At 68.0% G+C, this 40,475-nt stretch carries 42 protein-coding genes; 17 read left to right on the top strand and 25 right to left on the bottom strand.

Annotated features, from left to right (window positions below):
• Positions 1 to 39 precede the first annotated feature (39 nt).
• The 11 genes from ACWDMM_RS25415 to ACWDMM_RS25365 all read right to left on the bottom strand — a co-directional run bounded on the left by ACWDMM_RS25415 (position 40) and on the right by ACWDMM_RS25365 (position 11,173).
• Positions 40 to 816 carry a hypothetical protein gene (locus ACWDMM_RS25415; protein ID WP_449939880.1) on the bottom strand — a complete coding sequence of 259 codons (777 nt, stop codon included), beginning with the start codon at positions 814 to 816 and terminating at the stop codon, positions 40 to 42.
• Entirely contained in the window at positions 813 to 2,237 is a 1,425-nt protein-coding gene (locus ACWDMM_RS25410) for an MCE family protein (RefSeq protein WP_195078134.1), read from the bottom strand. The genes ACWDMM_RS25415 and ACWDMM_RS25410 overlap by 4 nt, the downstream gene beginning before the upstream one ends.
• Positions 2,234 to 3,487, bottom strand: coding sequence for an MCE family protein (locus ACWDMM_RS25405; protein ID WP_397071175.1), 1,254 nt, complete (start codon positions 3,485 to 3,487; stop codon positions 2,234 to 2,236). Before ACWDMM_RS25405 ends, ACWDMM_RS25410 begins: the two co-directional genes overlap by 4 nt.
• The gene (locus ACWDMM_RS25400; protein WP_449939877.1) at positions 3,484 to 4,764 is read right to left on the bottom strand and encodes an MCE family protein; all 1,281 of its coding nucleotides are present in this window, start codon (positions 4,762 to 4,764) and stop codon (positions 3,484 to 3,486) included. The genes ACWDMM_RS25405 and ACWDMM_RS25400 overlap by 4 nt, the downstream gene beginning before the upstream one ends.
• A gap of 61 nt (positions 4,765 to 4,825) precedes the next feature.
• Entirely contained in the window at positions 4,826 to 5,887 is a 1,062-nt protein-coding gene (locus ACWDMM_RS25395; RefSeq protein WP_195078132.1) for an MCE family protein, read from the bottom strand.
• Positions 5,884 to 6,912: an MCE family protein gene (locus ACWDMM_RS25390; RefSeq protein ID WP_195078131.1), complete on the bottom strand. Its 1,029-nt coding sequence runs from the start codon at positions 6,910 to 6,912 to the stop codon at positions 5,884 to 5,886. Before ACWDMM_RS25390 ends, ACWDMM_RS25395 begins: the two co-directional genes overlap by 4 nt.
• Positions 6,909 to 8,123 carry an MCE family protein gene (locus ACWDMM_RS25385; RefSeq protein WP_195078130.1) on the bottom strand — a complete coding sequence of 405 codons (1,215 nt, stop codon included), beginning with the start codon at positions 8,121 to 8,123 and terminating at the stop codon, positions 6,909 to 6,911. The genes ACWDMM_RS25390 and ACWDMM_RS25385 overlap by 4 nt, the downstream gene beginning before the upstream one ends.
• Before the next feature lie 5 nt (positions 8,124 to 8,128).
• A complete protein-coding gene (locus ACWDMM_RS25380) occupies positions 8,129 to 8,980 on the bottom strand; it encodes an MlaE family ABC transporter permease (RefSeq protein ID WP_039794910.1) in 852 nt (283 codons plus the stop codon).
• Positions 8,981 to 8,984: 4 nt separating this feature from the next.
• The gene (locus tag ACWDMM_RS25375) at positions 8,985 to 9,749 is read right to left on the bottom strand and encodes an MlaE family ABC transporter permease (RefSeq protein ID WP_067795040.1); all 765 of its coding nucleotides are present in this window, start codon (positions 9,747 to 9,749) and stop codon (positions 8,985 to 8,987) included.
• 288 nt (positions 9,750 to 10,037) lie between these two features.
• Positions 10,038 to 10,940, bottom strand: coding sequence for a 3-oxoacyl-ACP reductase (locus ACWDMM_RS25370; protein ID WP_357110209.1), 903 nt, complete (start codon positions 10,938 to 10,940; stop codon positions 10,038 to 10,040).
• Positions 10,941 to 10,984: 44 nt separating this feature from the next.
• Positions 10,985 to 11,173 (bottom strand): ferredoxin, encoded by a 189-nt coding sequence (locus tag ACWDMM_RS25365; protein WP_195078128.1) that lies wholly within the window; start codon positions 11,171 to 11,173, stop codon positions 10,985 to 10,987.
• Between the two features lie 153 nt (positions 11,174 to 11,326).
• Here ACWDMM_RS25365 and ACWDMM_RS25360 point away from each other — a divergent pair, with 153 nt between their 5' ends.
• Together ACWDMM_RS25360 and ACWDMM_RS25355 are read left to right on the top strand one after the other, a co-directional pair.
• The gene (locus ACWDMM_RS25360; protein WP_195078127.1) at positions 11,327 to 12,520 is read left to right on the top strand and encodes an acyl-CoA dehydrogenase family protein; all 1,194 of its coding nucleotides are present in this window, start codon (positions 11,327 to 11,329) and stop codon (positions 12,518 to 12,520) included.
• 20 nt (positions 12,521 to 12,540) lie between these two features.
• Positions 12,541 to 13,635, top strand: coding sequence for an acyl-CoA dehydrogenase family protein (locus tag ACWDMM_RS25355; protein ID WP_195078126.1), 1,095 nt, complete (start codon positions 12,541 to 12,543; stop codon positions 13,633 to 13,635).
• A gap of 64 nt (positions 13,636 to 13,699) precedes the next feature.
• Here the strand turns inward: ACWDMM_RS25355 and ACWDMM_RS25350 are convergent, their stop codons facing one another.
• Both ACWDMM_RS25350 and ACWDMM_RS25345 read right to left on the bottom strand, forming a co-directional pair.
• On the bottom strand, positions 13,700 to 13,831 hold the full coding sequence (locus ACWDMM_RS25350) for a hypothetical protein (RefSeq protein ID WP_449939869.1): 132 nt from the start codon (positions 13,829 to 13,831) through the stop codon (positions 13,700 to 13,702).
• 32 nt (positions 13,832 to 13,863) lie between these two features.
• The gene (locus tag ACWDMM_RS25345) at positions 13,864 to 14,451 is read right to left on the bottom strand and encodes a TetR/AcrR family transcriptional regulator (RefSeq protein WP_357206611.1); all 588 of its coding nucleotides are present in this window, start codon (positions 14,449 to 14,451) and stop codon (positions 13,864 to 13,866) included.
• Positions 14,452 to 14,551: 100 nt separating this feature from the next.
• Between ACWDMM_RS25345 and ACWDMM_RS25340 the strand changes: the two genes are divergently transcribed.
• The 3 genes from ACWDMM_RS25340 to ACWDMM_RS25330 all read left to right on the top strand — a co-directional run bounded on the left by ACWDMM_RS25340 (position 14,552) and on the right by ACWDMM_RS25330 (position 16,584).
• Positions 14,552 to 15,739: an FAD-dependent monooxygenase gene (locus ACWDMM_RS25340; RefSeq protein WP_357110219.1), complete on the top strand. Its 1,188-nt coding sequence runs from the start codon at positions 14,552 to 14,554 to the stop codon at positions 15,737 to 15,739.
• Positions 15,740 to 15,769: 30 nt separating this feature from the next.
• Positions 15,770 to 16,234: a hypothetical protein gene (locus tag ACWDMM_RS25335; RefSeq protein ID WP_195078123.1), complete on the top strand. Its 465-nt coding sequence runs from the start codon at positions 15,770 to 15,772 to the stop codon at positions 16,232 to 16,234.
• A gap of 152 nt (positions 16,235 to 16,386) precedes the next feature.
• On the top strand, positions 16,387 to 16,584 hold the full coding sequence (locus ACWDMM_RS25330; RefSeq protein WP_323124116.1) for a hypothetical protein: 198 nt from the start codon (positions 16,387 to 16,389) through the stop codon (positions 16,582 to 16,584).
• A 56-nt stretch (positions 16,585 to 16,640) separates the two neighbouring features.
• Here ACWDMM_RS25330 and ACWDMM_RS25325 read toward each other — a convergent pair whose 3' ends face one another.
• Positions 16,641 to 18,290, bottom strand: a complete 1,650-nt coding sequence (locus ACWDMM_RS25325; protein WP_449939864.1) for an acyl-CoA synthetase — start codon at positions 18,288 to 18,290, stop codon at positions 16,641 to 16,643.
• Positions 18,291 to 18,351: 61 nt separating this feature from the next.
• On the opposite strand from ACWDMM_RS25325, the gene ACWDMM_RS25320 reads away from it, so the two are divergent.
• Positions 18,352 to 19,134 carry a crotonase/enoyl-CoA hydratase family protein gene (locus ACWDMM_RS25320; RefSeq protein WP_195078121.1) on the top strand — a complete coding sequence of 261 codons (783 nt, stop codon included), beginning with the start codon at positions 18,352 to 18,354 and terminating at the stop codon, positions 19,132 to 19,134.
• Positions 19,135 to 19,194: 60 nt separating this feature from the next.
• Here ACWDMM_RS25320 and ACWDMM_RS25315 read toward each other — a convergent pair whose 3' ends face one another.
• On the bottom strand, positions 19,195 to 19,614 hold the full coding sequence (locus tag ACWDMM_RS25315) for a VOC family protein (RefSeq protein WP_195078120.1): 420 nt from the start codon (positions 19,612 to 19,614) through the stop codon (positions 19,195 to 19,197).
• Between the two features lie 183 nt (positions 19,615 to 19,797).
• Between ACWDMM_RS25315 and ACWDMM_RS25310 the strand changes: the two genes are divergently transcribed.
• On the top strand, positions 19,798 to 20,796 hold the full coding sequence (locus ACWDMM_RS25310) for a sigma-70 family RNA polymerase sigma factor (RefSeq protein ID WP_357206617.1): 999 nt from the start codon (positions 19,798 to 19,800) through the stop codon (positions 20,794 to 20,796).
• A 174-nt stretch (positions 20,797 to 20,970) separates the two neighbouring features.
• Here ACWDMM_RS25310 and ACWDMM_RS25305 read toward each other — a convergent pair whose 3' ends face one another.
• Together ACWDMM_RS25305 and ACWDMM_RS25300 are read right to left on the bottom strand one after the other, a co-directional pair.
• A complete protein-coding gene (locus tag ACWDMM_RS25305) occupies positions 20,971 to 21,813 on the bottom strand; it encodes a helix-turn-helix domain-containing protein (protein ID WP_356963628.1) in 843 nt (280 codons plus the stop codon).
• Positions 21,810 to 22,310 carry a DUF6879 family protein gene (locus ACWDMM_RS25300; RefSeq protein ID WP_357110235.1) on the bottom strand — a complete coding sequence of 167 codons (501 nt, stop codon included), beginning with the start codon at positions 22,308 to 22,310 and terminating at the stop codon, positions 21,810 to 21,812. The genes ACWDMM_RS25305 and ACWDMM_RS25300 overlap by 4 nt, the downstream gene beginning before the upstream one ends.
• Before the next feature lie 716 nt (positions 22,311 to 23,026).
• Here ACWDMM_RS25300 and ACWDMM_RS25295 point away from each other — a divergent pair.
• Together ACWDMM_RS25295 and ACWDMM_RS25290 are read left to right on the top strand one after the other, a co-directional pair.
• A complete protein-coding gene (locus tag ACWDMM_RS25295; protein WP_449939858.1) occupies positions 23,027 to 23,458 on the top strand; it encodes a hypothetical protein in 432 nt (143 codons plus the stop codon).
• Between the two features lie 13 nt (positions 23,459 to 23,471).
• Positions 23,472 to 23,678, top strand: a complete 207-nt coding sequence (locus ACWDMM_RS25290) for a hypothetical protein (protein WP_357110241.1) — start codon at positions 23,472 to 23,474, stop codon at positions 23,676 to 23,678.
• Positions 23,679 to 23,877: 199 nt separating this feature from the next.
• Here ACWDMM_RS25290 and ACWDMM_RS25285 read toward each other — a convergent pair whose 3' ends face one another.
• Both ACWDMM_RS25285 and ACWDMM_RS25280 read right to left on the bottom strand, forming a co-directional pair.
• Positions 23,878 to 25,416 (bottom strand): acyl-CoA synthetase, encoded by a 1,539-nt coding sequence (locus ACWDMM_RS25285; protein WP_449939855.1) that lies wholly within the window; start codon positions 25,414 to 25,416, stop codon positions 23,878 to 23,880.
• Positions 25,417 to 25,501: 85 nt separating this feature from the next.
• Complete coding sequence (locus ACWDMM_RS25280) at positions 25,502 to 26,536, bottom strand: LLM class F420-dependent oxidoreductase (RefSeq protein WP_357110247.1); 1,035 nt, start codon at positions 26,534 to 26,536, stop codon at positions 25,502 to 25,504.
• Positions 26,537 to 26,651: 115 nt separating this feature from the next.
• Here ACWDMM_RS25280 and ACWDMM_RS25275 point away from each other — a divergent pair, with 115 nt between their 5' ends.
• Genes ACWDMM_RS25275 through ACWDMM_RS25255 form a run of 5 tightly spaced genes read left to right on the top strand, consistent with a single transcriptional unit; the run spans position 26,652 to position 31,162 of the window.
• Positions 26,652 to 27,617 (top strand): Zn-ribbon domain-containing OB-fold protein, encoded by a 966-nt coding sequence (locus ACWDMM_RS25275; RefSeq protein WP_195078111.1) that lies wholly within the window; start codon positions 26,652 to 26,654, stop codon positions 27,615 to 27,617.
• 12 nt (positions 27,618 to 27,629) lie between these two features.
• Positions 27,630 to 28,664, top strand: coding sequence for a thiolase domain-containing protein (locus ACWDMM_RS25270; protein ID WP_195078110.1), 1,035 nt, complete (start codon positions 27,630 to 27,632; stop codon positions 28,662 to 28,664).
• On the top strand, positions 28,661 to 29,827 hold the full coding sequence (locus ACWDMM_RS25265) for a thiolase domain-containing protein (RefSeq protein ID WP_195078109.1): 1,167 nt from the start codon (positions 28,661 to 28,663) through the stop codon (positions 29,825 to 29,827). Before ACWDMM_RS25270 ends, ACWDMM_RS25265 begins: the two co-directional genes overlap by 4 nt.
• A gap of 5 nt (positions 29,828 to 29,832) precedes the next feature.
• On the top strand, positions 29,833 to 30,717 hold the full coding sequence (locus ACWDMM_RS25260; RefSeq protein WP_195078412.1) for a TIGR03619 family F420-dependent LLM class oxidoreductase: 885 nt from the start codon (positions 29,833 to 29,835) through the stop codon (positions 30,715 to 30,717).
• Positions 30,718 to 30,745: 28 nt separating this feature from the next.
• A complete protein-coding gene (locus tag ACWDMM_RS25255) occupies positions 30,746 to 31,162 on the top strand; it encodes a nuclear transport factor 2 family protein (protein WP_195078108.1) in 417 nt (138 codons plus the stop codon).
• A gap of 54 nt (positions 31,163 to 31,216) precedes the next feature.
• Here the strand turns inward: ACWDMM_RS25255 and ACWDMM_RS25250 are convergent, their stop codons facing one another.
• A complete protein-coding gene (locus ACWDMM_RS25250) occupies positions 31,217 to 32,518 on the bottom strand; it encodes a cytochrome P450 (protein ID WP_323124115.1) in 1,302 nt (433 codons plus the stop codon).
• 101 nt (positions 32,519 to 32,619) lie between these two features.
• Between ACWDMM_RS25250 and ACWDMM_RS25245 the strand changes: the two genes are divergently transcribed.
• Both ACWDMM_RS25245 and ACWDMM_RS25240 read left to right on the top strand, forming a co-directional pair.
• Positions 32,620 to 33,783, top strand: a complete 1,164-nt coding sequence (locus ACWDMM_RS25245; protein ID WP_357110253.1) for a steroid 3-ketoacyl-CoA thiolase — start codon at positions 32,620 to 32,622, stop codon at positions 33,781 to 33,783.
• 359 nt (positions 33,784 to 34,142) lie between these two features.
• Positions 34,143 to 34,559 carry a helix-turn-helix domain-containing protein gene (locus tag ACWDMM_RS25240; RefSeq protein ID WP_011207048.1) on the top strand — a complete coding sequence of 139 codons (417 nt, stop codon included), beginning with the start codon at positions 34,143 to 34,145 and terminating at the stop codon, positions 34,557 to 34,559.
• 288 nt (positions 34,560 to 34,847) lie between these two features.
• Here ACWDMM_RS25240 and ACWDMM_RS25235 read toward each other — a convergent pair whose 3' ends face one another.
• From ACWDMM_RS25235 to ACWDMM_RS25215, 5 genes are all read right to left on the bottom strand, one after another.
• On the bottom strand, positions 34,848 to 35,846 hold the full coding sequence (locus ACWDMM_RS25235; protein WP_195078105.1) for a hypothetical protein: 999 nt from the start codon (positions 35,844 to 35,846) through the stop codon (positions 34,848 to 34,850).
• On the bottom strand, positions 35,843 to 36,358 hold the full coding sequence (locus ACWDMM_RS25230) for an ImmA/IrrE family metallo-endopeptidase (protein WP_195078104.1): 516 nt from the start codon (positions 36,356 to 36,358) through the stop codon (positions 35,843 to 35,845). The genes ACWDMM_RS25235 and ACWDMM_RS25230 overlap by 4 nt, the downstream gene beginning before the upstream one ends.
• Positions 36,355 to 36,729 (bottom strand): hypothetical protein, encoded by a 375-nt coding sequence (locus tag ACWDMM_RS25225; RefSeq protein WP_357206631.1) that lies wholly within the window; start codon positions 36,727 to 36,729, stop codon positions 36,355 to 36,357. The genes ACWDMM_RS25230 and ACWDMM_RS25225 overlap by 4 nt, the downstream gene beginning before the upstream one ends.
• Positions 36,730 to 37,830: 1,101 nt before the next feature.
• Entirely contained in the window at positions 37,831 to 38,742 is a 912-nt protein-coding gene (locus tag ACWDMM_RS25220) for an SDR family oxidoreductase (RefSeq protein WP_195078102.1), read from the bottom strand.
• A gap of 26 nt (positions 38,743 to 38,768) precedes the next feature.
• Positions 38,769 to 39,551, bottom strand: coding sequence for an SDR family oxidoreductase (locus ACWDMM_RS25215; protein WP_195078101.1), 783 nt, complete (start codon positions 39,549 to 39,551; stop codon positions 38,769 to 38,771).
• A gap of 62 nt (positions 39,552 to 39,613) precedes the next feature.
• On the opposite strand from ACWDMM_RS25215, the gene ACWDMM_RS25210 reads away from it, so the two are divergent.
• Positions 39,614 to 40,378 carry an enoyl-CoA hydratase family protein gene (locus tag ACWDMM_RS25210; RefSeq protein WP_195078100.1) on the top strand — a complete coding sequence of 255 codons (765 nt, stop codon included), beginning with the start codon at positions 39,614 to 39,616 and terminating at the stop codon, positions 40,376 to 40,378.
• Positions 40,379 to 40,475: the final 97 nt, after the last annotated feature.

The following is a 40,475-nucleotide window of genomic DNA, read 5'->3' as shown; positions in this document are numbered from 1 at the left end:
GCGTGGTCACGCTGCGCTGCCGCCTCCGGGCCTGACCGTTCATGCCACGAACTCCACGTTGGACACCGTCAGCCCGGAATCGCCGCGCGACACGGTGACGCGGAACCGGTAGTACCTGGTCTGCGGCTCGGCTTGGCCCGCGTTGGTCAGCGTCTGTTTGGCGGCGACCAGCACCCGTCCGGAGGAGTCGTCGTCGCTTTCCAGGGCGGCTTCCACGATCTCGCCGCTGGAGACCACTTTGGCCTGCTGCACGATGCTGGTGAACGGGTCCACCCGGCCGTCGAACTCGGTCTTGAACTCCCCCGAGGCCAGCGAGAGGATCCGGTCGATGTCCTGCTTGGCCGTGTCGGCGCGAATAGTGGTCAGGTTGACGATCGCCTGCCTGGCGGTGTCCACGTATTCCGCGCGGCGCTCGTCGCGTTCGTGCGCCCGGTGCATCACGAGCGCCGAGACGACCGCACCGGTCACGAGCACGACGACCAGCAGCGCCGCCGCGGCCGTGGCGAGGATGCGCGAGAGGCCACGCCGCTCGCTGCGGGCGGGCTCGGCCGGTGTTGTCTCGGAAGCCGGCTCTGGGTCGGCTTTCCGCACAAAGACTTTCGGCGCGTCGGCGGGCAGTGGCTGGTCGGACGAGGTCTTCGGCTCCGCGGCGGCCGAACTCGGCTCGCTGTCCTTGACGTCGATACCGGTCGTGGCGACGGGGGCCCGCACGGTCACCGCCGGCACGCCGCCGGTCGCGTTCTCCTCGACCGGAGGCCCGGCCGAGCGCACCGCACGCCGTCGGGTGCGGTGACCTTCTCCGTTGCTCTCACTCATCGTTGCTGCTCCTCGAGCATCGCCTGCCAGCTCGACGGTACCGTGCCCGAACCGCTCGGTCCGATATCGCCCTGCCGGTATGTCCGACCGTCGGGGCCGATGTAGACGCCGGTGGCCGGGTCGTACGACCGCGCGGCGGCCGGTGTGCCGCCGCCGTAACTCGCCGGTGCGACGACCGGGGGCTCTTGCGCGGGCGCCGCGGCGGGCGCCACCGGGTGCGGCGGCCCGAACGGCGGGTTGTCGCCGATCGGAACGTACCCCGTGCGGCACAGTTCCGGCGTCGGGGCGCGCATGCCAGGCACCTCGGCGCACGGCGTGTTGCGGATGCCGCGCACCGCCTCCGGAGCGTCTTGCGGCACCTTGCAGTACAGGCCGGGCGGCGTGTCGGGGGTGTCGAGTTCGCTCGGCGAGCGCCGCTGGTCCGGCGGGAGGAAACCGGTCGTGCACGCGGGCGGGTCGTTGACCAGCGCCATGAAGTCGACCAGCGCGCCGTATTCGAGCGGACCACGAACGGCGGTCAGCAGCGCGGCGACCAGCGGCGGATAGACCACCAGGATCTGCTCGAGCCCCGCGTGATACGTGACGGCGACCTGCCCGACGCTGACCAGATTCGACAGCAGCAGCGGCAGGGTCGGACGCAGGTCCTCGAACAGGTTGGTCACCCGCTGCATCGAGGACGGACCGTCGCGCAGGATGCCACGCAGCGCGGGGTCGTGCCCGCGCAACTGGTCGGTGACCGTCGCGAGATCGGCGGTCCAGGAACGGATCGCGGCATCCGAGCGGGTCTGGGTGTCCAGCAGCGGCCCGATCTGATCGAGCAGTCGCTTCGTCGGTTCCGCGTTCGCCTGTGCTTCCTGCACCAGCAGCGAGGCGGAGTCGATGAACCGTTGCAGGTCCGGTCCGGCGCCGTTGAACGCGAGGAACGCCTCGTCGATGACCTGCTTCAACCGGGTGTCCGCGACGCTCGACAGCAGCCGGTCGGCTTGGTCGAGCAGCGCGCCGACATCCTGCGGCAACTTGGTGCGCTCCACCGGGATCACGCTGCCGTCGCGCAGATTGCCGCCCGTGCGGTTCTGCGCGGGCACCAAGTCCACGTACTGCTCACCGACCGCGGAGACGCTGCGCACCCACGCGTCCACATCGGCGGGAATCTTGTAGTCGCTGGCGATGGACAGCTTCGCGTCCACCCCGACCGGCGTCAGCCGGACCTCCTTGACCACACCGACGTTGGTGCCGCGATAGGCGACGTTGGCCGTCGGGTAGAGCCCGCCGGTCGCGGCGAGTTTCACGGTGACCTCGTAGCGCCCGATGCCGAACATCGCGGGCAGTTTGACGTAAGTGCCGCCCATGACCACCAGGCCGACCACCGTCAGCACGGAGAAGATGATCAGCTGGGTACGGACGAACCGGGTGAGCTTCACTGTCCCGGACCCCCTTGCGGCGCGGTGTCGCCCGGCATGGGCACGGTCAACCCCGGAATGGCGGGAATGCCCGGGATCGGCGGCAGTCCCGGAATGGTCGGGGCCGGCTGGCTCGGCGCGGGCGGCGGCGCCTGCAACGGCCCGGTGGCCGGGTCGCCGTTCTGCGCGGCCGTGCCCGGCGCGAAGCTGCCGAGCGCGCCTTCCACGCCGCCGAACCGTCCGCCCAGCGGCGTCCCGGTGAGAAAGTTCGAATCCAGCCGCTTGCCGGTGATGTCCACGGTCATGAACAGATTCAGGTAGTCGCCCTTGATCGCGTGATCCAGGTTCTTCATCGGGAACGGGAAGGTCGCCAGGATCTTCAGCGCCTCGGTCAGGTCGCTGCCGGTGTCCGACAGCGATTTCAGCACCGGCACGAGGCTGCGCAGGTTGGCCTTCAGGTCCTCGCCGCTGGCGGCGACGATGCGCCGCACGACGTCGCTCAGCTCGCCCAGCGCCGTGATCGCCCTGGTGATGTTCGCGCGGCGATCGGCGAGCACGGTCAACGCCGGATGGATCTGCTCGATCGCCGCCGCCACCACGTCGCGCTGCTCGGCGAGCTGACCGCCGAGCCGGTCGAGTCCGCTCATCGCGGCGATGATGTCGCCGGTCTGGCGGTCCAGATTCGTGGTCAGCTCGTTCAGCTGCGGCAGCAGGTCCCTGATGGCGTCCTCGCGCCCGGTGAGCGCGGAATTGAGCTCGTGGGTGATGGTCTCCAATTGCGCGACGCCACCTCCGTTGAGCACGACCGACAGCGAGGACAGCACCTGCTCGGTGGTCGGATAGGCGCCCGCGCGAGCCAGCGGGATGACGTCGCCTGCCTGCAACTGGCCTTCGGGGGGCTGATCGGTCGGTTCGGAGAGCTCGAGATGGTTGGAGCCGAGCAAACTGGTCTGCCCGATCTCGGCGACGGCGTTCGCGGGCAGGCGCACGTCCGGGTTCAACGTGACGGTGACCAGCGCGTGCCAGTCCTGCACCTCGATCTTCGACACGGTGCCGACCGCCACGTCGTGCACCCGCACCGGCGAATTCCTGGTCAGCGTGGTGACGTTCGGCATCTGGATGCGCACCTCGTAGGAGCCGGGCGCGGTGCCCTCGGTGCCCGGCATCGGAAGCGAATTCAGTCCGTCCCACTGACAGCCGGCGACGCCGAGCGCCACCGTCAGCCCCGCCGCGACGGCGGCGGTGCGGCGCATCCGCCGCCTCGGCATCATCGCCCTCCTCCTGTCACGCCCGGAATGGCCAGTCCGGCGAGGCCGTCCGGGATGCTCACCGGCGCGGGCTGCGGCTGCGCCGGATTCTGGCTCGCCACCCGCCCCGCCAGGCTGGGATCGGTGTACACCAACTGGTCGGGGAACGCGGTCACGCCGCTGGCCGGGTTCGCCATGATCGGCACGTAGTTCATGCTCAGGCTGTTGATCACGGGCGCCAGGTACTGCGCGCACAGGTCGGCGCTGCGATCGGAGTCGTTGGTCTCCAGCGCGCGCACCGAGCCGCACAGGAAGCCGAGCGGGTCGGCCGGGTTGTTCAACGCGATCGCGCCGGTCAGGGTCCCTTGGGCCGGTTTGTAGATCTGGTAGAAGTTCACCAGCGCGGTCGGGCCGGAGTGCAGGACGCGCTCCAGTTCCGGGCGCTTGTCGACCAGCACCTGGGTGGCGTCGGCCAGCCGCTGCACCCCCTCGGTGAGTTCGGCTCCGCTGCCGTCGATGAACCGGCGCACGTCCACGATCGCCGCGTCCAGGTTGTCCAGTCCAGCGCCGAGATCCGCCGAGACGCCGCTCAGCACCGACGACACCGACGCGAGCCTGCCTTCGAACTGCACGATCTGCTCGTTGCTCGCCGACAGCACGTCGACGAACTTCTGCAAATTGCGCACGGTGCCGAACAGGTCGGTGCGGCCGTCGGACAGCGTGCTCAACGTGGCAGACAGCTCCCGCAGCGTGTCGCGGAAGCGCTGCCCGTTGCCGTCCAAGTTGTTCGCGGCGGTGTCGACGAAGCGGCCGAAGGACCCCTGTTTGTCGTCGCCGACCGGCCCGAGCGCGGTGGCCAGCTTGGACAGCTCGGCCTTGATGTCGTCCCACTCGACCGGCACCGCGGTGTGCTCGATCGGGATCATGCCGTTGTCCTTCAGCTTCGGGCCGCCGGTGTAGGCGGGCGCGAGCTGGATGAAACGCGCCGAGACCAGCGAAGGCGAGATGATCACCGCCTTCGGGTCGGCGGGCACGTCCACCCCGCGATTCAGGGTCATGGTCACCTTCACCCGGTCCGCGCCCGGCTCGATCGCATCGATGCGGCCGACCTTGACGCCGAGCACCCGCACGTCGTCGCCCGCGTACAGGCCCGACGTGGACGGGAAATAGGCGGTGACCTTCGTGGTCCCGATCCGGGTTATGCCGTTCCACGCGACCGCGACCACCAGCGCCGCGACGACCACGCCGGCCAGCACCAGCGCCCAGCGCGGCAGTCTTCGCACGGCGTTCAGCGCGCTCATGCGTCCACCTCGCTGACGGTCGGCTCCGGCAAGACCGCGCAAGCGGCCGTGTTGCGCTCACTCATCGCGGCGGCTCCTGGGTCGCGGGAACGATCGACGGGGCGGGCGTGAGATAGCTCTGCAAGTCGTTCGGCAGGTGCTGCGGCCACACCAGCGCGTCCACCAGGGGTTGCAACGTCTTGCTCGCCGCGTTGATCACGTACGCCTGGAAGTAGGGGCCGCTGCCGACCTGTTCACCGAGGGCCGCGGCGAACGGGCCGAGCCCGTCCAGCGCGTCGGCGAGGTTCTGCTTGTTGCGCTGCAACAGCGCCACCACCGAATTCAGCTTGTCCAGGGCGGGTCTCAGCTGCGCCTCGTTGTCGGCGACCAGACCGGACAGCTGCTGGGCGAGTCCGTTGACGTAGACGATCAGCTGCCCGAGCGCGGTGCGCCGCCGGTCCAGTTCACCGAGCAGTTCGTTGCCGTCCAGCAGCAGCGCGTTGATCTGGTTGCCGCGGTCGGCGAGGATCTTCGTCACGTTCTGCGCCCGCTTCAGCAGATCCGTCAGCGCTTGGTCGCGCGCGTTGATGCTGCGGGAGAGCGCGGTGACGCCGTCCAGCGCGGAGCGCAACGGGGCGGGCGTGTCGGCGAAGGTCGCCGAGAGCACGTCCAGCGTCTGGTCGACACGGTCCAGGTCCAGGTCGTGCACCGTGCCCGCCAATTCGCTCAGCGCCTCGTTGAGCGAGTACGGCGAGGTGGTGCGCTCGAGCGGGATGGTGTCGTCGGCGCGCAGCGCGCCGGGACCCGACGGCGTGACCTCGAGCGATTTGCGCCCGAGCACCGTGTTCGTCTTGATCGCCGCCGAGGTCTTCTCGCCGAGCACGATCGACTCCGCGAGCGTGAACCGGACCAGCACTTTCGCGCCGTCCAGGCTGACGTCTTCCACCCGCCCCGATCGCACGCCCGCCACCTGGACCGCGTCGCCGGGCAGCAGGCCGCCCGCGTCGGCGAAGTAGGCGGTGAACGTCGCGCCGGAGCGGATGAACGGTAAACGGTCGAATTGCAGGGCCGACAGCGCCACCGCCACCGCGAGCACGAGGCCGACGATGCCGATGGTGACGGCGGGTGATCGCTGCTCGTTCATCGGTTGTCCGCACACCTTCCGGTCGTCTGCGCCCCGGGCATATTGACCTTCATCGTCTGGCCGTTCGGGCCGTCCACCAGGAAGTTCGTCGAGCAGACGTAGAGCTGGAGGAAGGAGCCGTAGGAGCCGATGCGGATCAGCTGGCGATAGGTCGACGGCAGCCGGTCCAGCACCCACTGGACGGTGTCCGACCCGGCGTCGAGGTTCGTGGCAAGGCGGCCGGTCTGCTCGATGGTGCCGCGCAGGTCGGGACGGGCCTGGGAGAGCAGATCGGTCAGGTCGCCGGTGGCTCCGGCGATGCGCGGCAGCGCGTCGCCGATCTGGTCCTTGTCCGCGGCCAGTCCGCTGATCAGGCGCTGTAATTCGGCGATGGTGGTGGCGAATTGGTCGCCACGCTCATCGATGGTCCGCAACACCGCGTTGAGGTTGTTGATCACGCTGCCGATCAAGGCGTCCCGGTCGGCGAGGGTCTTGGCGAACGAGCCGCCGCTGTTGAGCAGGGACACCAGCGTGCCGCCCTGGCCCTGGAAGATCTGCAGCAGCGCGTTGGTCAGGTCGTTCACCTGGCCGGGGTCGAGACCGCGCAGCAGCGGACGGAAACCGCCGAGCAGCATGTCCAGATCCAGCGCGGGCGCGGTCTGCTCCTTGACGATGGTGCCGCCGGGCTGCAGGACACGGTTCGAGCCGGGTCCCTCCGACAGCTCGAGATAGCGGTCGCCGACCAGGTTCTCGTATTTGATCGCCGCACGGGTGCTGGTGAGCAGCCGGTACTTGCGATCGACGTCGAACTCGACGTGCGCCAGATAGTCCTTGCCGACTTTCACCGACGTCACCGAGCCGACCGGCACGCCGGCGATGCGCACCTTCGCCCCTGGCAGCATGCCGGAGGAACTGGTGAACACGGCGTGGTAGCCGTTCTCGCGCGCGAAGCGCATCTGGCTGAACACGACCGCGAGGCCGGCGAAGATCAGCGTCATCACCAAGGTGAAGACGGCCAGTTTGACGGTGGTCGCGGTATTCCTCACGGGCGCGGCACCCCCGGTAGGCCGGCGAACAGGAGCTGGAAGACCTTCGGCGGATTGACGGTCAGCGTCGTCGACGGTGTGTACACATGCCCCTCCGAGGTGTCGGTGACGACATAGTTCGAGTGGCTGCCCGGCACCCGGTCCAGGATGCCGCCGCACTGCGGGCCGCCGGTCGCGTTCACCTTGGGCAGATCATCCGGATAGGTGTAGGGCTTCGCTCCGTACATGAAGCCGGTGTTCAGCGCGACGCCTTCCTGCAGGCCGCCGAAGACCGCCTCACCCAGCGGCAGCGCCTTGCCGAGACCGCCGATCAGGCAGTACAGCGCGGGCGCGTACTCGTCGAGCAGCCCGGTGGTTGGGCGCAGCAGATCCAGGGCCGTGCCGAGCTGATTCTCGTTCTCGCGCAGGACCGCTCCGGTGGTGTCGGCCAGGCCGGTGAGATTCACCAGCACGTTGTCCAGGCTGTCCTGCTCCTGGGCCAGGGTCTTGCTGGTGACCGTGAAGTTGTCCACGGTGCGCAGCAGGTCGTTCACCGAGTCGGCGTACAGGTCGGTGACCTGGCCGGTCTTCGCCAGATCCTGTTGCAGCGTGGGCAGGTACGGGTTGATGTCACGCAGATAGGCGTCGCTCTGCTCGAGCAGTTCGCCGAGCTTCTGCCCGCGGCCTTGCAGCGCGGTGCCGAGCGCGGACAGCGTCGCGTTCAGCTTCTCCGGCTCGATCTTGGCCAGCACGTCGGACAGATGCTGGAACAGGGTGTTGAACTCGACGGTCACCCGCTGCGCGGTGACGACCGCGCCCGGTCGCAGCGACGTGGACGACGGCTGCCGCGGGACGATGAAGTTGACGTACTTCGCGCCGAACACCGTGGTGGACCTGATGTCGACGTCCGCGTTGGACGGCACCAGTTTCAGCAGTTCCGGATCGAGGGCCAGCTTCAGTCTGGCGCCCTCGTCGGTATGGTCGACCGAAGCCACCCGGCCGATCTCCACACCGCGGATCTTCACCTTGGCGTCCGGGTCCAGCACCAGCCCGCTGCGCGGCGCGTCCACCGTCACGGTGGCCGTCGGGGTGAACCCGCCGACGAACATGATCAGCGCGACCGTCACGATCGCGACCAGCGCCAGCACCATCGCCGCACCGGCCAGTTTCAGGCCGAGGCCGCCGCGCAGCGCCCGCACCAGGCGGTTTTCCGTTTGCTTCGATTCCGCCATATCGCTTATCCGGAGAGATGGAAGTTGCCGGAGGTGCCGTAGATGGCCAGCGAGATCAGCAGGGTCACCGTGACCACCGCGACCAGCGAGGCGCGCACCGCGTTGCCCACCGCGACGCCAACGCCGACCGGGCCGCCCGCGGCGTTGTAGCCGTAGTAGGTGTGGATCAGCATGACGGCCAACGCCATGAAGATCGCCTGGGCGAAGGACCAGAGGATGTCGCTGGGGATGAGGAAGGTGGAGAAGTAGTGGTCGTAGACGCCCGCCGACTGCCCGTAGATCACCACGGTGGCGAACCGGCTGGCCAGGAACGAGGCGATCACCGCGAGCGCGTAGAGCGGGACGATCGCGATCATCCCGGCCAGCACGCGGGTGCCGACCAGGTAGGGCACCGGACGGATCGCCATCGACTCCAGCGCGTCGATCTCCTCGGCGACCCGCATCGCGCCCAGCTGCGCGGTCGAACCGGCCCCGATCGTGGCCGCCAGGCCGATGCCGGAGATCACCGGCGCCGCGATCCTGACATTGATGAACGCCGCGAAGAAGCCGGTCAGCGCCTCGACGCCGATGTTGCCCAGCGAGCTGTAGCCCTGCACGGCGATGGTGCCGCCCGCGAAGAGGGTGAGGAACCCGACGATCACCACCGTGCCGCCGATCACCGCCAGCGCGCCGGAACCCATGCTGATCTCGGCGATCAACCGAATGGTCTCGGTGCGGTAGTGCAGTAGAGCTCGCGGAACGGAACCGAGCGCCTGGGCATAGAACACGGCATGCTTGCCCACCGAATCGAGCGAATCCGACATCCGGCGCACCCGTCGAACGGTACGGGGGAAGCGGGATTCGATTACGAAGGCCATCGGATCACCGCGCCGTGAACTTGATGCCGACGGCGGTGACCACCACGTTCACGACGAACAAGGCCATAAAAGCGAAGACTACGGTCTGATTCACCGCATCACCGACACTCTTGGGTCCGCCTTTGACATTCAGGCCCAGATAGCAGGCGACCAGTCCGGCGATCAGTCCGAACAATCCGGCTTTCACCTCCGAAATGATCAACTCGGGCAGATGGGTGAGCAGCGTGATGCCATTGACGAACGCGCCGGGGTTCACGTCCTGCAGAAACACCGAGAACAGAAATCCGCCGACGATGCCGATGGTGCACACCAGGCTGTTGAGCATCAGCGCGACGAACATCGATGCGAGCACCCGTGGCACCACCAAGCGGTGCACCGGGTTGATGCCGAGCACTCGCATGGCGTCGATTTCCTCGCGGATGGTGCGTGCGCCCAGGTCGGCGCAGATCGCGGTCGCGCCCGCCCCGGCGACGATGAGCACGGTGACGATCGGCCCCACCTGGGTGACCGCGCCGAACGCCGCGCCCGCTCCGCTGAGGTCGGCCGCGCCGATCTCGCGCAACAGAATGTTCAGCGTGAAGCTCACCAGAACGGTGAACGGAATGGCGACCAGCAATGTCGGCACGATCGATACCCGCGCGATGAACCACGACTGATCGATGAACTCGCGCCATTGAAAGGGTCTGCGCACGCTGGCACGTGCGACATCGGCGGTGAGTTCGAAGAATCCGCCGACGGCCCGCAACGGCACGGCAAGGACCTCGTTCATCGCGATCCTCCTTGCTCACCGGCGTACACAGCACACGGCGCGAATCTCACCGTGGCCGCACCGCCGGAACGATTAGAACATGTTCACCGTGTTGCCGGTAGCACTTTCACACATTTAACGTGCATTATTTCGAAAGATCGGCATATAAATTTGGAACCGGTGTCAGCGAGTGATGATCCCACCTTTGTGAGGTGGGACATAACCCGTCCCTATGTCTACCAAGCACCGATCACATGATCAACAGTTGGACAGCTGATCAGTAGCGCGCCCGCGGCGAGCCGCCGCGGCTCACCCCAACTCGGTCAGCGAAGACGCCGAGAAGGTCCGCCCGTCGGGGCGATCGGCGAAGTAGCCGCCCAGCGTGTCGGCCAGATCCCGCGGCGACCACTCCCCCTCGGCCGCGTCGAACCGGCGCTCGACGACGGGCGCCGCCATCAGCGCCACCATCCCCCCGTAGACGACGAACAGTTGCCCGTTGACCGCGTCGGCCGCGGGCGAGGCCAGATAGGCCACGAGCCGAGCGACGTGATCGGGCGACAGCGGGTCGGGCTCCCCCTCCGGGGCGGGGCTGAACACCGCCTCGGTCATCGCCGTGCGCGCCCGCGGGGCGATCGCGTTGGCGCGCACGCCGTAGCGCGACAGCGCCCGCGCGGCCGACAAGGTCAGCGCGGTGATGCCCGCCTTCGCGGCGCCGTAGTTGGCCTGCCCCTCCGGGCCCAGCAATCCGGCCTCCGACGAGGTGTTGACCAGCCTGCCGTACACCGGCGCGCCCGCCTGCTTCGACTTGCCGCGCCAGTAGGCGGCGGCGTTGCGCGACAGCAGGAAATGGCCGCGCAGGTGCACCGCGAGCACCGCGTCGAAGTCCTCGTCGGACATGTTGAACAGCATCCGGTCGCGTGTGATGCCCGCGTTGTTGACCACGATGTCGACCGAACCGAAGGACTCCTCCGCGGTGCGGATCAGCGCGTCGGCGGTGGCGCGCTCGGCGATGCTGCCCGCGACGAACTCCGCCTTGGCGCCGAGCGCACGGATCGCGCCGAGCGTGTCGGCGACCGCGTCGGACTCCGCGAGGTCGTTGACCACCACGGACGCGCCGGCCCCGGCCAGCGCGAGCGCCTCGGCCCGCCCAAGTCCGGCGCCGCCGCCGGTCACGATCGCTACACGGCCCGCCAGGCTCAGATCATTGCTCACGCGGCCGACTCTAGAACGTGTTCCAACTTACGGCAAGGCCCGGTTCACTGCAGCCGCAGCGCCGCCTTCGGGCACTGGGCGACGGCGTCCCGGACATCGGAGAGCCGATCGGGGGGCACGTCGGCTTCCGCGATGTGCAGTACATCCTCGTCATCGAGTTCGAACACGTCGGGGGCGATTCCGACACAGATTCCATTAGCTTCGCACTGGTCTGGATCGACACTGATCTTCATGGCAACTCCTTTACCACCACTCTGGCCGAAGCCTAACAAGCCGATCCGCTCCACCGGAGCGTCATCGGGGGGATTCGGTATCAATACTGGAACATGTTTCAGTCCATATGCAATGATCGGGGGAACCCGATCCAACGAGCATGAGGTATTGCCATGCGCATTGCGTACACGCCGCAACAGGAGCAGCTGCGCGCGGAACTGCGCGACTACTTCGCGCGGCTGATCACCCCTGAGCGCCGGGAGGCCCTGAGCGCGCAGACCGGCGAGTACGGGCAGGGCAATGTCTACCGCGAGGTGGTCCAGCAGATGGGCCGCGACGGCTGGCTGGCGCTGGGCTGGCCCAAAGAGTACGGCGGGCAGGATCGCCCGACCATGGATCAGCTGATCTTCACCGACGAGGCCGCGATCGCGGGCGCCCCGGTGCCGTTCCTGACCATCAACTCGGTGGCGCCCACGATCATGCACTACGGCAGCGAGGAACAGAAGAAGTTCTTCCTGCCCAAGATCGCCGCCGGTGAACTGCACTTCTCCATCGGCTACTCGGAGCCGGGCGCCGGCACCGACCTGGCAAGCCTGCGCACCACCGCGGTGCGCGACGGCGACGACTACGTGATCAACGGCCAGAAGATGTGGACCAGCCTGATCGCCTACGCCGACTACGTCTGGCTGGCCGTGCGCACCGATCCGACGGCCAAGAAGCACAAGGGCATCAGCATGCTCATCGTGCCGACCACCGCCGAGGGCTTCTCCTGGACGCCCGTGCACACCATGGCCGGGCCGGACACCAGCGCCACCTACTACCAGGACGTCCGGGTGCCCGCGAGCGCGCTGGTCGGCCAGGAGAACGGCGGCTGGGCGCTGATCACCAATCAGCTCAACCACGAGCGCGTCGCGCTCACCTCGGCCGCGCCGCTGGCGCTGGCGCTGCGCCAGACCGTCGAGTGGGCCAGGGACACCAAGGCGAGCGACGGCTCCCGCGTGATCGACCGGGAGTGGGTGCAGCTCAATCTGGCCAAGGTGCACGCCAAAGTCGAGTACCTCAAACTGCTGAACTGGGAGATCGCCAGCCGGGCCGACGCGGGCGGCGACGCGGCCCCGCGCCCGTGGGACGCTTCGGCGTGCAAGGTCTACGGCACCGAGCTGGCCACCGAGGCGTACCGGTTGCTCATGGAAGTGCTCGGCCCGCAGGCCTACCTGCGCCAGGACTCCCCCGGCGCGCAGCTGCGCGGCCGTTTGGAGCGGATGCATCGCGCCGCGCTCATCCTGACCTTCGGCGGCGGCACCAACGAGGTGCAGCGCGACATCATCGCCATGACCGCCCTCAAGCAGCCTGCCGCGGCGCGCTGATCGAAACAGGGAGAACTTCCATGGATTTCACCCCCACCGAAGCCCAACTGGATCTCGGCCGGCTGACCGGCGAGGTGTGCGGCAAGCTGGTCACCGCCGACCGGTTGCGCGAACTCGACAAGGCCGACGAGCGATTCGATCAGCAGCTGTGGAGCTCGCTGGCCGAGACCGGCGTGCTCGCGGCCGCGCTGCCCGAGTCGGTCGGCGGCAGCGACCTCGGCTCGCTCGAACAGACCGCGATCCTGCGCGAGCTGGGCAAGCACCTGGCGGCCGTGCCGTATCTGTGGTCGATCGTGCTGGGCGCCGGTGCGCTGGCTCGGTTCGGTTCCCCGGCGCACCAGGAGATGGCCACGCGGGCAGGCGAGGGAAGCGTCATCCTGACGGTCGCGCTGGCCGAAGAGAGCAACTGGGAACCCGCCGCGCCGACCACCACCGCCGTCGAGACAGACGACGGTTGGCGCCTGACCGGGGCCAAGACCACCGTGCCCTTCGCGAACCGGGCCGAGCGAATCCTGGTTCCCGCCACGGTCTCCGGAACCCCCGCGGTGTTCCTGGTCGATCCCGCCGTGGCGACCGTGACCGCACAGCAGGTGGTCGACCGCAGTCCCGAGTTCGCGGTCGAGTTCACCGATACCCCCGCCGAACTGGTCGGCACGGTGGCCGACGGAGCGGAGATCCTGGACTGGATTCTCACCCGCGCCTGGCTCGGACTGAGCGCCGCGCAACTCGGCACCCTGGAGCGCGCGCTCGAGCTGGTCGCCGACTACGCCAGGGAGCGCGAGCAGTTCGGCAAGGCGGTCGGCAGCTTCCAGGCCGTGGCCCAGCGGCTCGCCGATGCCTACATCGACGTGCAAGGCTTGCGTCTCGCGGTGACCCAGGCGGCCTGGCTGCTGTCGGAGGACCTGCCCGCCGCCGAAGCCGTGCACACCGCGAAGTTCTGGGCCGCCGACGCGGGCCACCGCGTCGCGCACACCGTCGTCCATGTGCACGGCGGCGTCGGCATCGACCGCGACCACATCGCGCACAACTACTTCACCGCCGCCAAACACAACGAGTTCGCCCTCGGCGCGAGCACCGACCACCTCCGCGCCCTCGGCGCGCTGCTGGCCGGCTGAGCACGACACGGTAGCCGATCCGGCCCGCACGGCAACACGCCGTGCGGGCCGTTTTCGTCGCACTTCAGGCGAGTCGCCGGTTCAACTCCGCGCTGACCCGCAATACGTGGTCGGCGGCGTCTTCGAACGCTTCACGGCACGGGTCGAGCACATACGCGCCCGAGCTCTGGATACGCGCGGGCGGATCGTCGGCCACCGTTCGAAGGTACCGGCCTGCACGAGCTGATTTCAGTCGACGGGGACGGACGTCAGGTAGCGCTGGAGGGTGGGCGCTATCTCGGCGATGATCTGGTCGCGGGTGAGGGCGACGACCGGGGGCAGGCGCAGGACGTAGCGGCACAGGGCGAGGCCGAGCATCTGCGTGACGATCAGACCTCCCCGGCGTGGGGCGTCGGCGGGATCGCCGAAACGCAGCACGGCGGGCAATATCTGCTGGGTGAAGATGGCGCGGACGCGTTCGGCGACGGCCTCGTCGGTGATCGACGAGCGCAGCAGCGTCAGCAGCACCTCCCCGTTCGGCTGCTCTTCCCAGATCTCGAAGAAGCGGCGCACCAGCTGCTCGCCCAGGGTGTCCGGGTCCGCGGAACCGAGGTCGGGCAGATCGAGACGGACGTCGACCGCCGCGGCGAAGAGGCCGTCCTTGCTGCCGAAGTACCGCATGACCATGGACGGGTCGATGCCGGCGTCCGCGGCGATGGCGCGAATGGTGGCCTTGCGGAAACCTTCGGCGGCGAACCGCGCGCGGGCCGCTTCCAGGATCGCCGCGCGCGTCGCGTCCGAGCGGCGAGCGGGCGCTTGATCAGGCTCTACGGTCATGCCAACAAGTGTAGGCCAACAACTGTTGACTTCCTAGCCAGATCGGCCTACGGTTAGGTCAACAAACGTTGGCCTACAAACGTTGACCTGAGGAGTTCCGATGAACGCCACCCCGAACCCGCTGCCCGCCACCACTTCCGTCGTGATCGTCGGCGCGGGCCCCGCCGGACTCACCGCCGCCATCACGCTGGCCGACGCGGGGGTGGACTTCCTCCTGCTGGACCGGCTGAGCGAAGGCGCGAACACCTCGCGCGCCGCGGTCGTGCACGCCAGAACGCTGGAAGTGCTCGAGCAGCTCGGCATCGCGGACGAACTGGTCGCGACCGGCGACATCGTCGCGCGCTTCACCGTCCACGACGGCGGGCGCACCCTGGCGACCATCGGGTTCGACGGACTGCCGACCCGCTACCCCTACACCTTGATGACCCCGCAGGACACCACCGAGGCGGTGCTGCTGAAGCGACTGCGCAAGGCGGGCGGGGAGGTCGAGCGGCCGTACCAGGTCACCCGGATCACCGAAGAGAACGACGGCGTCACGGTCGATTACACCGACGAGGCGGGCACGCCGGGCAGTGTCCGCGCGGACTACGTCATCGGAACCGACGGCATGCACAGCATCGTCCGCGAGCAGGCGGGCATCGGGTTCACCGGTGCGACATACCCGGAATCATTCGTCCTCGCCGACGTGCGGATGGACTGGCCGATCGGCCGCGACGAAGTGGCCCTGCACCTTTCCCCCGAGGGCGTCATGGTGGTCGCGCCGCTCCCCGACGAAGAGCAGCCGAACCGCTTCCGCGTGGTCGCCACCTTGGAAACGGCGCCCGAGCACTCGACCACGGAGGACATCCAGAAGCTCCTGGACGCCCGCGGCCCCGGCGGCACGGTGCGGGTTCGCGAAGTGCTGTGGAGCTCGCGCTTCCGCGTGCACCACCGCGTCGCCGACCACTACCGCAGCGGCCGCATCCTGCTCGCGGGCGACGCCGCCCACGTGCACAGCCCGGCGGGCGGCCAGGGCATGAACACCGGCATCCAGGACGCCGCCGCCCTCGGCCCGCTGCTGGCCCGCGTGCTGTCGGGCGAGCCGGACACCCTGCTGGACGACTACGAAACCACCCGCCGCCCCGTCGCCCTCGGCGTCGTCTCGTTCACCGACCGCATGACCAAGATGGCAACCCTGCACGCCCGCCCCGCCCGCACCGTGCGCAACCTGGTCCTCAGCACCGTGTCCCGCATCCCGGCCTTCCGCCACCGCCTCGCCTACCAACTGTCGGAACTCGCCAACCGCTGAACTACTTCAGAAGTCGCGTAGGCTAGGCACATGACCGCGAAGAGTTTTCCCTTCAGCGACCTGATTCGTAAACAGACGTCGGTGTTTCCCGCCCTGGACGACGCCGACGTCATCCTGGAGCGCCGCGACGCGGAGAATCTCGTGCTGTCTCGCTCGGAGCGGTTCGAGGCCAAGGAGGCCGCGACGCGGCTGCTCGCCCGCACCCTCGCCATCATCGCCCGGTCGAATCGGTCTTTGGCGGAAGAGGTGTTCGCCGAAGAGCTGCCCTGGCTGAAATGGCTACCCGAGACCGGACGCACCGAAGCGGTGAGCGAACTGCTGGACCAGCTCATCGCCGGTGCGGACACCGGATTGTTCATTCCGTTCGCCCGCGATCTGGCCGCCTGGCGGAGCACCGCCGAGATCTACGCGCAACCAGAACTCGCCCGCCGATTGACCGGTCCGTTCGACCCGGCGGACTTCACCGAGGTCACACGGCCGGGAACGGCGGAATGAAGCTGCACCGAGGTGATGAGGTACCGCGCCCCAATCCGTGGCGCGTTGTCGTGCACAGCTCGAATGCCGCGCGTGGTTGGGCCGAACTGTTGGCCTAGGCACCGGGAAACCTCGATCGAGCATGGGTCGACATCACCAGCGATCCTCGAAGCATGACGAACCCTTCGCGGCAGCATCGACTGAAGTATGAGCTCAAATCGGTCAAACTCGGCGGCGCGGAATTGGAGCAATGGCAGTACGAGATCACCGGAGGCGGCCGGATCTGGTACGCCATCGATGACGCAAACCGCACCCTCTACCTCACACTCGCCGGTACGGGGCATCCACGGCAGACCGATCGGCGGCGCTGATGCCGTAATGGCCGGCCACCCCGCGAGGCGCGGTGGCCGACCACGTCGACGCACTTCTACTTCGCGCTCGCCACCGCGTTGTCGTCGGCGGGGCGGGATTGCGTTTGTTCCTTGGCCCAGCGGTAGTCGGGCTTGCCCGCGGGGGAACGCTTGATCTCGTCGACGAACCACAGGCTGCGCGGAAGTTTGTAGGGCGCGATCTCCTGGGTGAGTATGGGGCGCAGCTCCTCGAGGGTGGGGCGGGACTCGCCGCGGCACTGCACCACCGCGACCACGCGCTGGCCCCAGCGCTCGTCGTCGATGCCGACCACGAGCGCGTCGAAGATCTCCGGGTGGGTCTTGAGCGCGCCCTCGACCTCCTCGGGGTAGATTTTCTCGCCGCCGCTGTTGATGCTGACCGAGCCGCGGCCGAGCATGGTGACCGTGCCGTCCTCCTCGACGCGGGCGAAGTCGCCGGGGATGGCGTAGCGGACGCCGTTGAACTCCTTGAAGGTCGCGGCCGTCTTCGCCTCGTCCTTGTAGTAGCCCAGCGGGATGTGCCCGCGCCGCGCCAGGATGCCGACCACGCCGGAGCCGGGCTGCACCGGATTGCCGTCCTCGTCGAGCACCTCGGTGGACGCGTCGATCTTCACGCGCGGCCCTCCGGTGTGCGTCGCGCCCTTGGCGACGATGGCGATACCGCCGAACCCGGTCTCCGAGGAGCCGATCGAATCGGAGATCATCCGGTTGGGCAGCAGCTCCAGGAACTGGTCCTTGAGCGCGGGCGAGAACAGCGCCGCGCTGCTGGCCATCACGTACAGGCTCGAAAGGTCGTAGGGCTGACCGGTTTCCGGATTGCCCTCGATCAGCGCGTCGAGCATCGGGCGCGCCATGGCGTCACCGGTGATGAAGATCAGGTTGATCTTGTGCTTGTCGATGGCCTGCCAGACGCCGTGCCCGGAGAACTCCGGGAGCATCACGGCCTTGCCGCCGCCGAACAGGCTGTGGAACGTGGCCCACTGCGCCCCGCCGTGGATCATCGGCGGGATCGGGAACCGCACCATCGGCGGGCTGCCCGCGCCGACCTTGGCCAGCTCCCACTCGTCCTGGACGTATTCGCCGGTGATGAAGTTGATGCCTGCGCCGAGCACGCGCCATACGTCCTCCTGGCGCCACATCACGCCCTTCGGCATGCCGGTGGTGCCGCCGGTGTAGACCATGTACAGGTCGTCCGGGGAGCGTTCGCCGAAGTCACGCTCCCCGGAGGACTGCGCGATGACCGCTTCGTATTCCACCGAATCCGCTGCGGTGGGAATGGCGCCGGTCGTATCGTCGTCGACGACGACGACGGTGCGCAGCAGCGGAGTCTTCGGCCGAACCGCGGCGACCCGGTCGCTGTAGCGCCGCTCGTGGATCAGCGCCACCATGTCCGAGTTGTCGAAGATGTACTGCAACTCGTTCTCGACGTAACGAAAGTTCACGTTGATCATCACGGCCCGCGCCTTGAAGATCGCGACCATGGCCTCGACGGCCTCGATCGTGTTGCGTGAGTAGATACCCACCTTGTCGCCCGGCTGGACTCCCTGTTCTTGCAGGTAGTGAGCGAGTTTGTTGGCCCGCTCCTCCAACTGGGCGTAGGTGACCTCGCGGCCGTCGTCGGCCAGCGCGACGCGGTCGGGCATCAGGTCGATGGCATGTTCGACAAGGTCCGCTATGTTGTAGCTCACAGCCATAAAAATAGAACGTGTTACTGTTTCTGACAAGGCTCGGAAGTCAGGAGAATCAGCGATGCCGCACTGCCTCGTCGAGAAGCGCGACCACGTCCTCATCGTCACCATGAACCGGCCCGAGGCGCGCAACGCGCTGTCGGGCGAGATGATGGCGATCATGAAGGACGCCTGGAACCAGGTGGACGAAGATCCGGACATCAGGGTCGCGATCCTGACCGGCGCCGGCGGCGCGTTCTGCGCGGGCGCCGATCTCAAGGGCATGACCTCCGAGCACCCCGGCGACACCATCGACGGCGGCGGGTGGAATCCGGCCAAGCTGGAGGCGCTGCTCAAAGGCCGCAGACTGACCAAGCCGCTGATCGCGGCGGTGGAGGGTCCGGCCATCGCGGGCGGCACCGAGATCCTGCAGGGCACCGACATCCGGGTGGCCGGGGAGAGCGCGAAATTCGGTGTCTCCGAAGCGCGCTGGGGCCTGTTCCCGCTGGGCGGCTCGGCGGTGCGGCTGGTCCGCCAGATCCCCTACACCGTCGCCGCGGAGATCCTGCTCACCGGACGGCACCTCAGCGCCGCGGAGGCCAAGGAGATCGGCCTGATCGGGCACGTGGTGCCGGACGGGACGGCGCTGGACAAAGCGCTGGAGATCGCGGCACAGATCGCCGCCAACGGCCCGCTCGCCGTGCAGGCCATCCTGCGCACCATTCGGGAGACCGAGGCCATGCCGGAAGAGGACGCCTTCCAGATCGACGCCAAGCTCGGCATGTCCGTATTCCGCTCGGCCGACGCCAAGGAAGGGCCGCGTGCGTTCGCGGAGAAGCGTAAGCCCTCTTTCACCGGAAACTGAGTTTCCACCCGAGCCCTACGCCCCCGATGCGCACGCATCGGGGGCGACCCCTCGCCGGGCTCAGTTCGCGCCCGGGTAGTCCATCCAGAACGGCTCCCACTGGTGACCGTCCGGGTCGATGAAGGTGCGGCCGTGCATGCCCACCTGCGCCTCCTGCGCCCGCTTGTCCTCGTTCACCTCTTCGGTCGCGCCCGCGGCGAGCGCCGCCTCGGTCAGGCTGTCGACCTCATCGGCGCTGCCGAGGGCGAGCGCGTACGCGGCGTTGATCGCCGCTTTGGTGTCGGCCACCGGGCGCTTGCTGAACGTGGTGAAGAAATCCCTGATGAGCAGCATCAAGCAGATGTTGTCGTCCACCACGATGCAGGCGGCGTTGTCGTCGGTGAACTCCTGGTTGACCTTCCAGCCCAGCGCCTCGTAGAACGCCATCGACCGGTGCAGATCGGCGACCGGGAGATTGATGAAGATCATCTTGCTGCTCATGGCCTCTTCCTCTCGAGCAAGTCCGTTCGTGTCACTGGATAGGACGGGTTCCGGTGGGCGAACTCATCGTCGCGGCGTCCGTGACAGGTCCCACATGCCGAGTAGGTTTAGTGATCTTGATCGGGGCTGCGCTCGAGTTCGCCGGGCCTGTTTTGTGTCGGTGGCCTGTGGCAGGGTGACCCCATGACCGACTCGCCAGCCTCCCCCGCCGGCCTCGCTCCCGATCTGCTCGCCGCGTTCGAGACCCATCGCAGGGAGCTCTGCGCGTACGCCTACCGCATGCTCGGCTCCTCCTTCGAAGCGGAGGACGCGGTGCAGGAGACGCTCACCAGGGCGTGGAAGTCCTACGACTCGTTCGAGGGCCGCGCCAGCCTCCGCTCCTGGCTGTACAAGATCACCACGAACGTCTGCCTGGACATGCTCGACGGTCCGCAGCGCCGCGCCCGGCCGATGGATCTGTCCGGTCCGTCCCGGCCGGACGCGCCGTTGCCCGCGCCGCAGCCGGATTACGTCTGGATCGAGCCGATCCCGAACGCCCTGGCCTTCGGCGCCGACCCGGCCGAGCACGCCACCGCCAAGGACACGCTGCGCCTGGCCTTCGTCGCCGCCTGCCAGCACCTGCCTGCCACCCAGCGCGCCATCCTGATCATGCGCGAGGTGCTGCGTTTCTCCGCCAACGAGACCGCCGAGGCGCTCACCATGTCGCCCGCGTCGGTCAACAGCGCACTGCAGCGAGCCCGCGCCACCATGTCCAAGGTCCAGCCCGCGGCCACCGACACCTACGACGAAACCGACGAGGGCCAGCGCAAACTGGTGGACGGTTTCGTCAAAGCGTTCGAGGCCTACGACATGGACACGCTCACCTCGCTGCTGAAAGCGGATGTGGCGCTGTCCATGCCGCCGATCGAGCTGTGGATCTCCGGCCCGGAGAACGTGGCCGCGTTCATGCTCGGCCACGGAAGCGCCTGCCGCGATTCGCGACTGGTCCGGCTGGAAGGCGCCAACGGCCTGCCCGCCTTCGGCCACTACAAGCCGAGCGGCGAGCCGGGCGTGTGGGTCCCGTGGTCGATCACGGTGCTGGAGCTCGACGGCGACACCATCGCCGGACTGAACTTCTTCCTCGACACCGAGAAGTTGTTCCCGCTGTTCGGCCTCGCACCTGAACTGCGCGAGAGCATCTGACCCGAGGCGCCCTTCGCGGCATAAGCGCCGTGGATGCGTCGTGTGAACAGCACCGCTTCGAGCCCTGCTGTTCGGGCGCGAGTAGGCGCCGCCGTCCTCTTGCACCGTGCGCGAAGATCGACGTGGAGAAGGTTCCCGAACCGCTGACCAGCGAATCCCCCTGCACGGTCACGGTCACGGTCGGGGCGTACGGGCGTCCAGCGCCTTGCGGATCAGCTCCCGTGCTGCTTCGCCGGTCACGGACTGACCGGCCAGGACATCGAACGTCCGGTGATACACCGCTATCTCTCGCGGCTGAGTGATCGACAGCTCTGCTGTTATGTTTTCGACCAGGACACGGCTCGAATCGAACATCAGAAACGACGTGGTAGCCGTCTCGAACGGTGCCAGCATCGGCACGATACCGAGCGTCACACGTGGCATACCTTGGACAGCTAAGAGCCGGTCGAGCTGGCCGACCATCGTCTGAGCGTCGCCAACGGTGGTATACAACGCTTGTTCACCAAGGACGAAGTGGAACAAGTGATCCCGCTGATACAAGACTTGTTGCCGCTGCAACCGCTTGGATACACCCGCGTCCAGATCGTTCGGAATCTGCTGGAACTCGATCACCTTCCGCAGGATGCCCGCCGCGTAGTCGGCGGTCTGTAGAAGACCGGGAACCAAGACCGGTTCAAACGATCGGATGATCCGAGCTTCGGATTCCCACTTGATCGACGCTTGCTGTCTGCGCTTGGTTCCGGTACCGAGAATCTTCCGCCACTCGAGGTACGCGGTATCGATGCTCTGCCGCGCCGCGTGGAGGTCTGCTAGTTGGTCACCCGCGTTGCAGTGTCGGCAGTACACCGAGATGTCCTCTAGAGACGGGCGTATCCGGCCGTATTCGATCTTTGAGACCTTGCTTGGGTCCCATCCGCTACGGCGTGCCAACTCCGCACCGGACAACCCGGCGGCAACGCGAATACCTCGGAGTTGCGCCCCGAGATACTCGCGCTGCTGGTCAACTGAACCGGTCACTGTGTGACGTACTCCGGAAACGGAGTGGCAAGAGGCCAGAACCGGGCTCGGAGCCCGCGACAGTACGCGGCAATGTGCGGGTCGGTAGTTGCCGCACCGGACCAACCTCCGGACTCCCCGAACGCTGAGAAGACCACTGTTTCGTCATCAAGTAGCCAGTAGTCATCCGAAGGGACTTCCCCGGCATGATGCCGGGGAAGATATCGAATGTCTTCGCCTGCCCGTACATTGAGCGCTGCCACGGCAAGCGCGAACCGGGTGTAGTCGGTGTGCGGTTCGGTGACGATTCGTACCCGTGTGACCGCTACACCCCGGCTGGTCGTCTCCTGTATCAGCTCGGTCCACGGCTGGAACCATGCGTAGTCATCCGGCTCGTCTGCCAGGAATCGCCGGAACGGTTCATGCTCGTTCGGTTCGGCGTAAGTGTCGAGCACTTCGAGATGAAACGCTTCCCGCTTGCAGGTCCGGAGTAGGTCCGGGAACCCTTCATCGGGCACTAGCAGCACCGTAGAATGTCCTTTCTAGCTTCGGAACCTCTATAGCGGTTTCGTCGGCCGCGATGTCGAGCTGGGCGAGTAGTTCCGGTTCAGTGACCGGCCGACCGGTGAGCCGGAATGTTCCCCGGCCGGTGTCGGTCAACGTCGCACCGATGAACGTATCCGGTTCCAAGAACCCGAGTAGCAGGTGTGGCAACTCGACTGTATCGGCCTGGTCCGTTTTCCATGCTTGGACGACGTACCCGCCGGGATCATTCGCCAGCAAAGTAGGACACCCGTTGTTGGTGCTTCCGCCTTTGCCAAGGAAACGTAACGGCATCTGTGTACCTCCGAATCATGTCGTGCACGAGATTGCACGTACAGAACCGATGCTCGGGCGTTCGGCCCTGGTGAAGCGGAACGACTCGGTTCGGCGGACGACGAGACGGAGCCCGCGTGATGGGGTTGTTCATAGCCTTCGCTGTCCCGTTGGTCGCGTTCTTCGCGGTGGTGTTCTGGCCTCAGCGGATACCGAAACAGGGGCGGGACCGGATCGAACGCGAAGATACGCGTCAGCAAGGCGGAATCTAGATGACCGGCGAGGGTTTTCCGGAACGTGATCCCGGTACGAGATCGGGTCTGTTTCTTCTCTCCAGCTTTGACGAGTGGGAACCTCCAACGCCCGATCTTCTGGAGCGAGTTAGGTCCGGTCTGACATCGAAATCGGGGGATAACCGTTGAAAACCATTACTGGGCTGATCGCTGCGGCTGTGCTGATCGGCATGAGTCCAGCGGCTACCGGCGCGGCCCACGCCGCCCGCAGTTGCGATTTCGAGTTCACGCACTCGGTGCCGACAGTGCTACCGCCCCAGATCACGGGCGACGGTATTGCCGCGTGTGATTTCCCGCCGGACGAACACATAGTCGTCCTGGCGTTGCAGCACGAGGAAGGCGGTCGGTGGGAGGTTGTCTCTACCCGAACCGATTCGACCATCTCCCCACCATTCCGGGGCGGTGGACACTCCTACGCGGCGTCGGCTGCGTGCTACGCCGGGAAGTGGCGTGTCAGCGTCGGTATACGCGGCAAGATTCAGGGGCACCAGTTCACCTACAACAATGCCTCCGGCGCGGTGGAGGTCCCGACCTCCAAGTGCCCTAACCGGTTCTGACCAGAGGAGCGGTATGTCTACCACGGAACCCCCCGGCGCACTCGACAAGGAAACCTCGGTGCGGCTACGAGACCAGCTCCAACAGATCACAGAGGAAGCGGGCCGGTACCTCGGTCCCGAGCACCGGGCCATAGCCGCATTGACCCAAGCTGCACGGGAATTGGCCCTAGCCACCTTCCCCACGTCGGGGCGGTACGCCGAGTACACACCGGACGAGTGAGCCGGAGCGGAATCGAGACGACGTAAGCCCCCAGAGTCCGATCTCGCGGGGACACGAATGCGCCCTTCACGGTAATCGTGAGAGGCGCATTCGCTTTCGGCGTCGTCGCGTGGCCGGGTCACAGCCCCAGCGGCCCGGCTGCGCGGCGAGCCTCGCCTCCACCGGGCGTGGGCCGGCGCCGTCCGTCCGGCGGGGTGGATCAGGACGCGGGAATGTACCGCTCCCGGAGCTTGCGCTTGTAGAGCTTGCCGTTGGGATCGCGCGGCAGTTCGGGCAGATAGTCGATCGACTTGGGCATCTTGTACTTCGCCAACTGGGTGGCGGCGAAGGCGAGCAGTTCCTCGGTGAGCGCGTCGTCGCCCTCGGTTCCGTCGGCGGGCTGTACGACCGCCTTCACCTCCTGGCCCCAATCCGGATGCGGGATGCCGAAGACCGCGACGTCGGCGACCTTCGGGTGGGTGATCAGCACGTTCTCGACCTCCGCCGGGTAGATGTTCACACCGCCGGACAGGATGAGGTCCGAGCGCCGGTCGTGCAGGTAGAGGTAGCCGTCCTCGTCGAGGTGGCCGATGTCGCCGACGGTGAACAGGTCGCCGACGCGCGAGTCCTCGGTCTTGGCCTTGTCGTGGTGGTACTCGAAACTCGACGCGCCCATGCGCATGTATACCAGGCCGGTTTCGCCGACCGGCACCTCGGAGCCGTCCTCCTCGCTGAGCACCTTGATCACCGACCACGGCCACGCCTTGCCGACCGAACCCGGCTTGCGCAGCCACTCCGTGCCGTTGATCACCGTGCCGCCGCCCTCGGTGGCCGCGTAGTACTCGGTGACCGTCGGACCCCACCACTCGAGCATCTGCCGCTTGGTCTCCTGCGGGCAGGGCGCGGCGCCGTGCACCATGCTGCGCAGCGAGGACACGTCGTACTTGGCGCGCACCTCCTCCGGCAGCGCGAGCAGCCGATGGAACTGGGTGGGCACCATGTGGCTGTGCGTCACCCGGTGCTTGTCGATCAGCCGCAGCATGTCCTCGGCGTCCCAGCGATCCATCAGAACCAGCTTGTGGCCCAGCTGGATCGAGATGGTGGCGAAGTTCAGCACCGCCGTGTGGTACAGCGGCGAGCCGCAGATGTGCACGTGGTCGTCGTAGGGCGCGAGCTCGAACAGGCCGAAGAACGCGGTGGTGTGCGGCGGAACGACATCGGGGTCCGCGCCGGTGAGCGGCCGCCGGACGCCCTTGGGCCGTCCGGTGGTCCCGGAGGTGTAGAGCATCGGCGCGCCGGTGCTGCGGTCGGAGGGACGGCCGGTGTCGGCCGCGCCGAGCCAGGCCACCGACTTGAAGCCCTCGATCTCGCCCACCGCGAAGCGCGCCGTCGCGGGCAGCCCCGCCTCGTCGGCGGCGGCCTTGGCGGCGGCGGCGAAACGATCGCTGGCGATGAACGCCTTGGCTTCGCTGTCGGACAGGATGTAGGCCACTTCCGGACCGGTGAGATGCCAGTTCACCGCGACGATGTACAACCCGGACTGGTAGGCCGCGAAATACGCCGCGATCGCCTCCACGCAGTTGTGCACCATGGTCACCAGCACGTCACCGGTGTTCAAGCCGAGCCCGCGCAGGCCGGTGGCGTAACGATTGGCGAGCGTGGCCAGTTCGCGATACGTCACCTCCCGGCCCCAGGGATCGACCATCGCGATCCGATCGGGTTCTGCTTCGGCGATGTTCCACAGACCGAGAATTTGCACTGGCTCCTGCGCGGGGGGCTGGTGAGGCGGCGGAGCCGACGGGGCGGGTGAGGCAGTCACCCCATCGAATCTAGAACGTGTTCTACTATTCGACAAGGGGTGCGAGCCGATGCAATTGCGCGACATCGGGAACCGACACCAGCATCATGGTGACGCCCGCCGCCTCCCAGACCCGCAGTTGCTTGCGGACATGTTCCTCGTCGCCGATGATCGCGGTGTCCAGAATCAGCTCGTCCGGCACCGCCGCGGCGGCCTCGGCCTTCTTGCCCGACTGGAACAGCTTGCCGATCTCGTCGACCTCGCGGTCGTACCCCATGCGCCGGTACACCTGGGCATGGAAATTGAGTTCCGGCGCGCCCATGCCGCCGATGTAGAGCGCCATGATCCAGCGCATCCGTTCCAGCTCGCTCGCCGGGTCGTCGGTGATGACCACCTGGCAACTCGCGGCGATCTCGAAGTCCGCCCTGCTGCGCCGCGCGCCCGCGCGCGTGAAGCCCTCGTCGAGCCACTCGTCGTACATCCCGGCGAGCCGCGGCGCGTAGTAGATGGCCAGCCAGCCGTCGGCGATCTCGGCGGTGAGCGCCACGTTCTTCGGCCCCTCCGCCCCCAGCCAGATCGGCAAATCCGCACGTAGCGGATGCACGATCGGCTTCAGCGGCTTGCCGAGCCCGATCGAGCCAGGCCCGGTGTACGGCAGCGGGTAGTGCGGGCCGTCGCTGGTGACCGGCGCCTGCCTGGCCAGCACTTGGCGCACGATCCCGACGTACTCGCGGGTGCGCTGCAACGGCTTGGCGAACGGCTGGCCGTACCACCCCTCCACCACCTGCGGACCCGAGACGCCCAGACCGAGAATGGCGCGGCCACCGCTGAGATGATCGAGGGTGAGCGCGTGCATGGCGGTCGCCGTGGGCGTACGCGCCGACATCTGCACCACCGACGTGCCCAGGCGCACCCGCCGCGTGGACGAACCCCACCAGGTGAGCGGACCGAAGGCATCCGAGCCCCACGACTCGGCGGCGAAGACGGCGTCGAACCCGGCTTCCTCGGCCGCCACCACCAGCTCCCCCGCGTTCGCGGGCGGCTGGGCCATCCAGTACCCGAGTTGCAATCCGAACTTCACGCCGGACCCCTTTCCGATCAACTGCTTGCCACCAGAGTTAGAACCTGTTCTACTCGATATCGTGACTCAGGGGAATACTGCATCCACGGCAATCGCTGGTGGTAGCGGCACGGCATTGAACACGGACGCCGTGCCCGAGGTACTCAGCGCGCCCCTGCGGGTGCGTTTCGATTACACCCGCTCCGTCGGCTCCACCATCGGAACCTTCCTGACCCGGTTGCGCGACCACAAGATCGTCGGCGCGCGCGGCTCGGACGGCCGGGTGATCGTGCCGCCGCCGGAATACGATCCGATCACCGCCGAACCGCTGACCGAATTCGTCGACGTCGCCGACACCGGCACCGTCGAATCATGGACCTGGGTGCGCGAGCCGCTGCCCGGCCAGCCGTTCGACCGGCCGTTCGCGTGGGCCCTGATCCGGCTGGACGGCGCCGACACGACGCTGTTGCACGCCGTCGACGTCGCCGCGCCCGAGGACATCCACCAAGGCTTGCGGGTGACCGCCCGCTGGGCCGAGCAGACCGAGGGCAGCATTCGCGACATCCTCTGCTTCGAGCCGGGCGAGAAGTCCTCCGGACCCGTCGAGTCCGCCGCCGCCGACCCGGTCACCATGATCACCACGCCGGTCGACCTGTCCTACAAGCACACCGCCTCGCCGCAGGAGACCGTCTACCTGCGCGGACTCGCCGAAGGCAAGCTGATCGGCGCGCGCACCGACGCCGCGGGCAAGGTGTACTTCCCGCCGCGCGGCGCGAATCCCACCGACGGCAGGCCGACCGACGAGTTCATCGAACTGTCCGATCACGGCACCGTGACCACCTTCTGCATCGTCAACGTGCCGTTCATGGGCCAGCGGATCAAGCCGCCGTACGTCGCGGCCTACGTGCTGCTGGACGGTGCGGACATCCCGGTGCTGCATCTGGTGCTCGGATGCGACGCGAGCGAAGTGCGCATGGGCATGCGGGTGCAGGCGGTGTGGAAGCCGCGCGAGGAGTGGGGCTACGGCCTGGAGAACGTGGACCATTTCCGCCCCTCCGGCGAGCCGGACGCCGACTACGAGACCTATAAGCACCACCTCTGAGAGAGGCGCACGTTGACTGACAACGCCACCGACATCGCGGTCGTGGGTTTCGCCCACGCGCCGCACGTGCCGGAGACCTTCGGCACCACCAACGGTGTCGAGATGCTGGTGCCCTGCTTCCAGCAGCTCTACGACCGACTCGGCATCACCAAGTCCGACATCGACTTCTGGTGCTCCGGCTCGTCCGATTACCTCGCCGGACGCGCCTTCTCGTTCATCTCGGCGATCGACGCCATCGGCGCGGTGCCGCCGATCAACGAATCGCACGTCGAGATGGACGCCGCGTGGGCGCTGTACGAGGCGTGGGTGAAACTGCGCTCGGGGCAGGCGACGACGGCGCTGGTGTACGGCTTCGGCAAGTCCTCCGCCGGCACGCTGCGCCAAGTGCTCACCATGCAGCTGGACCCCTACCTGGTCGCGCCGCTGTGGCCGGACGCCTGGTCCATCGCGGGCCTGCAGGCGCGCGCCGGTCTGGACGCGGGCCGCTGGACCGAGCGGGACATGGCAGCCGTCGCGGCAGGTGACGGTGACGTCGACAGCCTGCTCGACCAGCCCTACGTCGCCGATCCGCTGCGCGCGCACGACATCGCGCCGATCACCGACGGCGCGGCCGCGATCGTGCTCGCCGTGGGTGACCGCGCCCGCGAACTGTGCGACCGTCCCGCCTGGATCACCGGCATGGCGCACCGGATCGACACTCCCGTGCTCGGTGCGCGCGACCTCACCGTCTCGCCCTCGACGGCCGCCGCCGCCAAGGCGGTCACCGGCGGCGACGTGAGCGGTTTCGACATCGCCGAACTGCACGCGCCGTTCAGCCATCAGCAGCTGATCCTCACCGAGGCGATCGGGCTGACGAACGGCACGAAGGTGAACCCGTCCGGCGGCGCGCTCGCGGCCCACCCCATGTTCGCGGCGGGCCTGGAACGCATCGGCTTCGCGGCCGAGGCCATCATCGCGGGCTCGGCGAATCGCGCGTTGGCGCACGCCACCAGCGGCCCCGCGTTGCAGCAGAACCTTGTGACCGTCTTGGAATCGGAGAACCGATGAGCTTGCCCGCCGCGGTGCTCGGCACCGGACAAACCCATCACGTGACGAAACGGACCGACGTGTCCATGTCGGGCATGTGCCGCGAGGCCATCGATCGTGCCCTGGCCGACGCCGGTCTCACCATCGCCGACATCGACGCGGTCGTGGTCGGTAAGGCGCCCGACGGCTTCGAGGGCGTCATGATGCCCGAACTGTTCATGGCGGACGCGCTCGGCGCCACCGGCAAGCCGCTGCTGCGGGTGCACACCGCCGGTTCGGTCGGCGGCTCCACCGGCATCGTCGCGACCAACTTGATCCAGGCGGGCGTGCACAAGCGCGTGCTCGCCGTGGCCTGGGAGAAGCAGTCGGAGTCGAACGCCATGTGGGCGCTGTCGATCCCCGTGCCGTTCACCATGCCGGTCGGCGCGGGCGCGGGCGGATACTTCGCCCCCCACGTGCGCTCCTACATCCGGCGCTCCAACGCCCCCGGTCACATCGGCGCCATGGTGGCGGTGAAGGATCGCCGCAACGGAGCCAAGAACCCGCTGGCGCACCTGAAGCAGCCCGACATCACGCTGGAATCGGTGCTCGCCTCGCAGATGCTGTGGGACCCGATCCGCTTCGACGAAACCTGCCCGTCCTCCGACGGCGCGTGCGCGATCGTGCTGGGCGACGCGGACGCGGCCGAAGCGGTCGAGGCCACCGGACGGAAGGTCGCTTGGGTACACGGCACCGCGATGCGCACCGAACCGACCACGTTCGCCGGACGCGACCAGGTCAATCCGCAGGCGGGCCGGGACGCGGCCGCGGCGCTGTGGCAGACGGCGGGCATCACCAACCCGCTGGAGGAGATCGACGTGGCCGAGATCTACGTCCCGTTCTCCTGGTTCGAACCGATGTGGCTGGAGAACCTCGGCTTCGTGCCGCAGGGGGACGGCTGGAAGCTCACCGACAAGGGCGAGACCGAGATCGGCGGCACCCTTCCGGTCAATCCGTCCGGCGGCGTGCTGTCGTCCAATCCGATCGGCGCCTCCGGACTCATCCGGTTCGCCGAGGCCGCCAAGCAGGTCATGGGACGGGCCGGGGACTATCAAGTCGAGGGCGCGCGCAAAGCGCTCGGCCACGCGTACGGCGGTGGTTCGCAGTACTTCTCGATGTGGGTGGTCGGATCGGAGCGACGGTGACCGCGCTGAAGTTCACCGTCGGCATAGCGCTGAGTCCGCTGGACCAGCTGACCGAACTGGCGAAGACCGCCGAAGAGTGCGGTTTCTCGTCGATCGCGCTGCCGGACTCACTGTTCTACATGAAGTCGGCGTCGGCGAAGTACCCCTACACCCCGGACGGCAGCAGGTTCTGGGGGCCGGACACCCCGTGGGTCGATCCGCTTATCGGCGCGACCGCCATGGCGGCCGTCACCAGCCGTATCCGCTTCTACACCAACGTGCTGAAGCTGGGCTCGCGCAACCCGCTGCTGCTGGCCCGGCAGGTCGGCTCGGTGGCCAACCTGTCGGGCAACCGCTTCGGTTTCGGCGTCGGAATCGGTTGGGCGCCGGAGGAATTCGAGTGGTGCGGCGTGCCGTTCGCACGCCGCGGCGCGCGGGTGGACGAGATGATCGAAGTGATCAAACTGGTGCTCGCCGGCGGCATGGTCGAGTACCACGGCGAGTTCTTCGACTTCGATCCGCTCCAGATGAGTCCGGCCCCGAGCGAGCCGGTGCCGTTCTACATCGGCGGACACACCGAGGCGGCGCTGCGCCGCGCCGCACGGGTGGGCGACGGCTGGACCTCGGCCATGATGACCTACGACGAACTGCGGAACACCATCGGCAAGCTCGCCGCGCTGCGTTCGGAGTACGGCCGCGCCGACGAGCCCTTCGAGATCCAGGCGGTGTGCGTCGATCGCTTCGGCCGGTCCGGCTATCAAGATCTCGCGGACGCGGGCGTCACCGACGCGATCGTGGTGCCCTGGCTGGCCGACGGCATCGGATTCGACGGCGAACTGGCCGCCAAGCAGGACTCGCTGCGCAAGTTCGCCCAGCAATACATCGCCGAACCCGTCCTCGCCGCGCGGTGAGGCCCGTCAACCGGTCGAGGGAGGCCGTATGACCACCACCGAACATCCGGCCCGCGCCGCGGGCCTCGCCTCGCAGGCCGCGGTGCGCGCCCGGGACAAGCAGGCCTGGGTCGCCCTGTTCGCCGAGGACGGCGTCGTGGAGGACCCCATCGGCCCGTCGGGCTTCGACCCGGAGGGCAAGGGCCACCGCGGCACCGAGGCCATCGCCGCGTTCTGGGACAAGGCGATCGCGAAGACCGATCTGATCGAATTCCTCTTCGGAGACTCGTTCGCCTGCGGCCGCGAGGTCGCCTTCACCGGCACGATCCGCAGCACCATCGGCGGGCACCTGATCGACGCCGACGGCGTGTTCACCTACCGGGTGAACGAGGAGGGCAAGATCGCCGCACTGCGGGCGTTCTGGGAGGTCGATCGCGCCATGAAGACCGCGCGGCCGATCGGCTGACTCGGTACCGGACGAAAAGGCCCTCGCACCGAAGTGCGAGGGCCTTTCTATGTCTCAGTGCGCCACCGGGCAGGTCTTGTAGTCGACCGGGAACTCCTTGATCCCGTTGAGCCAGCCCGAACGCAACCGCTTGGGGTCGGCGACCTTGGTGATGTCGGGCAGGTGGTCGGCGATGGCATTGAAGATCAGGTCGATCTCCAGCCGGGCCAGGTTCGCCCCGATGCAGAAGTGCGCGCCGGTGCCGCCGAAGGCCAGGTGCGGGTTGTCCTTGCGCATGATGTCGAACTTCTCCGGGTGGTCGAAGACCTCCTCGTCGAAGTTGGCCGAGCGGTACAGCATGACCACGCGCTGGCCCTTCTTGATCTGGACGCCGCCGAGTTCGGTGTCCTCCAGCGCGGTGCGCTGGAACGAGGTGACCGGGGTGGCCCACCGGATGATCTCGTCGGCGGCCGTGGCGGGGCGTTCCTTCTTGAACAGCTCCCACTGGTCCGGGTTCTCCAGGAACGCGATCATGCCGTGTGAGATGGCGTTGCGCGTGGTCTCGTTGCCCGCGACGGCGAGCATGATCACGAAGAAGCCGAACTCCTCCTCGGTGAGCTTGTCCCCGTCGACATCGGCCTCGATCAGCGTGGTGACGATGTCGTCGGCCGGGCACTGCTTGCGCGCGGCCGCCATCTGGTAGGCGTAGCCCAGGATCTCCGCCGACGCCGCGACCGGGTCGGCCGTGCTCTCCGGGTCGTCGTAGCCGGTCATGTCGTTGGACCAGGAGAAGACCTTCATCCGGTCTTCCTGCGGCACGCCGATCAGCTCGGCGATGGCCTGCAACGGCAGTTCGCAGGCGATCTGGGTCACGAAGTCCCCCGAGCCCGACTCGGCCGCCGCCTTCACGATCGATTCGGCGCGGGCCGACAGCTCCGCGCGCAGGCCGTTGATGGCACGCGGGGTGAAGCCGCGCGAGATGATCTTGCGCAGCTTGGTGTGCTCCGGCGCGTCCATGTTCAGCAGGACGATCCGCTGCAGCTCGATCTGCTCGCGGGCGATGTCGTCGTTGAAACGCGGGATGGCGGTGTTCTCGAAACTGGAGAACACGTCGCTGCGCCGCGAGACCTCTTTGACGTCGGCGTGCTTGCTGACCACCCAGAAGCCGTCGTCGTGGAAGCCGCTGACGTCAGGGGACTGCGGATTCCACCAGATCGGCGCGGTCCGGCGCAGTTCGGCGAACTCCTCGACCGGAACACGCTCGGCGTAGATGTCCGGGTCCGTGACGTCGAACCCGTCCGGGAGATTCGGCCGGGCATTCCGAGTGTCTACCACCAGATGTCTCCTTCGACAAACTGAAACACGTTCTATAATCATTGAAGCACAGGCGCGAGAACGAGGAAAGAAACCGGACAGATCTGCCTCTGGCAAGTGCTATGAACGCGTTTCAGTTTTCTGTCCCAAGGGAAAGGTTGGACATGGGCACACCGGTGATCGTCGAGGCCGCACGGACCCCGATCGGCAAGCGCGGCGGCTGGCTGTCGGGCCTGCACGCGGCCGAACTGCTCGGCGCGGCCCAGCGCGGGGTGCTCGAGCGCGCGCACCTGGACCCCGCGCAGGTCGAGCAGGTCATCGGCGGCTGCGTCACCCAGGCGGGCGAGCAGTCCAACAACGTCACCCGGGTGGCATGGCTGCACGCGGGCCTGCCGTGGCAGGTCGGCGCCACCACGATCGACACCCAGTGCGGTTCCGCGCAGCAGGCCAACCACCTCATCGCGGGCCTGATCGCGGCCGGCGCCATCGACATCGGCATGGCCTGCGGCGTGGAGGCGATGAGCCGGGTTCCCCTGGGCGCCAACGTCGGCGAGCACGCCGGGCCGCGCAGGCCCGCGTCGTGGAACATCGACCTGCCCAACCAGTTCGAGGCGGCGGAGCGAATCGCCAAGCGGCGCGGCATCACTCGCGCGGACGTGGACGCGTTCGGCGCGCGCTCGCAGCGGCTGGCCGGCCAGGCGTGGGCGGAAGGCCGGTTCGATCGCGAGGTGCTCACCGTCACCGCTCCCGCGGTCGACAAGGAAGGCAATCCCACCGGCGAAAAACTCGACGTGACACGGGATCAGGGCCTGCGCGAGACCACCGTCGAGGGCCTGGCGAAGCTGAAGCCGGTGCTGGAGGGCGGCGTGCACACCGCCGGGTCGTCCTCGCAGATCTCCGACGGCGCCGCCGCGGTGCTGCTGATGGACGAGAAGGCCGCGCAGCGTGCGGGTTTGCGACCGCGGGCACGGATCGTCACACAGGCGGTGGTCGGCGCGGAGCCGGAGTTCCACCTCGACGGCCCCGTGCAGGCGTGCACCAGGCTGCTGGAACGGTCCGGCATGAATATCGGCGACATCGACCTTTTCGAGATCAACGAAGCGTTCGCCTCGGTTGCACTTTCCTGGGCTTCTGTACACCAACCTGACATGGATCGGGTTAATGTCAACGGTGGCGCCATCGCCCTGGGGCATCCGGTCGGCTCGACCGGATCACGCCTCATCACAACGGCTTTGCACGAACTGGAGCGCTCCGACCGCAGCACCGCAATGGTTCTCATGTGCGCCGGTGGCGCACTCGCGACAGGAACGATCATCGAACGTTTGTGACTTCAACCATTTCATGCGCGTTGGTTGAACGTTCATCCCCCACGGGCGCAAACGTGTCGTACGCCACACAAACCCATGTACGGCCGAGTTCATGAGATGTCAGCTATCTTGCGGCTATCAAGACCCCTTGCGGCGAGACCGCAGCGACGGGCCAGAACCGGTTCGTACCGCGGCTTCTCGAGAGGCCTTGGGGTGACCCGCAAACGCGACCGTCCCAGTACCTTCGCCGCCTTCCGACCTAGAAGCTTCAAGGAAATCCGGAATCAGGCGTAGGTTTTCAGTTACTGAGCCGCTAATATCAATGATACGTATCCGAGATAACGACTGTTAGTACAGCGAAGGGAATTGGGCGGCTCACAATGGCTGATTTCGCGGCGCGGCTGAACAAGCTGTTCGAAACCGTGCATCCCCCGGGGCGTAAGCCGCACACCAACGCGGAGGTTGCGGCAGCGCTGACGGCCTCCGGACATCCGATCTCGAAACCGTACCTGTCGCAGTTGCGGTCGGGACAGCGGACGAACCCGTCCGATGAGACGGTGGCCGCCCTGGCGAAGTTCTTCAAAGTCAAGCCGGACTACTTCTTCAACGACATCTACGCCGCCAAGATCGATCACGATCTGGAGCTGCTGTCCCAGCTGCAGGGCTACGGACTGCGACGGCTGTCGAGTAGAGCGTTCGACTTGTCCGAAGAATCACAGAATCTGCTCACCTCCATGGCGGAGAAGTTGCGGGCAAGCGAGGGCTTGCCCGAAATTCCTCCGGATGGAACCGAATAGGTTCATCTGCACGGCAGCACAGTGCGACCCACCGGGTCGCACTGTGCTGTGTTATGCGCGCGTAAGCGGGCGAAGCACACAACCGGCGCGTGGTCGCCCCCAGAGAAATTGGGGCGTGACCGCGCGCCGGTTAGTGCCGCGCCACCGATGGTGTACTTACATATGCACTTTCGGCGGGGTTCGCCGACGGCCGTTCGCAGCGAAGAGGATTCCCGGTCCAACCGGTCTGTCCGAATAGTCCGATCGACCGGCTATTGCGCCCGATTGATCGCATTCGCGCGAAGTCGATCAATTTCGAGCGGAGCCGGGCGCGGTTGTCCGATAGGCGCGTGCGACGGCCTGCACCCAGCCGCGCGGACTAATCCCCTCCGGCGGAGCAATCCACCGCGCGTCCACCGCGGCCGCCCCCGCGGGATCGCGCGCCCACCGGGCCACCCGATCGGCCCGGTCCGCCACCGAAGCGGGCGGCGCAGCGAGTTCCGCCAGCACGAGGCCGCCGCCGGACTGCAGATACAGCGCGTCGATGATCTGCGCCACCTGGTCGGAAGCCCTCAACTGCGTGGAGAATCCGCTCTGTTCGTGCGCGACCACCTCGGGAAAACGACCGACCATGGTCCGATGCAGCGGGCGGATCCGGCGCAGCAGCAGCCGCGCGCGCACCCAGAGTTCCACCACGATCCACACCGCGCCCAGCGCGATGACCAGGCTCGCGACCGCCCGAGCGGGCCAGGCCCAGCCCGGATCGCCGGGCACGACGCGCGGCGCGTGCCGAATGCGGTCCACGGCCAGCACCGCGATCACCGCCGTGCCCGCCGTATACAGCGCGATGCCGCGGCCGAGCGCTGTCCAGTCCAGGTTGCGCAGACCGGTGACGACGACGAACGCGCACCCTGCGGCCACCACCGCCCAGCCGAGTGTGAACGACCAGGCCAGCGTGAGCACGACCGCGCACAGGCCGACGCCGTGGATCGCCAGGGCGATTCGCCGCAGATGCCGCCGCGACACCACCGGCCAGGCCGCCGCTGCGACCACCGAGGTGGCCGTCGCGAACGCGATCCAGCTCGCGGTGGCGACGCCATCGGACAGCAGGCCCGCGTGCAGGCCCCTCGGCACGAGATGGTCCACGGCGAGCGCGATCTCGGGCACCGCGACGGTCGCGGCGAGCGCGACGGCGGCGACCGCGACGACGATGGCGACGCGGGCCGTGGTCGCCGGCTTGACCAGCACGCGCCCCACCCGCGCGCCGGCCGCCATCCAGACCAGCAGAGCTGTCGCCCACAGGATCATCCGAGCGCCTCGTCGAATCGAAGGACCGAGACGCCCGCGCCCCGGCTGTTGAACACGCGCAGTCTGGTCATCAGCATGGCGGCGAACGTCTCGGCTTCCCATTCGGCGAGCTCGTCCGTGCCGTCGTCGACGATCCGCTGATGGGCGCGCTGACTGAGCATGTAGGCGATCAGGTCGTCGCTCGCCTCCAGGGTCACTTCCGGTGCGGGCGCGCCTTCGTGGTCGAAAACGATGTGCCCCAGTTCGTGGGCGAGGGTGTGCTCGCGGCTCGGTAGCGTCTCGGCCAGCACGATCACGTCGCGGTCGGGATAGAACCTGCGCTGGCCGCAGACGCCGGGACCCAATCTTGCGCTGGCGATCTCGATGTCGCGGCGGCGCTCGTCCGCGATCGCACCGACCACTTCGTCCAGCGTTGTCGCGTCGAAGTCGGCCGCCACCGCGCACACCGCGTCGACGGCGGCGGCGACCCGGCGATAGGAACGCAGGTCATCGCGTATCCGGCTCACGCTCATCGACGGTCCTCTCCCGGCCTCGGGAAGAATTGGGCGCGGGCCGCGTCGATCCTGGCCTGCGTGGCCGCGGCGCTCCGGAAACTGATCACGCCGGACGCCGCGCCCGCGAGGGCGAACGCGATCAGTCCGCCGATCACCGGCAGCAGCTGCGGGGCGGGCAGATCGTCGGCGACGGCGGCCGGACGGACCGCAGGAAGGGAACCCGGCCCGCGCGCCTGTGGCGGGGCGGGGTCGGTGAGGTCGGGCAGGGGCGCGTCGAGTGGCGGAATCGACGGCGCGCCTACCGGTATCGGTGCGCGCCCTGGCGCCTCGCGAGCGGGAACCGATGGCACGGTTATCGGCGGGAGCGCGGGAGTGGGCGGAGCGGTCACTTGCGGAAGCGGAATCAACAACGGCAGAAGCGGACTCGCGGACCCGACGGCGGCCGAACCGATTGCCGCCGAACCCACCGCGGCGGAACCGGTTGCGGCCGAACCCACAGCCGCCGACCCGGTCGCCGCGGAACCGGTACCAGCAAGGACGGCTGAGCCGGTCCCCATTGCGGCGGAACCGGTTGCGGCCGAACCCACAGCCGCCGACCCGACCGCTGCCGAACCGGTGCCACTCAGGACCGCGGACCCGGTGCCCACCGCAGCCGAACCGAGCCCGAGGACAGCCGAACCGGTGCCCACCGCGGCCGAACCCAAGGCGGCAGAACCGGAGCCGAGCACCACACCAAGACCAGCGGAACCAGTGCCCAGCGCAGCCCCAAGACCAGCCGAACCAGTGCCCAGCGCGACCCCAAGACCAGCCGAACCAGCGCCCAGCGCAGCCCCAAGACCAGCCGAACCAGCGCCCAGCGCAACACCGAGACCAGCCGAACCAGTGCCCAGCGCAGCCCCAAGACCAGCCGAACCAGTGCCCAGCGCAGCCCCGAGACCAGCCGAACCAGTGCCCAGCGCGACCCCAAGACCAGCCGAACCAGAACCCAGCGCAACACCCAGTCCAGCCGAACCGGAGCCGAGCACCAGGCCCAGACCGGCCGAACCGGTGCCGAGTGCGATCCCCGATCCCGCCGAACCGGTGCCGAGACCGGCCGTACTTGCCCCCGCCGGACCCGGCGCGGCGGTGCCGGTCCCCGTGGTCGGCCGTGCCGGGACCGCGCTGATCTTCGACGGCTGCCCCGGCACGGTCAGGGGAAACCAGGGATCGCCGCTGTCATAGGGCGGCGGAGCGGGATCCGCCACGCACGAGGGGCAGGAAGACGGCACGTCGGCGGAGGCAGGGCTGCCGAGCAGCGCGGAGCCGGCGACGGCGCCGGATGCCGCCAGCACACGGAATGCGCGACCTACCTCCATGCGCCGAGCCTTCCCCTCATCAGTCGAAGCGCAGTTCTGTGCCCGGTCGCCACTCTCACACGGGACTTCCCAAACGGACGGGTGCCCATACTAAACCCCGGTCCGCGAACGCGCCCCCGAAAGGGTCGAGGCCGGTCAGGCCCCGTACACGGGCTCCGGCGGAGTCGCTTTGGCGATCAGATCGGCCACGACCGGCCCGAGTTCTGCCGGATCCCAGCGGGCGCCGCGGTCGACGGGCACGCCGTGCCGCCATCCGTCGGCCAGCGCCACCTTGCCGCCCTCCACCTCGAACACCCGTCCGGTCACCGCCGCCGACTGCGCGCTGCCCAGCCACACGACCAGCGGAGACACGTTCTCCGGCGCCATCGCGTCGAAGCCGCTGTCGGGCTTGGCCATCATGTCCGCGAACACCGTCTCGGTCATCCTGGTGCGCGCGGACGGGGCGATCGCGTTCACCGTCACGCCGTAGCGGGCGAACTCGGCGGCGGCGGTCAGCGTCAGGCCCGCGATGCCCGCCTTGGCCGCGCCGTAGTTGCTCTGGCCGACGCTGCCCTGCAGACCGGCGCCGGAGCTGGTGTTGATGATCCGCCCGTCGACCGGACGGCCGGCCTTGGACTCCGCACGCCAGTATTCGATCGCGTGCCGCATGGTGGCGAAGTGGCCCTTCAAGTGCACGCGGATCACCGCGTCCCACTCGTCCTCGCCCAGGTTGACCAGCATCCGGTCGCGCACGAATCCGGCGTTGTTGACCAGCACGTCCAGCTTGCCGAAAGTATCGACGGCCTGGTGGACGAGCCTGCGGGCGCCTTCCCAGTCCGCCACGTCGTCACCGTTGGCCACCGCGCGGCCGCCCAGCGCCTCGATCTCGGCGACCACCTGCGCGGCGGGCGTTTCCGCGGTGGCCGCGCCGTCGAGGGTCGAACCGATGTCGTTGACCACGACGCTGGCGCCCGCCGCGGCGAAGGCGAGGGCGTGCGCGCGGCCGATGCCCCGGCCCGCGCCGGTGACGATGACGACGCGCCCGGCGCAGATCTGCTCGGTGTCCATATGTGTCCTTCTTCGTGTCCGGTCGTTCAGGACTGCTGGTCGGCGTTGGAGGCGGCGAGGAAGGCGGGCCGTTCGCCGCCGCCGTGCACCAGCAGGGTCGCGCCGCTGACGTAGTCGGCCAGCGGCGAGGCCAGGAAGACGGCGCAGCGGCCGACATCGTCGGGACGGGCCATGCGACCGAGCGGGATGGTCCGGCCCACCGCGTCGACGCCGTCCTGATCGCCGTAGTGCATTCGGCTCAACTCGGTGTCGACCGGCCCCACCACCAGCGAGTTCACCCGCACCTTCGGCGCCCACTCGACGGCGAGCGAGCCGGTGAGACTGTCCACGCCCGCTTTGGCCGCGCCGTAGGCGGCGGTGCCGGGCGACGGACGGTGCCCGCTGACGCTGGAAATGTTGACGATGGAGCCGCCCTCGTCCTGCCGCTGCATCACCGCGTTGGCGGCCTGCGCCAGCAGCAGCGGAGCGAGCAGGTTCAGCTCGACGATCTTGGCGTGGAAGTTCTTGCTCGCGTCGGCGGCGAGTGCAAAGGGAGCGCCGCCCGCGTTGTTGACCAGATGGTCGAGCCGGCCGTGACGCTCGGTGATCGTGTCGATCAGTGCGCGCACCGCGCCCTCGTCCCGCACATCGCACGGCACGAAGTCGATCGCGCGGCCGCAGGCTTCGACGGGCGCGTCGGCCGGTCGGCGCGCGCACGCCACGACGGTCGCGCCCGCGGCCAGGAACGCCTTGCTCACGCCCGCGCCGACACCGCGCACACCGCCCGTCACCAGAACGACGCGGCCGGACAGATCGATTTCGAGTGGCACCGTGCTAACCTACCAAGCAACTGCTTGCTTTGCCAATGCGTGCACACACGATGGGACTCGCCATGGGGATCAATCGCCACTCGGAATCGACCGGCATCAGCGTGGTCACGGTGGACTATCCGCCGGTCAACGCCATCCCGACGGACGGGTGGTTCACGATCGCCGATGAAGTGCGCGCGGCGGGCCGCGACCCGGACACCAAAGTGGTGGTGCTGCGCGCGGAGAACCGGGGCTTCAACGCGGGCGTCGATATCAAAGAGATCCAGAGCAAGCCGGGCCACCAAGCGCTGATCGACGCCAACCACGGCTGCTTCGAGGCGTTCGCGGCGGTGTACGAGTGCCAGGTGCCGGTGATCGCGGCGGTGCAGGGCTTCTGCCTGGGCGGTGGCATCGGCCTGGTCGGCAACGCGGACGTCGTGATCGCCTCCGACGACGCCACCTTCGGACTGCCCGAGGTCGACCGCGGCGCACTCGGCGCGGCGACCCACCTCGCACGGTTGGTCCCCCAGCACTTGATGCGGGCGCTGTTCTACACCGCGAGCACCATCACCGCACAGCAGCTGCACCACTACGGCTCGGTGTACCAGGTGGTGCCGCGCGCCGAACTCGACGCCGCCGCCTTGGAGCTGGCCAAGAACATCGCGGCCAAGGACGGCCGGGTGATCCGCGCGGCCAAGCGCGCGCTCAACGGCATCGATGTGCAGGACGTGCACCGCAGCTACCGGTACGAGCAGGGCTTCACCTTCGAACTCAACCTCGCCGGCGTCGCCGACGAGATCCGCGCCCGGTTCGACGACGATCTCGCGGCGCGCAAGAGCGGGCAGTAGAGAGGACTCTCAATGACCGTGTCAAGTCGCGGAGGCCACCGGTATCGGCGTGTCGAAGCTGAATTCGCGGCCGTCGCGCAGCAGTGCCCACAGGACA

Source organism: Nocardia sp. NPDC003726 (assembly GCF_053586955.1).
Note: the sequence above shows the minus strand (reverse complement) of the source record. Positions and strands in the feature narration are given on the sequence as shown.

What these genes read in the sequence shown, in the direction of transcription:
- ACWDMM_RS25415 (WP_449939880.1), bottom strand. Translation starts at nt 816, where the DNA reads ATGAGTGAGAGCAACGGAGAAGGTCACCGCACCCGACGGCGTGCGGTG.
- ACWDMM_RS25405 (WP_397071175.1), bottom strand. Translation starts at nt 3,487, where the DNA reads ATGATGCCGAGGCGGCGGATGCGCCGCACCGCCGCCGTCGCGGCGGGG.
- ACWDMM_RS25400 (WP_449939877.1), bottom strand. Translation starts at nt 4,764, where the DNA reads ATGAGCGCGCTGAACGCCGTGCGAAGACTGCCGCGCTGGGCGCTGGTG.
- ACWDMM_RS25395 (WP_195078132.1), bottom strand. Translation starts at nt 5,887, where the DNA reads ATGAACGAGCAGCGATCACCCGCCGTCACCATCGGCATCGTCGGCCTC.
- ACWDMM_RS25385 (WP_195078130.1), bottom strand. Translation starts at nt 8,123, where the DNA reads ATGGCGGAATCGAAGCAAACGGAAAACCGCCTGGTGCGGGCGCTGCGC.
- ACWDMM_RS25380 (WP_039794910.1), bottom strand. Translation starts at nt 8,980, where the DNA reads ATGGCCTTCGTAATCGAATCCCGCTTCCCCCGTACCGTTCGACGGGTG.
- ACWDMM_RS25375 (WP_067795040.1), bottom strand. Translation starts at nt 9,749, where the DNA reads ATGAACGAGGTCCTTGCCGTGCCGTTGCGGGCCGTCGGCGGATTCTTC.
- ACWDMM_RS25365 (WP_195078128.1), bottom strand. Translation starts at nt 11,173, where the DNA reads ATGAAGATCAGTGTCGATCCAGACCAGTGCGAAGCTAATGGAATCTGT.
- ACWDMM_RS25360 (WP_195078127.1), top strand. Translation starts at nt 11,327, where the DNA reads ATGCGCATTGCGTACACGCCGCAACAGGAGCAGCTGCGCGCGGAACTG.
- ACWDMM_RS25355 (WP_195078126.1), top strand. Translation starts at nt 12,541, where the DNA reads ATGGATTTCACCCCCACCGAAGCCCAACTGGATCTCGGCCGGCTGACC.
- ACWDMM_RS25345 (WP_357206611.1), bottom strand. Translation starts at nt 14,451, where the DNA reads ATGACCGTAGAGCCTGATCAAGCGCCCGCTCGCCGCTCGGACGCGACG.
- ACWDMM_RS25340 (WP_357110219.1), top strand. Translation starts at nt 14,552, where the DNA reads ATGAACGCCACCCCGAACCCGCTGCCCGCCACCACTTCCGTCGTGATC.
- ACWDMM_RS25335 (WP_195078123.1), top strand. Translation starts at nt 15,770, where the DNA reads ATGACCGCGAAGAGTTTTCCCTTCAGCGACCTGATTCGTAAACAGACG.
- ACWDMM_RS25330 (WP_323124116.1), top strand. Translation starts at nt 16,387, where the DNA reads ATGACGAACCCTTCGCGGCAGCATCGACTGAAGTATGAGCTCAAATCG.
- ACWDMM_RS25320 (WP_195078121.1), top strand. Translation starts at nt 18,352, where the DNA reads ATGCCGCACTGCCTCGTCGAGAAGCGCGACCACGTCCTCATCGTCACC.
- ACWDMM_RS25315 (WP_195078120.1), bottom strand. Translation starts at nt 19,614, where the DNA reads ATGAGCAGCAAGATGATCTTCATCAATCTCCCGGTCGCCGATCTGCAC.
- ACWDMM_RS25310 (WP_357206617.1), top strand. Translation starts at nt 19,798, where the DNA reads ATGACCGACTCGCCAGCCTCCCCCGCCGGCCTCGCTCCCGATCTGCTC.
- ACWDMM_RS25290 (WP_357110241.1), top strand. Translation starts at nt 23,472, where the DNA reads ATGTCTACCACGGAACCCCCCGGCGCACTCGACAAGGAAACCTCGGTG.
- ACWDMM_RS25265 (WP_195078109.1), top strand. Translation starts at nt 28,661, where the DNA reads ATGAGCTTGCCCGCCGCGGTGCTCGGCACCGGACAAACCCATCACGTG.
- ACWDMM_RS25255 (WP_195078108.1), top strand. Translation starts at nt 30,746, where the DNA reads ATGACCACCACCGAACATCCGGCCCGCGCCGCGGGCCTCGCCTCGCAG.
- ACWDMM_RS25250 (WP_323124115.1), bottom strand. Translation starts at nt 32,518, where the DNA reads ATGATTATAGAACGTGTTTCAGTTTGTCGAAGGAGACATCTGGTGGTA.
- ACWDMM_RS25245 (WP_357110253.1), top strand. Translation starts at nt 32,620, where the DNA reads ATGGGCACACCGGTGATCGTCGAGGCCGCACGGACCCCGATCGGCAAG.
- ACWDMM_RS25240 (WP_011207048.1), top strand. Translation starts at nt 34,143, where the DNA reads ATGGCTGATTTCGCGGCGCGGCTGAACAAGCTGTTCGAAACCGTGCAT.
- ACWDMM_RS25235 (WP_195078105.1), bottom strand. Translation starts at nt 35,846, where the DNA reads ATGATCCTGTGGGCGACAGCTCTGCTGGTCTGGATGGCGGCCGGCGCG.
- ACWDMM_RS25230 (WP_195078104.1), bottom strand. Translation starts at nt 36,358, where the DNA reads ATGAGCGTGAGCCGGATACGCGATGACCTGCGTTCCTATCGCCGGGTC.
- ACWDMM_RS25220 (WP_195078102.1), bottom strand. Translation starts at nt 38,742, where the DNA reads ATGGACACCGAGCAGATCTGCGCCGGGCGCGTCGTCATCGTCACCGGC.
- ACWDMM_RS25210 (WP_195078100.1), top strand. Translation starts at nt 39,614, where the DNA reads ATGGGGATCAATCGCCACTCGGAATCGACCGGCATCAGCGTGGTCACG.